Below are 57,671 nucleotides of genomic sequence, written 5' to 3'. Positions count from 1 at the left end.
CGGTGACCGCATCCAGGTAAGCGTGGTAGGGGCTCATCTCGACGGCATGCCCCTTAATCACCAGCTCACTGACCGGGGTGCGCGCCTGATCCGCCGCACTACCACGGCGCCCCATTACCGACTCTACGCCCTCGCCGGCACCACGCCTCCCAAACCCGGCCTGAGCCGAGACCCCGGCGGTGAGGAGCTGGAGGTGGAGGTCTGGGAGATGCCTGTTGCGGCATTTGGCGACTTTGTTGGGTTGATCCCCCACCCGCTTGGCATCGGCACAATCGAGCTGAGTGACGGCAGCTGGGTCAAGGGGTTCATCTGTGAAGAGGACGGTCTTGATGGCGCCGTCGACATCACCCACTTCGGTGGGTGGCGCGGCTATATGGCGTCCTGAAACGCCCGGGGCATCAGCCGCACCGATTCAAGGCACTGGCTCACAGACTGCGCCAAACCGGTGCAAAACGGATAAACGAAGAACCCTTTATATCCCAGGAAATCGTTGTTTTATATAGCTTTTCACAACATGGCACTGTGATTGCTCCTACACAAACAGGAATCAGATGGCTGAGCAGCGTCCCTGCCCGGCCCGTTCCACACAATCTGGAAATGGACAGCTAGGGTTCCGGCCACACCGAGGTGGCGTCTGGTCCGAGAGCGGTCGACCTTCTGAAGGTTACACGGCGGGACAAAAGCCCGGGAGGAGACAGGCTGAACAGCCATCTGATTCCTCCCTAATTCCACCGTCAGGAGGCTCGACATGCTACTGAAAAAACGCACATTAATCCCCCTTCTTCTTGCCGGCGCCATGCTGCCCGGCACCGCCCTTGCCAAGGATGAATTCAGCGTCTGCTGGTCCATCTACGTCGGCTGGATGCCCTGGGACTATGGCGACGCCGAGGGCATTGTCGATAAATGGGCCGACAAGTACGACATCGAGATCGACGTTGTCCAGATCAACAACTATATCGAGTCGATCAACCAGTACACGTCCGGCCGCTTTGATGGCTGCACCATGACCAACATGGATGCACTCACCATTCCGGCCTCCGGTGGCGTCGACAGCACGGCCCTGATCGTGGGTGATTTCTCCAACGGCAACGACGGCGTCGTGATGAAGGACGAGGACGAGCTTGCCGAGATCGAGGGTAACCGGGTCAACCTGGTTGAACTGTCCGTTTCCCACTACCTGCTGGCTCGCGGCCTGGAAACAGTCGGCCTCACCGAACGCGACATCACCGTGGTCAACACTTCCGATTCTGACCTGGTCTCCGCCTTCGCCTCGTCGGACGTTGACACTGTCGTCACCTGGAACCCGCTGCTCAGCAGCGTACTGGAACAGCCCAACGCCAACCTGGTGTTCGACTCGTCCCAGATTCCCGGCGAAATCATTGACCTGATGGTCGTCAACACCGAGACCCTTGAGCAGAACCCGAAGTTCGGCAAGGCCCTCACCGGTGCCTGGTACGAGATCATGGCCACCATGAACGGCAGCGACGACCCCGCAAAAGAGGCCCGTGCACACATGGGCGACGCAGCCGGGACGGATCGTGAGGGTTACGAGTCACAGCTCGCGAACACACGCATGTTCTACGAGGCCTCGGAAGCGGTTGAGTTCACCCGCAGCGACAAGCTGCTCGATACCATGCAGCGGGTTGCCGAGTTCTCGTTCAAGCATGGCCTGCTTGGCGAAGGCGCACCCCGGCCGGATGTGATCGGTATCGAGACCCCCGCGGGCACTTACGGCAATGAGCAGAACGTGAACCTGCGCTTCACCTCCGAGTTCATGCAGCAGGCCGCGGACGGCGAGCTCTAGCGTCCTGATGCGATGCCTCGTGCTGGCTCCCCCGCGGAGCCAGCCCTGTTCTCACCCGGCAATGGTGCGAGCCCATGAAGAAGTTCATCAATCGCCACCCGAATCAGTATGGCCGATGGGTCCTGGGCATTCTGCCTTTCGTTCTGCTACTGATCCTGTATGTGGCCGCCTCCAATGCACGGCTGGCGGAAAATCCCAATGATCCCCTTCTGCCATCGCTGATGCAGATGGGCGATGCGATCCAGCGCATGGCGTTTGAACCCAGTAAGCGCACCGGCGAATACCTGATGCTCCAGGATACGCTTGCCAGCCTGCAACGAATTGGGATCGGTGTAGGCGTATCCGCGCTCATAGGGCTGATATTCGGGATTGCCAACGGCGCCATCCCCTACATCCGCGCCACGCTGTCGCCGCTAATCGTCGGGGTTTCGCTGGTGCCGCCCATGGCCATACTCCCCATCCTGTTCATCATTTTCGGGCTGGAAGAGCTGGCCAAGGTCATGCTCATCATCGTGGGCATCACGCCCTTTCTCATCCGCGACCTGCAACAGCGCACCCTGGAGATTCCGGAAGAGCAGATCATCAAGATGCAGACCCTTGGGGCGAATACCTGGCAGATCGTGACGCGACTCGCCCTGCCCCAGATCATGCCGCGCCTGCTGGCTACCACACGGCTGGCGCTGGGAACGGCATGGATCTTCCTGATCGCCGCCGAGGCCATTGCCGCCACCGAAGGGCTCGGATACCGGATCTTTCTGGTACGGCGCTACCTCTCAATGGACGTGATCCTGCCCTATGTAATGTGGATCACCCTGCTGGCACTGATGATCGACTTCCTGCTCGCGCGCATCTCCAGGTGGCGTTACCCCTGGTTCCACGCCAGCTCATGAACTGCCGGAGACTGAGCCATGGCCATGATTGAACTGAAAAACCTCTGGAAAGAGTACGGCAACGACGTGGTGCTCGAACGCCTCAATGCCAAGGTGGAAGCACGCGAGTTCGTCACCGTGGTGGGCGCCTCCGGTTGCGGCAAGACCACCTTCCTGAAGCTGATGCTCGGCATCGAGGACCCTACCCGCGGCGAGCTGCTGCTCGATGGCGAGCCCATACCCGGGGAACCCGACGAAACCCGGGGGATCGTGTTCCAGCGTTACTCGGTAATGCCCCACCTGGACGCGGTAGGCAACGTGATGCTGGCCGGCGAGCTGGAAGCCAGCCGCTGGCTCGGGCGCGTGTTCGGGAACCGACGCCGGAAACTGCGTGATGACGCCATCGCCATGCTGGAAGAAGTGGGCCTGGGCCACGCCCTGGACAAGTACCCCCACGAACTCTCCGGGGGCATGCAGCAGCGCCTGGCCATTGCCCAGGCCCTGATCAAGCGCCCGCGCATACTGCTGCTGGATGAGCCCTTTGGCGCCCTGGACCCCGGCATCCGCAAGGACATGCATGAACTCGTCCTGAGGCTCTGGAAGGAACAGAACCTGACCGTCTTCATGATCACCCACGATATTGAGGAAGGCTTCTTCCTGGGCACCCGGCTCTGGGTCCTGGACAAGGACCGGCTCGACCCCCAGGCCCCGCAGGCCTATGGCGCCCGGATCACCTTCGACCTGCCCGTGGGCCGGGAAGACCAGAAAACCTACGAATCCATCAGCTCGCGGCTCGACACGACTGCGCGGGCCATCGGCTGACACGACAACGGGAGGCAATCATGACCCAACCCCTTTATGAATACACCGTCCCCAGAGGCCATCACTGGTCCTTCCGGATGCGTCGCAACCGGGCCCTACGCCTGACTGACGTCGAAGGCGGCGGCAACCTGGGCATGCTCATCTTCAATCCCGAGCTTCTCCTGGAACGCTACAACGCCCCGGACACCATGAAAGCCCAGCAGACCTTCCGGCTCACCCAGGGCAACTGCCTGTACTCAGACATGGGCCGGTGCCTGGCCTCGATCATCCAGGACGATTTCGGCGGCCACGACTCCGCCTCCGGCACGCTGACCCGCCGCGCCTGCTTCGAACGCTTCGGCCGCTGGACCTTCCAGGAGTACATGAACGAGTGGTGCCTCAGCGGCGAGGAAAGCTTCCTGACGGAACTGGCCAAGTACGGCCTGGGCGAGCGTGACCTCCACGCCAACCTCAACCTCTTCAGCCGGGTGGAGACCGACGAGGATGGCACCATGCGCTACGTGGACAGCCACAACCGCCCCGGCGCCAGCGTCACCCTGCGCTTCGACATGGACGCCCTGGTCATCCTCACCACCAGCCCGCATCCGCTGAACCCCGCAAAGAACTACCCGAAAAAGCCAATCCAGGTGGAATTCCTCAAGACCGACCCGGTCACGGCGGACGATGAGTGCCTCAACGCCCACGCCACCAGTCGCCGCGCCCTGGAGAACACCCGGCTCTATTACCTGGACGACCCCGTACTGTTTGAAAACGCAGGAGGTGCCTGATGCTTACCGAAAGCCACCGCAAGCTGAATGACGCCCGCTACAGCCAGCGCATCGGCGCCGGCGACTACTTCATGCGCACCGTCAAGGCCGGCGAGACCGTGCGCATTGTGGACGTGGACGGCAACGAAGCCGCCGACACCCTCTTCTACAGCGCAACCGACCCGGCCGAACGCTACAGCGCCAACGACACCGTGCGCGAACAGGGCAACGTCTACCTGGGCACCGGAAGCGTGCTGCGCTCCAACCGCAACAACCCGATGCTCGAAATCATCGCCGACACCTGCGGCCGACACGACACCCTGGGCGGCGCCTGCTCCTCGGAGAGCAACACCATCCGCTACGCCCACGACCGCCGCTGCATGCACTCGTGCCGCGACAACTGGATGAACGCCATCCAGGAGAACGAGCACTTCGGGGTGACCAAGCGCGACATCGCCCACAACATCAACTTCTTCATGAATGTGCCCATTACCCCGGAAGGCGGACTCAGCTTCGCCGACGGCATCTCCGGCCCGGGCAAGTATGTGGAAATGAAGGCACTGATGGATGTGATCGTCCTCATCTCCAACTGCCCCCAACTGAACAATCCCTGCAGTGGCTTCGATCCAACACCATTGGAGATTGCCGTCTGGGACAGTTAAAGACTGGAGGTTAGGTGCAGGGCGAGGCTTGGGAGGCCTTACCGGGAAACGCTGTGAATACGTCCGTGTACGCTTGCTTCCGCCATCCATGGCTCCAGACATTCCCGGTAAGGCCTCCCAAGCCTCGCCCCTGAACATCGGGGAAGACGCAAAGAAGTCTAACTAACAGAAATCAGCAGGCCTACTCCAAATCAGGCTGCTGCCGGGGCACGGGGATTCCCGGAGGGAAACTCGGCCGCATGGAAAGCGGCCGTGTAGCTCCCAGGGATGGGTTTACAGCGGTTCCCGGAGGGAATCCCCGTGCCCCGGCAGCAGCCGTCTGGATAGCACAACCAACACAGCTCACCCAGAGGACGGCCTCAGAAGGTGAAGGAACCAAACAGGCGGGACGACCCGCGGAAGTGAGGCAAAGCCATGTTCAACAAGGTACTCATCGCCAACCGCGGCGCCATCTCCCGCCGCATCACACGCACACTGCGCGAGCTGGGCATCACCAGCGTCGCCGTTTACGCGGAAGCCGACGCCGACTCCCTGCATGTGCGCGAAGCCGACGAAGCCTGGTCCCTGGGTGACGGCTCCGCCACCGACACCTACCTGAACCAGGACAAACTCTTCCGCATCATCGAAGACGCCAACATCGACGCCGTCCATCCCGGCTACGGCTTCCTCAGTGAAAACCCCGACTTCGTCGAACGCTGCGAAGCTGCGGGTGTCGCCTTTATCGGCCCACGCCCGCACCAGATGACCGAATTCGGCCTCAAGCACACCGCCCGTGAAATCGCCGAAAAGGCCGAGGTCCCCCTGCTCCCCGGAACCGGCCTGCTGGAAGACAAGGCCAGCGCCCTCAAGGCTGCCGACGAAGTCGGCTATCCCGTCATGCTCAAGAGCTCCGCCGGTGGTGGCGGCATTGGGATGCAGATCTGCCATGACAGCGAGACGCTCGACAAGGCCTGGGACAGCGTACGTCGTCTGAGCGCCAACAACTTCGCCAATGACAGCGTCTTTCTGGAAAAGTACATCGAGAATGCCCGCCACATCGAGGTTCAGGTATTCGGTGATGGCAACGGCAAGGCCGTGGCTCTTGGCGAACGGGACTGTTCAGCCCAGCGTCGCCACCAGAAAGTGTTGGAGGAAGCCCCGGCCCCGAACCTGCCCGAGGAAGTGCGCAGCACTCTGCACGAAACCGCTCCACGCCTGGTCTCTGCAGTGAACTACCGCAATGCCGGAACTGTCGAATTCATCATGGACCAGGACACTAATCGCTTCTATTTCCTGGAGATGAATACGCGGCTGCAGGTGGAGCATGGGGTGACTGAACAGGTCTATGGCGTGGATCTGGTGGAGTGGATGGTGAAGCTGGCCGCCGGGGAGCTGGGTGACATCGAGCAGCTTGCCGCCGACCTGGCACCGACCGGCCACGCCATCCAGGCACGCCTCTACGCGGAAGACCCGAACAAGGATTTCCAGCCCTGTGCCGGGCTTCTGACCCATGTCGAATTCCCGGAGGCGGATGGCGGCCGGCGCCGTATCGACCACTGGATCGAGGCCGGGCTGGAGGTCTCCGCCCTCTACGACCCCATGCTGGCCAAGATCATCGTGCACGAAGCCGACAGGGATCAGGCTCTGGCGGCACTGGAAAGGACGCTGGCCCAGACCATCGTCGAGGGGATCGAGACCAACCGGGACTATGTATCGGCAATCCTTGCGGACGAAGTCTTTGCCCAGGGCCGCATGACAACTCGCTACCTGAATGCGTTCAGCTACCGCCCCGCGACTATCGACGTAATGGCCAGCGGCACCATGACCACGGTGCAGGATTACCCCGGTCGCATCGGCTATTGGCCGGTGGGCATTCCACCCTCCGGACCCATGGACAACCTCAGCTTCCGCCTGGCCAACCGCCTGTTGGGCAATGACGAGGCGGCCGCCGGGCTGGAACTGACCCTGAACGGTCCCACCCTGCGCTTCAACAGCGCCACCACCATCGCGCTGACCGGCGCGGATCTGAACGCCACGCTGGACGGTGCCGCCCTGCCCCTGAACCGCACCGTGACCATCTCGGAAGGCCAGACCCTGAAGCTGGGCAAGGTGACCGGTGACGGTGCGCGCGCCTACCTGGCGATCGCCGGAGGCATCCAGTGCCAGCCTCACCTGGGCTCACGCAGCACCTTTACGCTGGGTCAATTTGGCGGTCACGGCGGCCGGGCATTGCGCACCGGTGATGTGCTGCACCTCGACCCGGAGGCTGACGCACCCGAAGCGAGGACGCTACCGGAAGACATGACGCCCCGCCTCACCACCCACTGGACCCTGCGCTGCACCTACGGACCCCATGGCGCGCCGGAGTTCTTCACCGAAGCGGACATGGAGACCTTCTTCAGCGCCGACTGGCAGATCCACTACAACTCCAACCGCACCGGCATCCGCCTGGTCGGCCCCAAGCCCGAGTGGGCCCGGCGGGACGGCGGCGAAGCCGGGATGCACCCCTCCAACATCCACGACAATGCCTACGCCATCGGAACCGTGGACTTCACAGGCGACATGCCGGTGATCCTGGGACCGGACGGACCTTCGCTGGGTGGCTTCGTATGCCCCGCCACCGTCATCCAGACCGACCTCTGGAAGCTGGGCCAGCTCAAGGCCGGTGACACTGTGCGATTCGAGCCTGTCAGCCTGGAGGATGCCGACCGTCTCACCGAGGCCCGCAACCGGAGCATCGCGGCCCTCAAGGACCAGGCACCGGCAGTCACAACGCAGCGCCCGGCCACGCCTATCCTCCAGTCACTGACCGCCGAGGAAGCCGGCGTGGCTGTCACCTATCGCCCCTGCGGCGACCGCTACCTGCTGGTGGAATACGGGCCCATTGAGCTGGACCTGCGCCTGCGCTTCCGTGCCCACGCCCTGATGCTCTGGCTCCAGGAACAGGACCTGGCCGGCGTGCTGGAACTGACACCCGGCATCCGCTCGCTGCAGATCCACTTTGATCCGCTGGTCATGGACCGCCAGCGCCTGCTGCGGACCCTGAAGGAAGCGGAAGAACACCTGCAGCAGCAGAAGGAGCAGAAGGTCGCCTCGCGCATCGTCTGGCTGCCCCTGTCCTGGGACGATGAGGCCTGCCACGAGGCCATCCGCAAGTACATGCAGTCGGTGCGCAGCGACGCGCCCTGGTGCCCCAGCAACCTGGAATTCATCCGCCGCATCAACGGCCTCGACAGCATCGACGACGTCAAGGAGATCCTGTTCTCGGCCAGCTACGTGGTTATGGGCCTGGGCGACGTCTACCTGGGCGCCCCGGTGGCCACTCCTTACGACCCGCGCCAACGCCTGGTCACCACCAAGTACAACCCGGCACGCACCTGGACGGCGGAGAACTCCGTGGGCATCGGCGGCTCCTACCTCTGCGTCTACGGCATGGAAGGACCTGGGGGCTATCAGTTCGTGGGCCGTACCCTGCAGGTCTGGAACCGCTACCGGCGCACGCGGCACTTCACGGAACCTCACCTGCTGCGCTTCTTCGACCAGATCCGCTTCTATGAGGTCAGCTCGGAGGAACTGCAGCAGATCCGCCGGGACCACCCCAAGGGCGACTTCCCGCTACAGGTCGAGGAAACCACCTTCGACCTGGACGAGTACCAGGAATTTCTGGAGGAAAACGCCGAAAGCATTCGCGGATTCACCGAAGCCCGGAACCAGGCGTTCGAGGAGGAACTGGAGCGCTGGGTCGCCAGCGGCGCCATCAATTACGAATCCCAGCAGGACCTGGGCGAACACGAAGCGGATGAGCTGCCCGAGGGTATGCCGGTAGACTCACCAACTGCGGGTAGTATCTGGCAGCTTCTGGTCAGCGAAGGCGACACCGTGAAGGAGGGCCAGGTGGTAGCCATTCTGGAGTCCATGAAAATGGAGATTGAGATGACGGCGCCCGAGGCCGGGAAGGTGGTGCATATTGCCCGGGACGAGGGACAACAGATTGATGCCGGACAGGCGGTGATGGTTGTGAGCCAGTGACCCGCTGCACGGGCCCACGCAAACTCCATAGCGCGGCTGGTTGTCAGCGATAGAACACGGCCAGCCAGACCGTCACACGCTCCGGGTCCGTCCAGCTGACCCGGTGCCTTGAATGGGCGGGAATCGAGAGATGATCGCCCTTCTCCAGCTGGATTTCCGGGCCCTGTTCAAACAGCACCCTTCCCGCGCCTTCCAGAACCATAACCCACTCATGCTCATCCTGGTCGTACCAGCCTTCAGCCGGCGAGGTATGGCCTTTTGAAACAATGCGCTCGATACGCACATGGCTGGTCTCAAGAACGGACTCAAACACCTCGTTCTCCAGGGTCTCCGGCAAGGATGACAACAGATTATTCATCAGTCCTGCCCGCCCCTGGCACGGTTCCGCCCCTGCGATTTGGCACTGTAGAGCGCCTTGTCAGCGGCGCCCAGAAGCGTCTCGGCTGTGACCTCGGCCAGATCATCGAACTGATCGCTGGTCGCCACCCCGAAGCTGGCGGTCACCGGTACCGGCTGTCGGCCTCTACTGAACTCAAGCGCCGCAACGTCGGTGCACAGGCGCTCCGCCAGCGCCAGGGCGCTGGCTCCGCTGGTGTTTCTCAGAATCAGAGCGAACTCGTCGTCGCCGTAGCGACAGACCACGTCACTTTCACGACAGCTGCGAACAAACGATTCCCCGACCTGCTGTATCACCATGTCTCCGAAAGAGTGGCCATGGGTGTCGTTAATCGACTTGAAGTGATCGATGTCCACCATGATCACGGATACCGGGCTGGCCTCACGGGCCATGACCGACACCTCGCTCGACAGCCGGTCACTGAGATAACCCCGGTTCCAGAGACCGGTCAGCGCGTCGATCTGCGCCTTGCTGGTAAGCAGGTCATGGTAGCGCTTGGTGCGCAACGCCGCGCGGACCCGGGCCTTGAGTTCAATGGCGTCAAAGGGTTTGGTCACGTAATCCACGGCGCCCATGTCGAACGCTTTGACCTTGGTCGCCACATCCATGTTACCGGTGAGAAAAATCACGGGTATATCGGCGAGCGTGCGATCGGCCTTGAGTTGAGCGCAGAGCGTCATGCCGTCGGTGTCCGGCATGTCCAGGTCCAGCAGGATCAGGTCCGGGAGATGCTCAGCGGCCAGCGCCGCGCCCTCCTCGGCACCATGCGCGTGCAGCAGGCTCACCCTTTCCGATTTGAGTTGGGCTCCGACGATGTAGTGGATATCGGGCGAGCCGTCAATTACCAGAACACACTGCAGACCGGTATCACTCATGCTTCACTCCCCCTAGAGGCGCACACGCATCTGGGACGTAACATCGCGCAGTACGTGATGGGTGCGTGTGCTCTTCTGTGAATCGCTCGAACCCTCAAGTTATACCAGAGTTCGGGCTAACGACAGTGACACAAGGACTTTCCCGACAACATGCGGCCGACCTCGTACGAATGGCGTTCTACATCAAGCCTCAACAAGGTGTTCCGCCAGCTTTTCCCGGATATCGTCGGGAATGGGCAGGGCTGTTTCAGTTTCATAGTCAAAGTGGATCAGCACGGCCACGCCCCGGGCCACTTCGGTGCCACCCTGCCAGGCTTCCTGGATGACATGGAACGACGAGTTCCCGATTTTCCCGATATAGGTCCGGATATTCACCGGCATGGCCCAGTAGCTCTGGGCCTTCAGGTCTATTTCCAACCGGGCAATGATCAGGGGCCAGTGTTTGACGTCCAGGGAGGGATGGAAGATCCGGAACACCGGCATCCGTGCCTGCTCAAACCAGACCGGAAATGCCGTGTTGCTGATGTGGCCCAGCGCATCGGTATCGTTGAAGCGGGGCTCAATCTCGTGATGGAACATTCATGGGCTCCTTGTTGATATCAGCTTCAGAGTGCTGATCAGCGTAAAGGATTCACGATGGGTGTCTACTCTGGTATTCGGACATCTATTAGCGGACGGGGCAAATCAGACAGGGAACGGAAAACAGAGGGAAAAACAGGCAAGAGTGTTGCTTACTGGAGTAATTGGTCGGGGCGGCAGGATTTGAACCTGCGGCCTCTGCTCCCCCAGAGCAGCGCGCTACCAAGCTGCGCCACGCCCCGACCGAAGGATGCTGACCTTGCGATCAGCGGCGCAAATAGTAACTGATGCTTATGAGAAAAAAAAGGGGTTATCGAAAAGCCCTGCCAAGTTCCTTTAATGCAATCAGGCGCAGAACATAGGAGACCTTGATGCCAACGCCGAAAATCAGCATTCCGATATGGGCGGCAATCTGTGCGCCCATGGAAAAGTGGTCAGCGAACGGATAGCCAATTGCCACGCAACCCAGCACGGCCAGAATACACAGCACGATCCCGGTGTTGGCCGCAAGCAACAGTTTCTCCAAGGGAAGCCTCTAATCGATTTATGCCATACAATTCTGATCATATGACGAGGCTCCATCCCCATCAAGCGTTAGGCACGAATCGAGAGAGACTGCTCAGGTATTGAGGACTTCCAGCACGTCTTCCAGCTCGGTGATCATCTGGCGGATGATCTGCTTGTATTGGGTGTCTTCCTCGCGGGTCTCACTGCTGCTGAGCTTCTGCTTGGCCCCGCCGATGGTAAAGCCCTGATCATACAGCAGGCTGCGGATCTGGCGGATCAGCAGCACATCGGCACGCTGGTAGTAGCGCCGGTTACCACGGCGCTTGACCGGGTTCAGCTGGGGGAACTCCTGCTCCCAGTAGCGCAGCACGTGTGGCTTCACATAGCAGAGGTCGGCCACTTCACCAATGGTGAAGTACCGTTTACCCGGGATTGCCGGCAGTTGGTTATTGTGGCTGGGTTCCAGCATAGGTTTCTACTTTTTGTTTTAGCTTCTGCCCTGGCCGGAAGGTGACAACGCGGCGCGCACTGATCGGGATTTCCTCGCCGGTCTTGGGGTTGCGCCCGGGCCGCTGTCGCTTGTCCCGCAGATCGAAATTGCCAAAGCCACTCAGCTTGACCTGTTCATTATGGCTGAGGGCCTCGCTGATCTCATCGAAAAACGCCTCCACCATTTCCTTGGCTTCACGCTTGTTCAGGCCCAGCTCTTCGTAAAGCCTTTCCGCCATGTCCGCCTTGGTTAAAGCTGTCATTCGCTAGCTCCTCAACTGCGCTCCCAGCTCATTCTGTAACGCTTGCGTTACCGTATCAAAAAGGCCCTGGACCTCTTCGTCCCCAAGGGTCCTTTCAGGATGCTGCCAGTACAGGCTCAACGCAACGCTTTTCTGGCCCTTTTCAATATGTTGGCCCTGATAGACGTCAAAGACCCGAAGCCCCGTCAGAGCGTCACCCGCCGCCTTTCTGGCCACGGCTTCAACGGCTGCCCACCCGGTTTCCTCTCCTATAAGGATAGCCAAATCCCTGCGAACTTCAGGGAATTTTGAAAAGACTTTGAAATGAGGCACATATCCGTTGAGAACTGATTCCAAGCTTAGTTCATACAGACAGACTCTGCCATGCAGATCCAGCATTTTTTGCAATTGGGGGTGAAGCGTCCCCAGCCACCCCACAACCTTGCCGTCGGCGCTGACCCGCGCGGACTGCCCCGGGTGCAGTGCCGGATGCTGGGCCGGCTCGAACTCAAGGGTCTTGCCCAGCATGCCGGCCAGGGACTCCAGGTCGCCCTTGGCATCATAGAAGTCCACATTACGCGTCTCGTTCACCCAGTTCTCGGGTGTTGCCGGGCCAGTAATCAGGCCGGCGAGCATGGACTCCTGCGCAATTCCGTCCGCCTCACGCCGGAAACGCAGACCGGTCTCGAAAAGCCGAACGCGGTTCTGCTGGCGGTTCTCGTTATGGGAGAGGGTCTGCAGCAGGCCGGGCCAGAGACTGGTGCGCATCACCGCCATGTCGGAGGAAATGGGGTTGGCCAGCTCGATGGAGGCCGCCTCGGGGTCAATCCTCTGCTGGAGCTTCGGATCCACGAAGCTGTAGGTAATGGCCTCCTGGTAATCCAGGGCGACCAGGTGATCCTGAACCCGGGACAGGGGCCGGACGGATTCGGCGCCTGCGGAAATCGTGATCCGCCCCTCGGCTTCCGTCACCGGCAACCGGTTGTAGCCGTAGATGCGCCCGATTTCCTCGATCAGATCCACTTCCAGGGCAATATCGAACCGGAAGCTGGGCACGGCCACCTCCCAGCCATCCCTGTGCAGGCGCACGATCCGAAGCCCGAGGCGGCTCAGGATTTCCTCGATGGTGGTGCGATCGATGGTCATACCCAGCACCTCGGCCACACGTGCCTCGCGCAGGTACACCGAGGTGGAAGCAGGCAGGTGCTCGGTACTGGCAATCTCGATCACTTCGCCGGCCTCACCGCCGACGATGTCCAGCAACAGAGCCGTGGCGCGCTCGGTTGCCGCGCGCTGGAGATCCCAGTCAACGCCGCGCTCGAACCGGTGCGAGGAGTCCGTATGCAGGCCGTGGGCCCGCGCTTTCCCAGCCAGCATGACCGGGTCGAAGAAGGCGCTTTCAAGCAGTATATCCCGGGTATCCTCATTCACCCCGGATTCCTCTCCGCCCATAATGCCGGCCAGGGCCAGCGGACGCTGATGATCGGCGATCACGAGGTTGTCCGTGCCCAGCTCCAGGGTCTGGCCATCAAGCAGTTGCAGCGTCTCGCCTTCCGTAGCCATCCGTACGACAATGCCGCCACGGACCCGCGCCCGGTCAAAGGCGTGCATGGGCTGACCCATTTCCAGCATGACGTAGTTGGTGACGTCCACTACCGCATCAATACTACGGATCCCGGAGCGGCGCAGACGCTCACGCATCCACATCGGTGTCGGCGCCGAGGTGTCCACCTGGCGGATAATCCGGCCCACGTACCGGGGGCAAGCCTGGGGGGCATCCACACGGATCGAAGGAATCTCCGAATGAACCGGTGTTACCGCCTCGGGTTCAAGATCCTCGAAGGTCTGTGACGTCAGGGCGCCCAGATCCCGTGCAACACCCCGAATGGAGAGGCAGTCACTGCGGTTGGGGGTGAGGTCCACGTCCAGACTGCGGTCGTCCAGCGACAGGTATTCCCTGAGATCCGCCCCGGTTGGCGCGTCCTCCGGCAGTTCCATCAGGCCTTCGCCGTCCTCGGACAGCTCCAGCTCCGCTTCGGAACAGAGCATGCCGTTGGACTCCGCGCCACGCACCTGCGCTCGCTCAATCCGTTGACCATCGGAAAGGAATCCGCCGACCCGGGCAAACGGCGCCTTCAGGCCAGTTCTGACGTTGGGTGCGCCGCAGACGACATCCTGGGTACTGTCGCCATCGGAAACCCGGCACAGGCTGAGCTTGTCCGCACCTGGATGCTGGCCGACCCACACCACCTCACCGACAATCACGCCCTGAAAGTCCCCGGCAACCGGATCCACATCGTCAACCTCAAGCCCGGCCATGGTAATGGCCTCAACAAGCTCGTTGCTGTCCATGCGCGGATTGACCCAGGTTCTCAACCACTGTTCGCTGAACTTCATCTTGATTCTGTCCTGTTCACTGAAATCGGGCGTCGGGTACTAACGGAACTGGCGCAGGAAGCGCAGGTCGTTCTCAAAGAAAAGCCTCAGGTCCTGGACCCCGTAGCGGAGCATCGCCAGGCGCTCAACACCCAGCCCAAAGGCGAAGCCGGACCACTCTTCCGGATCCACGCCGCAATTCTCGAAAACGCGTGGATGCACCACGCCACAGCCCATCACCTCCAGCCACTTGGTGCTGCCGTCCGCTTCCCTGCCCCACTCGATGTCCACTTCCGCGGAAGGCTCCGTAAACGGGAAGTAGGATGGCCGGAAACGCACCGCCAGATCCCGTTCAAAAAAGGCGCGAAGGAAAGCCTCGATGGTGCTTTTAAGATCCGCAAAGCTGGCCCTGCGGTCCACGAGAAGCCCTTCGACCTGGTGAAACATGGGGGTATGCGTCAGATCCGAATCACAGCGGTAGACCCGGCCGGGGCAGATCATCCGGAATGGGGGCTCGCCGTTTTCCATGGTGCGGATCTGCACCGGTGAGGTGTGGGTCCGAAGTACGGTGCCCGGATCAAAATAGAAGGTATCGTGCATGGCCCGGGCCGGATGATGGGGCGGGATGTTCAGGGCCTCGAAGTTGTGATGGTCGTCCTCGATTTCCGGACCTTCCTCCACCCGGTAGCCCGCGCCACCGAAGATCTCCTCGATGCGGCGCAGTGTCCGCGTGACGGGGTGCAGCCCACCCGTTTCGCGGCCGCGCCCGGGAAGCGTGACGTCCACGGACTCGGCGGCCAACTGCTCATCCAGGGCAGCGGCTTCAAGGCGCTCACGGCGGGTGTTAATGGCTCCCTGAACCCGCTCCTTGGCCTCGTTGATGCGCTGACCGGCAGCCGGCCGTTCTTCCGGGTCGAGCTTGCCCAGGCCCTTGAGCAGCTGGGTGAGATGCCCTTTTTTGCCAAGATAGTCCACCCTGAGCTGTTCCAGGGTTTTCAGGTCGCCGGCCTCACTGATGGCATTCAATGCCTCATCGCGCAGCGCTTCCAGGTTCTCCATGCAATGGACTCCACACAAAAAAATAGGGGAAGAGCGCGCTCTTCCCCTACTGATCTTGGTCTCCGGCTCCTGGGGAGCCGGCTTTCAGCGGACGATGAAGAGCTCAGGCCGTCAAGGAGGACTTGGCCTTCTCAACAACAGCCGTAAAGGCCTGCTTCTCATTCATCGCGAGATCCGCCAGCACCTTGCGATCGATCTCGACATTGGCCTTCTTGAGTCCGGCGATCAGCCGGCTGTAGGACAGGCCATTGGCGCGGGCACCCGCGTTGATGCGGGCAATCCACAGCGCCCGGAACTGACGCTTGCGCTGCTTGCGGTCACGGTAGGCGTACTGCTTCGCCTTGATAACCGCCTGTTTGGCAACACGATAGACCCGGCTCCGGGCACCGTAATAACCTTTCGCCTGTTTCATTACTTTCTTGTGGCGGCGACGAGCCACAACACCACGTTTTACGCGAGGCATAATACTATCCTTCTATCAACCTTAACCTGAGAACTTACTGACGCAGCATCCGCCGAATACTCGGCTTATCCTGGTCCGAAACCTGAGACGTACCACGCAGCTGACGCTTACGCTTCGGACTCTTCTTGGTCAGGATGTGGCTGGTATGGGAACTCTTACGCTTAAAGCCTTGCGCTGTCTTCTTGAAGCGCTTGGCCGCCCCGCTTTTGGTTTTCATCTTTGGCATTTCAAACTACTCCGCATTCCTGGGTAAATAGGAATAACGCCACAACGGCGTTATTTTTTCTTGCGGGGAGCAACAACCATGGTCATCTGACGTCCTTCCATCTTGGGTCGCTGTTCGACCTGTGCCAGCTCTTCTATGTCCGCCTCAACGCGCTGCATGAGCTGCATCCCGATTTCCTGGTGCGCCATCTCCCGTCCGCGGAAGCGGATGGTGACCTTGCCCTTGTCCCCATGCTCAAGGAAACGTATCAGGTTGCGCAGTTTGACCTGATAATCCCCTTCTTCAGTTCCGGGCCGGAATTTAACTTCCTTGACCTGGATCTGTTTCTGCTTTTTCTTGGCCGCAGCCTTGGCTTTCTTCTCCTCGAACACCTTCTTGCCGTAGTCCATGATCTTGCAGACCACGGGCTCGGCGTCCGAAGCGAGCTGGACCAGATCCAGCTCTACCTCTGCCGCCTTCTCGAGGGCTTCCTCAAGAGAAACGATACCGACCTGTTCGCCCTCTGAATCAATCAGGCGGACTTCAGACGCTTCAATGTTGTCGTTAATCGCCGGTCGTTGGGCACGACTGCCGCGAGGGTTCGTCTTTTTGATAGTTAAGTCTCCGTTTCGACTCTGCTTTTACGTTTGGACTCGGAGTCTAAAAGCTGCAGAAAATGCTCCATTGTCATGGAGCCAAGGTCTTCACCCCGTCGTGTTCTCACGGCAACCTGGCCGTTCTCGACTTCTTTATCGCCGACAACAGCCAGATAGGGCACCTTGTCAATTGTGTGCTCGCGAATTTTAAAGCCGATCTTCTCGTTTCTCAAGTCAGCATGCGCCCTGTAACCGGATTCTTCCAACTTTGTGGCTATATTCCGGGCATAATCGGCCTGATTATCCGTGATATTGAGCACTGATACCTGCACCGGTGCCAACCAGAGCGGAAAGGCCCCCTCGTATTCCTCGATCAGGATACCGATAAAGCGCTCAAAGGAGCCCAGAATGGCCCGGTGCAGCATAACCGGCACCTGCCGGCCCTGCTCCTGGTCACGGGGAACGTATTCCGCCCCCAGACGCCCCGGCATGGAGAAGTCGACCTGGATGGTACCACACTGCCAGACCCGGCCGAGACAGTCCTTGAGCGAGAACTCGATCTTGGGGCCATAGAAGGCGCCTTCGCCTGGAAGCAGCTCCCAGTCCACGCCCTGGCGGTTGAGTGCCTCTTCCAGGGCCTTTTCGGACTTGTCCCAGCTGTCGTCGGAGCCAACGCGCTTTTCCGGGCGGGTCGAGAGCTTGTAGTGGATCTCCCTGAACCCGAAATCCCGGTAGACCTCGTGGAGCAGATCCATGAAAGCCGAGACTTCGTCCTGGATCTGTGACTCCTCACAGAAGATGTGCGCATCATCCTGGGTAAAACCACGAACCCGCATCAGCCCATGCAGCGCTCCGGAGGCTTCGTTGCGGTGGCAGGAACCGAACTCCGAGAGCCGTAGCGGCAGGTCCTTGTAGCTCTTCAGCCCCTGGTTGTATACCTGCACGTGGCAGGGACAGTTCATCGGCTTGATGGCGAAGTCGTTCTTTTCCGACTCCGTGGTGAACATGTCGTCCGCGAACTTTTCCCAGTGACCGGAGCGTTCCCAGAGCGTACGGGATACCACCTGCGGCGTCCGGATCTCCTGGTAGCCATGGCGGTTCAGCTGCTTGCGCAGATACTGCTCAATCTCCTGATAGACCGCCCACCCCTTGGGGTGCCAGAACACCATGCCCGGCGCCTCATCCTGCATGTGGAACAGGGACAGCTTCTTGCCCACCTTGCGGTGATCGCGCTTTTCCGCTTCCTCAATCCGGTGCAGGTGGGCCTTGAGGGATTTCTTATCCGGCCAGGCCGTGCCGTAGATCCGCTGGAGCTGCTCATTACTGGTATCGCCACGCCAGTAGGCGCCCGCAACCTTGGTCAGCTTGAATGCCTTGAGCTTGCCGGTGCTCGGCACATGCGGCCCGCGGCAGAGATCAATGAACTCGCCCTGCTTATAGAAGGACAACGGCTGATTGCTGGGGATGTCCTGGATGATCCGGACCTTGTATTCCTCACCCATGCGCTCAAACAGGCGGACAGCGTCATCCCTTTCCATGACGGAGCGCTCGATGGTGAAGTCTTCCTGGGCCAGCTCCTCCATGCGCTTTTCGATCTTCTCAAGATCCTCGGGCGTGAAGGCGCGATCGTAGCGGAAATCGTAATAGAAACCGTCCTCGATCACCGGGCCGATCGTTACCTGGGCTTCCGGGAAGAGTTCCTTCACGGCCTGGGCCATCAGGTGCGCCGTTGAGTGACGAATAACCTCGAGCCCTTCCTGATCCTTGCCCGTCACGATGGCCACTTCCGCGTCGCGGTCAATGGTATGGCTGAGGTCAACCAGGCTGCCATCCACCTTTCCGACCACGGCGGCCTTGGCGAGCCCCGTTCCTATGCTGCGGGCGACCTGTTCCACGGTAACCGGATGGTCGAACTCGCGCTGGCTGCCATCGGGTAACGTCACTACGGGCATGTCAATCTCCATAAATCCAGTGGTGATCCCTACGAAAGATCACGTGAGTGTTTGTTCGGAGGCGGGATTCTAACAAGTACGGGAGGAAACGGCTATCCGGCAACGGCGCCAAAATGTGGCACCGTGCCGGATTCCGTGAGTTATCCGCTTACTTCTTCTTCGCGGCGATCTTCTCGGGGCGAAGCAGGAAGCGGGCAAGCGCGGGCATCAGCCAGATTGCGCCCACCATGTTCCACAGGAACATGAAGGTAAGCAGGACGCCCATATCCGCCTGGAACTTGATCGGAGAGAATATCCAGGTGAATACGCCAAGCGCCAGGGTAATGCCCGTAAAGGCGACCGCCTTACCCGTGGTGCGCAGGGTTTCAAAGTACGCCTCCTGCAGCGGGTACCCTTCTTTCAGATAGGTTTCCAGCTTGGAGAACATATAGATGCCGTAGTCCACGCCAATGCCAACGCCCAGCGCGATAACCGGCAGGGTCGCCACCTTGATGCCGATCCCCATCTGCGCCATGAGTGCCTCCGCGATGATGGACGTGAGGCCCAATGGCAGAATCACACACAGCACCGCCCTGACGGACCGGAAGCTCAACAGGCAGAGGAAGGCCACCACGGCGTAGACAAAAACCAGCATCATGTTCTTGGCACTGGAGATGACCTCGTTGGTTGCCGCCTCGACCCCGGCATTACCGGCACCGAGCAGGAACTCGTGCTTATCCGGGTCGTTATTGCCTTCGGCAAAGTCTTCGACTTCCGCGGTCACCCGACGCAGCGTCTCCGCCTTGTGGTCGTCCAGATAAGCCATCAGTGGTGTCAGGCTACAGTCTGTGTTGATCAGACCGCTGGGCGCCTGGCGGATAGAAGCATTGATAATGGTCTGGTTACGCGAAATCTCGTACCAGTTCCAGTTACCTTCGTTCAGTGCGCGCGTCACGATCTTGGAGACATCCGCAAGTGAAATCGTGGACTGTACGCCCTCGGTGTTTTCAAGCCGCCACTGAAGACGGTCCATGGAGCGCAGCACATCATAGTTGGTGCAGCTTTCCTGGGGCGTTTCCACCATAACCACAAGCACATCGGAGGACGTACTGTAGTTCTCCACCATGAAGCTGTTATCCATATTATAGCGACTGTCCGGCCGTAGCTCGGGCGCCCCCTTATCCAGGTCTCCCACTTTCAGGTCCTGCTTGTAATAGACCGACGCTCCAACCAGGACCAGCGCTATCAGAAGAGAAACAGGCGCCACCCCGGGATGGGCGAAGTAGGACATCAGGCGCCACTTGCGGTCCGCCTTGCCATCATGGTTCTGGACATGCTTGACCCCACCCTTGGTGATGCCGATATAGGACATGACCACGGGATGCAGCACCAGGTTGGTGATAATGATCACCGCAACACCGATGCCGGCGGCCACGGCCAGGTCCCGAATCACATCTATCTCGATGAACAGCAGGGTCAGGAAGCCGAAGGCGTCGCTCACCAGTGCCACGATACCCGGAATGTAGAGGGCCCGGAACGCCAGCCTGGCGCTGGTCAGTGGATCAAAGCCCTTACTGGCCTCAATCGCCATGGCATTGACCACCTGAACCCCGTGACTGATGCCGATCGCAAAGACCAGGAAGGGAACCAGGACTGAGTACGGGTCCATGCCATAACCGAGGAGACGCAGTATGCCGAGCTGCCAGACGACCGCGACCAGCGACGCAAGGACCGGCACGATGGTCCCGGCAACACAGCGTGAGTACCAGAACAGGAAGATGGTCGTGAGCACCAGCGTGATCAGGGCGAAAAGCGCAATGGATTCAATGCCCTCGATCAGGTCACCGACCAGTTTGGCGAACCCGACAATGTGAATGTCGACGTTCCCGTTCTGGGCCTCGAACTTCTGGCGCACCTTCTGTTCCAGGGCCTGGGAAAGCTCACGATAGTCCAGGGATTCACCGGTTTCGGGATCCTTTTCCATCAGGGGGGCATAGATAATGGAGGAATTGAAGTCGTCGGCTACCAACCTGCCAACCTCTCCGGAACGCAACACGTTGTCGCGAAGCTCTTCCAGAGAATCTTTCGAACCGTCATACCCATCCGGGATGACCGTGCCACCCTGGAACCCCTCTTCCGTTACCTCCTGCCATCGCACATTCGAGGTCCAGAGGGATTTCAACCCGGAACGCTCAACCCCGTTGAGGTAGAACACCTCGTCGGTGATCTTTTCCAGGGTTTCCATGTACTCCTTTTCGAAGATGTCTCCATCCTCGTTTTCCACGGCAATGCGGACGTAATTACCCAGGTTCTGAAGATCATCCCGGTGCTCCATCATGTTCACGATGTAGGGATGCTCAAGGGGAATCAGGCGTTCAAAGCTGGCATCGGGCTGTATTTTGGCTGCGTTATAACCCAGGAACAGGGTCAGGACCAGGAATACAATCAGCAGTGGCAAACGGTTATTGAAAATAAGCCGTTCAATCATCGGTTCAGCCGACGGTGCGGGCTGCTCGCGCTTACCATCGGATGGATTGGAGTTAGACATTAAGAAGTCCTCTTACAAGACCGTTACAAGACGGGATAACTGCAAATCAATCGGGAACCGGGATGCTGGAGCTAGAGCAATAGATCCCGTCCCTGTCTGTCGGTCCGAATGGCCCCTTTCTCGCCAACCAGAACCAGGCCTTCACCAGGCACCAGCATGACGCCCACATAGGAAAGCCGGGAAGGACGGATAATGGAGGAGAAATTCTCGCCACCGTCGTCGCTGTACACTACAGATCCACTGTTACCGACCATCGCAATCTCACCGTTGTCATTGGCATGAGCGGAATTGAGCGTATTGTCCGTTCCCGAATCCACCGACTCCCATTCATCGCCACCGACAGAACGATAGATGTTCCCCCGCAGGCCGTAGGCAAGTACCTCGTCTTCATCCCCGGTCCCCACGACCCCGAAAAAGGACCCCGGGTAACCCGGCTCAAGCTGTTCCCAACTCTGCCCGTTGTCGGTAGAGCGGAATACAAAGCCAGACTCGCCGGCAATATAGAGATCGCCTCCTTCAACGCGGGTTATACCGTTGAGGTGGAAACGATTCGGGTTCTCAATGGATCCCATGCGGGTCTTCCAGGTTTCCCCACCGTCCTTGGTCCGATAGATGTTGCCGTAAGCGCCGACCGCGAAACCGTGATCCTCATTTTCAAACCAGACGTCCAGAAGCGGGTGCCAGGGCCCGAATTCCTTGAGGTCGGCCTGGAGGTCTTCCTTGTTGAAGACAAAGTCGTCCATTTCCCACTCAAGGTCCGCTACCTTGTCCTGATCATCGGTTTCCTCGATGCGCTCTTCCATCTCCGCAATCTTCTGATCGTAATAGTCAACGACCTGCGGAACGCCATCGCGCCCGTCAAACTGGTGCTCCCAGCTCTCACCCCCGTCACTGCTGTGCAGGATGACGCCACTGTGGCCCACGGCCCAGCCCTCGTCCGCAGTCGGGAAATCCACACCGGTCAGTGTTGTGGAGACCGGGACGCTTGCCTGGGTCCAGCTGTCACCGCCGTTATCGGAGTACACGATATGACCCCGTTCACCGACCGCAACGAGGCGGTCTCCGGCGCGGGTAATATCCAGCAGCAGTGAGCTGGCCGCGAGATCAGTTTCCAGGGCCGGGATTTCAAGCACATCCCCTACCGCATACGCCGGTGACGACAGGCCACCCCATAAACCAATACAAAGACTGGCCACCGCCAGTGACCGTTTTCCTGGCTTTTTGAACATTCAGACTGCCTTTTTACTGATAATGATCGGAAATCCGTAGTCCCACAGCGAAAGACCCGGAGAACCGGGTCTTTCCGTTATTGCTAGCGCCGACCGCTGCGGCGTAGCGACTGCGGCGAGAAGTAGCGTCTGTTGGGAACCCTGTCAGAGAACACCTTCGTTGACCGCTCTTCGGTGTCGAGCCCCTGCACATGATAGCGCTTGGACTGCAGGTCGTGGAACACGTCAATCGCCTTCCAGACCGTGGGCACCTCATAAAAGCTTTTGCTCATGGCCTGACTGACCCGCCAGAGTTCACCGCGCCCATCATACTGGTCGACCATCACCACCTTCCAGCTGTCCGCATCGATATAGAACACGCGCTTCGAAAAGATATGGCGCTCCCCTTCCTTGAGGTTGGCCTCGACCACATGAACACGCTGCCGCTCCCAACGCTGCAGATCCGGGTTCAGGTGCTTTTTGCCAAGGATCTTACTATATTCGAGTCCTTTCTGGGCAATTTCATAATTATTATACGGAATGTAAGCCTGCTGCATTCCACGATATTGCCAGTTGTACCGGTCCAGGGCCCCGTTGAAGAGGTCCGTTTCGTCGGCGGTACGCAGGTTGTCGGCGGCTGCAATCGGAGAGTCGTACGCCAGGTTCGGGGCTCGGCGGACGCGGCGCTGCCCGGCGTTGTAGCCCCAGGCACGGCGTGGCTCCTTGACCTGGTTGAGGGTCTCGTGAACCAGCACGGCGCCACCGGCAAGACGCGGCGGGGATTTCGTGGCCGACAGGTAATAGAACAGCGTATTGTCCAGTGTGCTCTCATCCCCTTCCGGGTTATAGAAGTTGAGAAAGATATCCTGCTCGGACATGGTCAGGCTGTAGTCACCGTCTGTCTCAACCGCCACCTCGCCGGAATGGAGCTCAACAAAGATGCCGCGCCAGCTGGTCTTGTGGTTCCAGATTGCCTGCTGGGCCTGTTCCTCATTGGAGCCGTGCAGTATCGGGAAGGGAATACCCCCGTAAGCGCCGTCGATACCGTCCCCGTCGGCAACCAGTTCGGCCTCGGTGGCATTGTCTTCAATATTCTCCAGAATCCACTCGGGCCAGGCCATGGTCCGGCGCGACGGGTAGACCTGAATCTCATAGGTATCCGGATAGGTCTCAAGCAACGCCCGGGTCCCATCGGTCAGGTACTCGTCATACTGGTCCATGTTATCCGCTGTGACAGTATGACGGATTTCGTCATCCGGGAAGGGGTTGGGGTGAAAGTCACCGGATTCCCCGTAATCCACGTTGTCGGGAACGCCATCAAGCCCACCGGTATACTCGGGGATGACCCCATCCTCGCTACCCGCGCGGGGCGCCCCGAACCGGGTGAGCTCCTCACTGCCAAGCCGGTCGGCCTGTTGGCTCGAAACCTCGGCCGACACCGGCCCGCCAGCGAGCATCAGCGTTCCTGCCAGAGATACTGCAATCGCTCCACGCAAGGTATTCACTGTTTTATGCATCCTATAGACCCTGTTGTTGTTTTCAGGTTGGAGAGAACCTTCCGAAAGGGTAGTCGATTGCGCTGCTTTGTCCACATGCCTGACCCTTCTCATTGCTCCTGAAGGCTCTTGGAAACCACCTCAAAAAGATCTTTCGAGAGCTGGGGTTCGGCCAGAAGCTCCTCCAGAACCGACTTCATGGATTCACGCAGACGCGGCGCGTAGCGTCGCCAACGAGTCAGAGGCTGGGCAAGGCCCGCGGCGATCTGGGGATTGCTGGCATCCAGGCGCTGGATCTGCTCGCCCAGAAAACGGTAACCGCTGCCATCCGGCTCATGGAAATGCACCAGGTTCCGGGCCGCAAACACACCGATGACGGTGCGGATCTTGTTGGGGTTCTTCCAATCAAAGGCGGGATGCTCCAGCAGCTCCCTGACCCGCTTCAATCCCCCCATCCAGGGGCTGCCACTCTGCACCGCAAACCACTGCTCGACCACCTGTGGATCATCCTGCCAGTCCACATAGAACTGTTCCAGCGCGCGGTCGCGCTCCTTTTCAAACGGGGAATTGACCAGGGCACTCAGGGCACCAAACCGATTGGTCATGTTGGGGGCGTCACGGAACTGCTCCACCGCCAGGTCCTTTCCGGCCTCGTCCCCAATCAGGGTCAGCAATGACAACGCACTGTTGGCCAGCGAGCGGGCAGCAACCCGCTCAGCACTGAATGCGTAGGGTTCGCTCGACTGGTTACGCATATGAACGGCCAGGAGCTCTTCCCTGAGGGCATTGGCGACGGTGGTCTGGACACGCTGGCGTGTCTCGTGGATAGCCTGGACATCGGCATCCCGGGTCAACTCGATCAGGTACGCCGTTCCCGGCAATGCCAACATGCGCGCCACCATGGCCCGGTCCAGGCTCGTGTCCGTGAGCAGGTTCCGATAGGCTTCAATCAGGCGCTCATCCACCTCTGTATCGTTGCCCTCCAGCATCGACTGGATAACATCGATGGCAAGTTTCTGCCCCGCGTCCCAACGGTTGAAACCGTCGGGATCGTGACTCACCAGGAACATGAGCTGGTCCCGGCTCCAGGCGTAATCGAGCTTCACCGGAGCGGAGAAATTCCGGAGCAGCGACGGCACCGGCCGTTCCTTCAGATCCTTGAAACGGTAACTGTGGCGGGATTCGGTCAGCTCCAGGACCTGTTCCGTATTACCAATGTCGTCCAGCGGCAGCGGTTCGCCCGTGCTGTCCAGAAGGCCCATCCGCAACGGGATATGGAATGGCGCCTTGTGCGGCTGCCTGGGTGTGGCGGGGCATGACTGCTCAATACTCAGTGTGTAGACGCCTTTTTCCGCGTCAAAGTGGTCGGAGACATGCAGCACCGGGGTTCCCGCCTGCTCGTACCAGCGGCGGAACTGGCCCAGGTCGCGCCCACTGGCCTCCTCCATGGTCGCCACAAAGTCATCCGTGGTAACGGCCCTGCCATCGAACCGGGCGAAATAGAGGTCGGAACCCTCGCGGAACATATCAGGCCCGAGGAGGGTATGGATCATGCGCACGACCTCGGCGCCTTTTTCATACACCGTCAGGGTGTAGAAATTGCCGATCTCGATATAGGACTCCGGTCGCACCGGATGCGCCATTGGCCCGTCATCCTCGGCAAACTGCGCCGTACGCAGCATATTGACGTGGTCAATGCGCTGCACGGTGGGCGAGCCCATGTCGGCGGAGAACTGATTGTCCCGGAAGACGGTGAAACCTTCCTTGAGGCTGAGCTGGAACCAGTCCCTGCAGGTAACCCGGTTACCCGACCAGTTGTGGAAGTACTCGTGGGCCACAATGCTCTCAATGCGCTCGTAGGCGGCATCCGTGGCCGTTTCCGGACTGGCCAGGACACAGGAGGAATTGAAGATGTTGAGCCCCTTGTTCTCCATGGCCCCCATGTTGAAGTCATCCACGGCGACGATCATGAAGATGTCCAGGTCATACTCGCGGCCATAGACTTCCTCATCCCACTGCATCGCCTTCTTGAGCGACGCCAGGGCATGCTCGCACTTGTCGCTGTTGCGCGGCTCGACATACATCCGAAGATCCACAACACGGCCGGAGCCGGTGGTGAATTCATCCCGTTTTTCGACGAGATCTCCGGCCACCATCGCAAAGAGGTAACTGGGCTTGGGGAAAGGGTCTTCCCAGGTGACCTGGTGCCGCCCGCCTTCCATTTCGCCGTGATCCACGGGGTTGCCATTGGCCAGCAACACTGGATACTGCTCACTGTCCGCCTCGATGCGGGTCCGGTAGCAGGCCATGACATCGGGCCGGTCCAGGAAATAGGTGATACGCCGGAAGCCTTCGGCCTCGCACTGGGTACAGAACATGCCGGAGGATTTGTAGAGCCCCTCCAGCCGTGTGTTTTCCTGGGGCCGGATACAGGTAACCACGTCCAGGTTGAACTGGTCCGGTACGTTACTGATCCGAAGCGACTCCGAATCAACGACCGCGTCTTCAACCGGGCGCCCATCCAGGGTCAGGGTTTCGAGTTCCAGGTCTTCCCCGTGCAGCACCAGGTCGCGTTCCGCGCCATCGGCTTCCGGATTACGGCGGACCTGGAGACGGGAGTGAACCCGGGTCTGCTCTTCGAAAAGCTCAAAACGCAGATCGACATGGTCGATGAGGAACGGCGGTTTGCGGTAATCCTTCAGGTAGATACTCTGCGGCTGTGACGCTCTCATTGGGCGTTACCTTGTTGTTGTTCAGTTCTCGTGAATCCGGACCGAGCCATTGCCGCCACAGCTGCCCTTCTTCTCCGGCCGCTCGACATAACCAGCCCGTTCCTCTTCAGGAATGTTGTGTTCACGCTCATACCAGATGATCGCTTCCATGCAGATGGCTTTCTGGTCTTCACTCAGCTCGCGGCCATCCGGCCACTTGCCAAGCTGCAGGGACTCGCGCAGACGCTGGTAGATGCGCGGGTCCAGTTGGCGGATCAGTTGTTCGTAGGTCATGCCTCTCCCCTTTTGTCAGTTGCGCCTCTGCAAGCGGAATACGGAAACGATAAAGCCATAGAGCACCCCGCTCACAAGTCCGCCCAGGTGAGCCGCATTGGCCATGTTGGCGCCGATCAGAGCCTGGGTCAGCGGGGTAAAGCCGATAAGCAGCCAGACAACGGCCACGGTCATCAGCGCTGGCGGGAACTGGAAGCGGGGACGCCACTGGTTCACCAGCCAGACATAACCCAGGACGCCGTACACCACACCGGACAGACCGCCAAAAAGCGGCCCGGAAATCAGATACTGGGGAACATTCGCCCCCAGCGACGTGAGCAGGATCAGGCCAATAATATGGCGGCGGCCGTCCAGGGCCTCGATCTGGCTGCCAAGGAACCACAGCATAACGGCATTGAACACCAGGTGCATGACGCTGAAATGCAGGAGGTCCGGCGTCAGCAGGCGCCAGACCTGGCCGGAGGCGAGCGTCCCCACTAAGGCATCCACACGCTGCGTCATTGTCGCAACCGGCCATTCCAGCGGATTCACGGCTGTGAGCATCACCATGAGCGGCTCACGCGCCCCGAAGGCGGTAACCCAGGCGACGATACCGGCAACAACAATCAGGGAAAACGTGATCACCGCATCCTTGGGCCCGGCCTGCCAGTGGCGGGGAATGCTCCGGTGCACATGCTGGCGGCCACCTGTCGGCGCATCAGTACGGAAACGTGGATCATCCATATAGCGTTCCAGCGCCACGGTCACCGGCTCACGCAGGTGCTCGCCTTCAACGTACAGCTCCTGGTGTCCGTCCCCTGAAACAATCTCGTGGATCACCTGCTGGGAATCCAGCCACTGACTGAAGGGCCCCAGATCTATGGTTTGCGGTATTGAGGCAATGCGGATCATTAATCCTGCTCCGAGGGATTCACATCGACCCAGACGAACTTCTGCGAATCCAGACGGGTCTCATCATCCATCCGATAGGCCACCAGCTTGCCGTATTTCACCGCGCTGTAATCCAGGCAGGCCACATTGGGCGCGATCGGCTCGGGAGGGCCCTCAAGCCAGTAGTGACCGACGAAGACCGGGCGCTCATTCGGGCCATAGGTGATCAGCTGGTCGCGCTCCGCGGCGCTGAGCGGCCGGCCCGAAATGCTTTCCGGCAGGGGGTCGGGCTGGAAGACAATATCGCCATAGGTCTGTGCATCCGTTCCCCAGAACCGTGTCCGGAAGAACTGGCGCTGAAACCCATCACGCCCGGTCATGGTCATGCCGTCCGGCAGCTTCATTGCCGTGCCGCGCAACAACCGGTCCATGACCCGTCCGGCAAAGGACCCCGGCGCCATTGAGGCGTGCAGGAAGTCCTCATCAATGCAGCCCGACGGATGCTGCTGCTCGAATTGGCGTATGAGCCTCTCGTCCCAGCAGGCATGAACCACGCGGAAGCGGTCCGTTTCCAGGAACAGCGGAAGCTCGTAGAACCAGGCCAGGAACTCGTGCCATTCGTTATCGTAATGCTCGAACTGCTCAAGTGTGGCCTGAATCAGGCGGTTATGGCGCTCATTGTGCTCGCGTACGTGGCGCCGACCACTGCCAGGCCGCGCCAGGGTGCAGTAACCAAGCGCGTTGTACTCGTGATTGCCCATCACGATCAGTGCCGACCCTCGATCCACCATATCGCGGACCAGATGCAACGCCTCGCGAATCCGGGGGCCCCGATCGATAATATCGCCGACAAAGATTGCAGTCCGGCTCGGGTGTTCATAGACGCCCTGGCGTTTGCTGTACCCCATCTGCTCGAGCAGCCGCTCAAGCGTCAGGGCGCATCCGTGAATATCACCAATGATGTCGTAGCCCCGCACCCTGCTCATGACGCCTCCGACCTAGCTGGCTGCAATGGTGCTTGCCCATCCCAGCTTCTCACGACAGGTCGCGTAGAAATTGTGATCACTGGGGTGAATAAGGTTCAGCCGGAACGGCTTCTTGGCGATGGAGATGCTGTCGCCCGGCGCGCAGGCCAGCTCCTGTTGGCCGTCACAACTCACCTGGGGCCAGTTCTCATTGGCCTCGTCGATAACGAGCTTGATCTCGCTACCACCGTCGACAACGATGGGCCGGCTGCTGAGGGTGTGGGGGAACATGGGCACCAGCACGATGGCGTCAAGCCTGGGGTGCATAATGGGGCCACCTGCCGAGAGCGCATAGGCGGTGGAGCCGGTCGGCGTGGACACGATCAGCCCGTCGGAGCGCTGGCTGTAGACGAACTGCCCTTCAATGTAGAGATCAAACCCGATCATCCGCGTCGAGCGGCCCGGATGCAGCACAATGTCGTTGAGCGCCGTCCCATACCCCATGGGTTCGCCGTTGCGCTTGACGTGGGCGTCGAGCAGGAACCGCTTCTCCTCAACGTATTCCCCTTCCAGCACACGCGACAGGCGTTCTTCGAGATCATCCGGGGAAATATCGGTCAGGAAACCGAGGCGCCCCCGGTTCACCCCGAGGATTGGAATACTCGATTTAGACAGGTCACGGGCGGCGCCCAGAAGACTGCCGTCGCCGCCCACTACAATGGCCAGATCACAGATCTCGCCGATCAGCTTCTTGCTGGCCACCTGTAGTCCGTGGCCGGGCAGCATCGAGGCGGTATCCGCCTCCAGGATCACCTGGTAGTCATTGGCTACCAGGTAGCTTTTGAGCCGACGCAGTGTTTCGACAACCTTGACACTCCCGATGCGCCCGATCACGCCGATATGCTTGAAAGACTCCATGGACTGCCTTATGCCGGTAGCAGGGTTCACTTGGATCAACAGTCTACCGGATCAGGCCCATCTTCGGGAATCGCGATTTCAGAGCGCGGCGGCAACCCGGCTGCCCTGGTCAATGGCCCGCTTGGCATCGAGCTCGGCGGCTACATCGGCACCGCCGATCAGGGTCACCTTCTCACCAGCCGCTTCCAGCCCCGCCTGCAATTCCCTCAGAGGTTCCTGACCCGTGCAGACAATGACCGTATCCACATCCAGAACCTGATCCTCGCCGTTCACCGTCAGATGAAGGCCGTCATCATCGATCTTCCGGTAGTCAACACCGGGAACCATATGCACATCCCGCATCTTCAGTGAGCTGCGATGAATCCACCCAGTCGTCTTGCCCAGGCCCTTGCCCGGTTTGGACGTTTTGCGCTGCAGCAGGTATACCTCGCGCGGCGGTTCTGGCAGATCGGGCTCCACACCTTCGACACCACCGGGGTGCGACACACTCATATCAATGCCCCACTCCGCCATGAAGCGGTCGGTATCCAGCGACGGGGAAGCCCCTTCGTGGGTGATGTACTCGGCCACGTCAAAGCCAATACCGCCGGCGCCCATGATGGCCACACGCTTGCCCACCGGCTTCTCGCGCCGAAGCACATCCACATAGCCCAGCACACGGGGATGATCGATGCCCGGAATCTCGGGCGTGCGGGGCTCCACGCCCGTAGCCATGATGATCTCGTCATACCCTTTGCCGACCAGATCAGCCTGGGTGACGCGCACCCCGAGGTTGAGGCCTACCCCGTGCTTGTCGATCATTCGGCGATAGTAGCGCAGGGTCTCGTGGAACTCCTCCTTGCCGGGGATCTTCCTGGCCATGTTGAACTGGCCGCCAATCTCCTCAGCCGAGTCAAACAACTCAACGCAGTGGCCACGCTCGGCCGCCGCCGTGGCACAGGCCAGTCCCGCGGGCCCCGCCCCTACGACCGCGACCCACTTCGGCGTTTTCACAGGCTCGAAATTCAGTTCGGTTTCGTGGCAGGCGCGGGGATTGACCAGGCAGGAGGTCAGCTTCATCTGGAAGGTATGGTCCAGGCAGGCCTGGTTGCAGGCGATACAGGTGTTGATCTCGTCGGCGCGGTCTTCTTGGGCCTTGGCGATCAGGTCCGGGTCCGCCAGAAAGGGACGGGCCATGGAAACCATGTCGGCGTCATTGTCCGCCAGCACCTTTTCAGCCAGGTCCGGCATATTGATGCGGTTGGTGGTCACCAACGGAATACCGACCTCGCCCCTGAGACGGGCCGTTACCTTGCTGAAGGCACCCCGCGGCACCATAGTGGCGATGGTGGGTACCCGGGATTCATGCCAGCCAATGCCGGTATTGATGATGGTGGCGCCAGCCTTTTCCACTTCCCTGGCCAGATGGACGACCTCTTCCCAGGTGCTGCCTTCATCCACCAGGTCGATCATCGACAGCCGGTAGACGATGATGAAGTCCTCGCCCACGGCCGCCCGGACGCGGCGGAGGATCTCCAGCGGCAGACGGATGCGGTTCTCGAAGGACCCGCCCCAGCGGTCGGTTCGATGGTTGGTCCGGCGCGCGATGAACTGGTTGATGAAGTAGCCTTCCGAGCCCATGATCTCGACACCGTCATAGCCGGCCTCGCGAGCCAGCGCCGCACAACGGGCATAATCGTCGATCTGGCCTTTCACTTCCTCGTCAGTCAGTTCACGGGGCTGGTAGGGATTGATCGGTGCCTGGATGGCGGATGGCGCGACCAGGTCCGGGGTATAGGCATAGCGGCCGGCATGCAGGATCTGCAGGCAGATCTTTCCATCCACATCATGCACCGCCTTCGTAATCTTGCGGTGTTCGGCCACTTCCTCTTCGCAATCCAGCTTGGCGGCGCCTTTCATGACGGCCCCCTCGGGGTTGGGTCCGATACCGCCGGTGACGATCAGTCCAACGCTTTTGGCCCGCTCAGCGTAGAACGCACCCATTTTCTCGAAGCCGTTTCTGGTTTCTTCCAGACCGGTATGCATGGAGCCCATCAGGGCGCGGTTCTTCAACCAGGTAAACCCGAGATCCAGGGGTTCAAGCAGATGCGGGTATTTGCTGGTGCCGGATGCCGTTGCGCTCATAGTGTTCTCCAAATTCACGACAGTCGCTGATGATGTTTCGCTAATGGCGATAAATTAAACGCAAGTCCGAACTGCTACAATATTCCCGTTTAGCAGTTTTATATTCTGGGATTGGTGTTAATGAGACAGACCGGCTCGAACCGCCTTGGGGACATTTCCGTTCACTACGTCAGCGTCATGGCGCGAACCCTGGAGCAGCAAGGCCTCGACAGCAGCCGGTGGCTCTCCCGCTTCCGGGTCTCGCGGAACCTGCTCACCACACCCGATGCACGCATCAGCATTCCCCGTTTCATGCGCATGGGTCATGCCGCCATCCAGCTGACCGGCAATCCTGCCCTGGGACTGATCTTCGGCGGGAATACCCGCCTGACAGACCTGGGAATGCCGGGAATCGCGGGTGCCTGCGCGCCAACGCTGGGCGAATCCCTGAGTACGCTGATCGCCTTCGAGCGCCTGACCAGCTACAACAGTCGGGGCCGATCCAGTATGGAGCGGGGTACGGACGGGGCTTTGATCGCCAGCTTCTACTCCATCAGCCCCTACAACAGCTACAACTGTTTCGTGGTGGATGCCATCCTCTCCGGCTGGGTCCAGTTCCTGAGACACCTGTCCCCGGCGCCTGTCACTCCCCTGGCCGTTGATATTGAATACACCGCACCGGTAGACGCCGCAGCCTACGCCGGGTGGTTCGGCTGTCCGGTCAACTTCGAGGCCCCGGCAAATCGCATCGAACTACCGGAATCCATCACCACAATCCCGGGGAACCTTGCCCAGCCAGCGCTGTTCCGGCAAACCCGGGCGCAGTGCGAAGCCGCCCTGCAGCAATACCAGTGGGGGCGAACCACCGCACAACGGGTCAAGGAGGAGATTACCCCGCTGATGCGGGGGGTAGCCCCGGAGATGGAGGAGATTGCGCTGAGGCTGGGAACCACGGAATGGGGTCTGCGGAGGGCTCTGACCCGCGAGGGCACCCGCTATCGCGACCTTCTGGACAGCGTACGCAGCGAGCTGGCCAGTGACTATGTGCGGGAAACGCCCCTGTCGCTCACGGATATTGCGGATCTTCTGGGATTCGCCAACCCCAGCGCCTTCCAGAAGGCCTTCCGGCGCTGGTACGGCTGTTCACCAGGGGATTACCGCCGGCTCGGAGGGGCGGGTGCATGAGTTACATCTCGATGCCGTCATCCATGGCGCTGTCATCATCCAGCTCCGGACATTGCTCAAGCAGCTCTTCTTCGTAATCGCGCATCGCTGTACCTGCATCATCTGGAATCCTGTTTCAGGTACAGACTAATCCCGCCCGATGACACTTTGATGACAGGCCTCAGGCAGAGGCACTGTCCATGGCCCGTTCTTCCTCGGTGCTCTGGCGGCGATACTCGATCGGGGTCATTCCGGACCAGCGCTTGAAGGCACGGTAGAAAGTACTGGGCTCGGAAAACCCGGTCAGGTAGACAATCTCGTCGATGGACTCATCCGTCGCGGCCAGAAGCCGACAGGCAAGGCGATACCGGAACTGGGAAACCACCTGGTTGAAGGAGGTATTGGCCTCGGTCAGGCGGGTTCGCAGGGTCCTCGGTTTCATCCCGAGGCGCACTGCCACGGAATCCAGCGTCACTTCACCCGAATCCAGCTGCTCGGCAACAAGGCGCTCCACCTCACCGACAATGTCCTGTTTTTCCAGCTCGGCGACCTGTTCGCTGGCAAAGCGTTCGTGCAGTGCGAGAAGGCCGGGTTCATGGTGGGGCGATGGATCATCAAGCACATCGGAGCGGAAGTAGACGCGGGTGTCCCGCTGATCGAAAGAAACGGGGCAGCCCAGGATCCGTTCCACGCGGTCCTGTCCATGCTGGCGCTGGTGCTCGAAATGCACGGCGGTGGGTTCGAAACGGTTATCCGTCACCGAGTTGAAAAAGGCGAGAACCCCCTGAACGAAACATTCGGAGAAGTGCCCGATCTGGCGGACTTCCTCGGCTGCGGCATTCAGCACCACATAGCACTCATCATCACCCTCATAAAGGTCAAGGTCCGCGGCATCCGTGAGCAGGCGCTGATAGCTGATTGCCCGCTTCAGTCCCTCGCCGAAGGTCGGACTGGAGAGAAACAGGTACTCAAGCACCTGCCCCTTATAAGTAGGAACATGCCATCCCAGGTGCAGCCCGATATCCGGATCGCCCGTAACATCCTCCACGACCCGCCAGAAGAGCACCTGCGCGCCATGGGGCGTGCGAAGATTCTCACGCTGCAGGTAGTCCTCATTCACGCCCAGCCGGCGGAAAATAGGATCCGTATCGATGCCGGCACGTTTCATCGCCTCATGGACCAGACGAAACAGTGCCCCTGAATCCCTTTGTTCTCGCATAGGTTACTACCTGGCCGATTCCTGTTGTGACGCTCGTGGCATAAAGCCGTGTCTCCATGGATTTGACGCCGGCATAGCCGCCATGCATGCTCTCGCCATCATAACGTTCACAGCGTTCATTGTAATCCATTTGTGATACAACTCTCAGTCTAGGTCACAAGAGCAGGGTTTATGCAAAAAAGTCCAGATTACCGTTTTAATCCGCCTCCACTTCTGCCCATGTATGGCAAGGCCATAATGTCTGGCCGATCGCGGAAAAGCGGTCGCCCCTCGGCCTCGGACATCCCGGAGCTCGACGCCCGGATCACGGGCGTGCGCACGGATACGCCGGCCATTCGCGAGTACCGCAGAGTCTGCGGTTTCGCTGCCAGCAGCCACTGCCCCATTACCTGGCCGCATATCCTGGCGTTCCCGCTGCACATCCGGCTCATGACCGACCAGGCGTTCCCCTTTCCGCTTCTCGGGATGGTTCACCTGCGCAACCGCATCGATCAGCACCGGGCCATCGGACAGGGAGAGACCCTGGAGCTCGTTGCGCGGCTTGCCAACGCCACGGACACAGACCGGGGTATTGAGTTTGATATTGTCACCGAGGCCCTGTCAGGTGGTCGGAGCATCTGGACCGAAAACAGCACCATCCTCTATCGCCAGCCGGTCAGTAACGGGGAGAAGAAAGCCGGCTCAACACCCGCAGCCCCCCAGATGCTGTCAGGCCAGGCCACCATCCAGGCCTCCGGGAACATCGGCTTTCAATATGGCCGGGTTTCGGGCGATATGAACCCGATCCACCTCCACCCCTGGTCCGCCAAGGCCTTCGGCTTCCCCAGAGCCATCGCCCATGGCATGTGGAGCAAGGCCCGCTGCCTGGCGACACTGGAAGAGTCGGAAGGCCCCGTGACGGGCGCAAGCGTGGACGTCCAGTTCAAGAAGCCCTTCTTCCTGCCGGGCACGGCCATTCTTACATGGCAGCGCGGCAGAGCCGGCAGCATGCCCTTCCGGTTACTGAACAAGGATGCCTCGGCGCCGCACCTGGAGGGCTCACTCGAGCGGCTCTGAGTGCTCGGGATCCGCGAGCGGCAGCGTAAACCAGAAGGCGGTTCCGCCGCCTTCACGCCGCTCGAAGCCAATATCGCCGCCCTGGCCGTTAACGAGGCTGCGGCAGAGGGACAGGCCAATACCCATGCCCTCTTCCTTGTTGGAATAGAACGGCTGGAAGAGGCGCTCCTCCGCATCGTCCGGAAGCCCACAGCCGCGATCAAGGACCCGGATGCAGACCCGTTTCTCCAGCACCTCGGCACGGACCTCGACGGGCTCCTGCGCGCCCGCCATCCGGGAGGCTTCCAGCGCATTACGGATCAGGTTGAGCACCACCTGCTGCACCTGCACAGCATCGCCCATGGCGTGGGGAAGATGCGGTGGTATCGACAGCGTTACTGAAACCGCGTTGTTGCGCGCATCCACCTCCGCAAACTCGCGGCTCTCGGCAAGCAGCCTGGCAACGTCAATCGCATCCTTGCCGCTGGCCGGTTTCTGGACGAACTGGCGGATCCGGCGGATCACCTCGCTGGCCCTATGGGACTGCGCCGAGACCTTTTCCAGAACCTGCCTCAACGCATCCTGATCGAGGGTTTCCTTCTCCATCATACGGGAGACGAGGCTCACGTAATTGGTGATGGCGGTCAGTGGCTGGTTGATCTCATGGGCGAATCCAGCCGCCATCTCGCCCATGACCGAAAGACGGGAGGCTTGGGCCAGCTGCTCCCTCTGGACGGCGACGAGCTCACGGGTTTCCTCAAGGGCCCGCTCCTGGGCGAGTTCCTCGGTAATGTCCCGGAACACCATGACACTGCCGCTGAGCTCACCTCCTTCAAACCGGGGGGCGGCCCGGTACTCGGCCTGGAAGGTCCCGCCGTCCGCGCGCGCCATGGTAACCCCGCGCCGCAGCACGGGCGATCCATCCCGGCACAGCACCCGTTCCACGTGGGCTTCGGATTCCGGTGCGCTGAAGTTCAACTCCTGCAGAGTCCGACCCACCACGGACTCCTGGGGCGCGCCCGTGATCACGGCCGCGGCCGGGTTGGCAAAGGTAATCACACCCTCGAGATCGAGACCGTAAATACCCTCGAAGATCGCGTTGAGGATGCTTGCCTGTTCACTCTCAAGCTGGCGGTTCCGTGCCTGCATCTCACGCTCAAGCTGGATCACCCGGATCTGGGTATCCACCCGTGCGATGACTTCCTGGGCCTGGAAGGGCTTCCCGATATAATCCGCCCCGCCCATATTGAAGCCCTTGACCTTGGCTTCCGTATCACTGAGCGCGGAGAGGAAGATGATGGCGCTCAACGCGGTCGTCGAATCCCCCCTGAGCGTCCGACAGACTTCAAAGCCGTCCATGCCGGGCATCATGATATCCAGCAGGATGACCTCCGGCTGATGGCGTCGGGCCAGCTGTATGGCCTTTTCGCCGTCATTGGCGATCAACAGCTGGTAGCCTTTGTCTCTCAGGGTCTCGTAGAGCACCTTGAGGTTCTGGGGGTTGTCGTCAACGAGCAGAACACAGGCCTGCTGCTCCCTTGGCGCGGTTTCCATGCTCAGGCCTCATCCTGAACACTGAGCACCATTCGCACCAGCTGGGCCAGTGAATGCGTTCCCATCTTGTGCATCACCCGTGAGCGGTGGATCTCAACTGTCCTCTGGCTGATGCTGAGTTCTATGGCAATAACTTTGTTCGCCTGTCCTGCTATCATCCGATCCATGATTTCCCGTTCCCGGGGGGTAAGCTCGGCCAGCCGATCCAGAATCACCTGTTTCTCCTCGCGAACCTGGCGTTGCTCGGCATTCTCGGAAAGCGCGGTACGGATCTTTTCCAGCAGCTGCTCTTCGTGATAGGGCTTTTCAATGAAATCCACGGCACCCTGGCGCATGGCCTCCACAGCAAGCGGCACATCGCCATGCCCCGTTACAAAGATGATGGGAAGATCAGAGCCACGCTCAACCAGCGCCTCCTGAAGCTCCATGCCATCCATCTCGGGCATGCGGATATCGAGCACCACACAGCCCGCCATATCCGGCCGCCAATCCTCAAGAAAACGTGACGCCCGATCGTAGGCACTTACCGGCAGCCCCTCGGACTGGAGTAGCAGCGAGAGCGAATCCCGTACGGCCTCATCATCCTCAACGATGTAGACGGTCTGCTCCGTATTGCTCATGCAAGCGCTCCCCTAGCTGTGTTCAGACAACCCCACTGTCAACCATCACCCCGGGACGCACCGGGCGTGTAACCATCCTCCAGTCCAGGCGCTATGGTGGTTGGATCAACCCGTCTGTTGCGCCAATTCATTCGCCAGTCCAGATGGGCACCGGTGGCACGGCCGGTGGCGCCAACTTCTCCCAGGGCCTGGCCCTGCTGGACTTCCTCGCCCACCGAAACATGGATGTCACTCAGGTGCAGCATGGTCGAGGACACCCCGTAACCATGATCAATAATCAGGGTACCGCCGGAGAAATAGAGATCGGGGTCCGCGAAAGTCACCTTGCCGCTGGCGGGTGAAAGGACGGTCCGCCCCGCTTCAGCGGCAATATCAATCCCGTAATGGGGTTGGCGGGGCTCGCCGTTGTAGAACCGCTGGCTTCCGTAGACTCCAGTGATCCGCCCTTCCACCGGCCATATAAAGCCCTCGAGAAATGCCTCCCGCCGGGAGGTCTTCTGGCGGGCCTTCGCCACCCGGCGTGCTTCCTCCCGGATGCGCTTCATGGCCTGCTTATCGGGATTGACGGTTCGATCAGGCACACCGTCCACGCGCTGGACGTCGTAGTCCCGTTTTGCAAGCTCAATCCGGTGGGTTTCCGTCCCGCCATCGGGCCCGACCACAACCAGCTCCTGCTGCTGATCCGCATCCCGACCAAAACCCACAGCAAAACGGCCTGAATCCGTAATATTGACCGATTCCCCGTTCAGTCGAACCTCGTGCCCCGGCGCCACCTTGCCCTTGAGAAGGGCGCCCTGGGTTCGTGGCCCCTCCAGCTCAAGCGCATGGAGGGGAAGCATCCAGACAAACATGAGAAAACCGGCAACGAATCGCAGCACGCGCGTAAACTCCAGACAGGGTTGAGAAATGATGGATGACCGTTATTGTTAGCGAAGCCGGGCCACAACTGCAAGCATCGGGAGCTCTATGCACTACCGACTGGGTGACCACGAACTCCTGCTGATCGATGATTTTCTGGACGCAGAGGAGGCGCGTCAGCTGCTGGAGCGGCTGCTCCATGCACTGCCCTGGCGGCAGGATCGAATCACGATTTTCGGTCGTGAGCACCCGATACCACGAGAGCAGTGCTGGATTGCCGGTGACGGCATGACCTACCGCTACTCGGGGCAGACCCTTACTCCAACACCCTGGCCACACTGGCTCCGCCCTTACGCGGAGCGCATTTCAGAAGCGGCCGGCGAGACTTTCAACAGCGTGCTCGCCAACCTCTACCGTGATGGAAGCGACAGCATGGGATGGCACAGCGACGATGAACCGGAGCTCGGGCCGGAGCCGATTATCGCCTCACTGAGCCTGGGCGGAGAACGACGTTTCCGGTTCCGGAACCGTCGGGACAGTAAACGCACGCTGTCACTGGATCTGCCCCACAACAGCCTCCTGATCATGCCGGCGGGGCTCCAGAGCCAGTGGCAGCATCAACTCCCCAAGACCCGCAAGGCTGTCGCGCCACGGGTTAACCTGACTTTTCGTCGTCTTGTCGACGCCTGAGTTCCGCGAGACGGCGCTCAATCCGCCCGTAAACCGTATCGGCAGGGTATTGGCCCTGCTTATCCGGTGTACCCGCAGGCATCCCCAACAGCAGCTCCAGAGCCTCTTCGACGGTGGTCACCGGATAGACCTGGAAACCGTGATCCCGAACGGAATCGCGGACCCGGCTGTCCAACATCAGGTTCTGGACGTTCATGGCAGGCAGGATGACCGCTTTGTCCTTACTGTCACCACGGGCAACACAGGCATCATGAAAGCCTTCCACCTTCTCGTTCACGCCACCGACGGGCTGCACCTCCCCGAACTGGTTCACGGATCCGGTCACGGCCCTGTCCTGGCGAATGGGCAGCTCAGACAGCGACGAGATGATCGCGCAGAGCTCACCCAGCGACGCACTATCGCCGTCGATCTCCGCATAGGACTGTTCAAAGGTCAGCGTGGCGGTCAGCGGCATGGGCTGTTCCCGGGCAAAGCGCGAGGACAGCCAGGCCGAGAGAATCATGACCCCCTTGGAGTGGATCGATCCACTGAGCTTCACATCCCGCTCAATATGGATGACATCCCCATCACCGTACTGACAGGTGGCGCTGATCCGATTCGGCAATCCGAATTCATAGCCCCCCGTCGATAACACCGACAGGGCATTAATCTGCCCCACGACCTCACCACGGAGCGAGATAAGCGTGGAGCCGTCGCTGAAACCGCGCAGGAATTCATCCCGGATACGCCCACTGCGGTAATCGGCGCTGGCCAGGGCTTTGCGGATATGCTCATCCTCGATACGACCCGCTTCCAGCTCCCGGGCATGGAAATCCGACTCACGCAGGAGGTTGGCAATATCCACCGCGTGCAGCGAGAGCCGGTCCTGGTGCTCAGCCAGGCGCGCGCTGTACTCAATGACCCGGGCCACTGCCTTGCGGTTGCACGGCAGGAGTTTCTTGTCCTGGCAGAGACTGGCAATGAACTTGGCGTACAGTGCCTGACTGTCGGTGGTGCGCGGCATCTCGTTCTCGAAATCCGCGGTTACCCGGAACAGCTCCGCAAACTCTGGATCGTACTCCTGAAGCACCAGCCAGGTATCACGATCCCCGAAGAGCACAAGCTTCACATCCAGTGGCACCGCTTCCGGCTCGAGCGAGATGGTACCCGAGAGGGTCAGCTCCCTTTCCAGGGAATGGATGCTGATCTCCCGGGAACGAAGGGCCCGCTTGAGGGCGTCCCAGACAAAGGCATGCTCGAGCACTTTGGTAGCATCCATCAGCAGGTAACCGCCGTTCGCACGGTGCAGGCTGCCTGGACGGATCAGGGAAAAGTCGGTGTAGACTGTCCCCTTGTAGGTCACATTCTCGATGAAACCGAACAGGTTGTGATAAGTGGGGTTCTCCTCCACAACCACGGGTACACTGTCATCGGTGCGGCTTACCAGCAGATTGATCCGGTACCGCCGCGGCAGGCGCTGTTCAAGAGAAGCGTAGGCAAAGGCGGCCTTATCTTCACCATCCTCGAGAAAGATGTCCAGGTTCTCCGCAATATCGCTCTTCATGGCCTGGAAATGCTCGGCCACCCCGGGGTAGTCGCCATAGCGCTCAGCAAGTTCATCAATCAGGTGGGACGAAACGTGGTCCAGCGTTTCCTCGTTGAGCTTGTGCTGCTGTTCCGCGTGCTCTTCCTCCCATTCCGCAATCTGGCGAATCACGCGCCGCAGCTTTTTCTCAAGATCCCGGATCGTTTCCTCGAAGCTGCGTTTCTCCTCCTCGGAAAGGGCACTGAAAGACTCATTGGTATGCGGCTCATCCCCATTCATCGCCGTCAGTCGATAGCCGCCCGGCGTACTCATGGAAAGGTCCACATTATGCTGGCGCGCCTCTTCCGAGAGAGCATTGAGCGCCTGTTCCTGACGAACCGCATAGCGTTGCTTCAGGTCCTCAAAGCGGCTCTGGTAGGTATCACTGTCAAAGGCCTGGGGAATCACCTTCACCAGGCGGGATACAAGGCGGTCCACATCCTGTCGAAGCCGATCACCCGTGCCTCCGGGCAGGCGCAGCACCCTGGGGTTGCGCGGATCGTCATAATTGGCGACATAGCACCAGTCACTGGCTTTTTCCGTCGGTTCGGGCTTCTGTTCCAGATAGCGCAGCATCATGGTCCGCTTGCCCAGCCCCGAGCGGCCGAGGGCATAGACGTTGTAGCCGTTGTGGGGCATTGCCAGTGCAAAACGTACCGCCTCACGGGCGCGATCCTGGCCAACAATCTCGTTGAGCGGCTCCAGCGCATCCGTGCTGGCAAAGGGAAGCTCCTTGAGAACACAGGCTTTATAGAGCTGTTTTGTCGCAAGTGGTTTCAATCGAATGGCCCATTCTGGTTCGGAATCTGTAGGGGTGGCACTTTACAGGGCTGTACTGCCATGACAAGGGTAATGTCGCAAATGTGACACAGGTCACGTGAGGGCGAAAGTTGGCTTTGCGCTCTATCGCGATTACGCGAGAATCTTCTGTTACCAATTACAAGCACAACAGGATGTGAGGAGAGCAAGAGCAGACCCATGAGCACTTACAGCGAAACTGACAGCGTTTCAGCCGATGTGGGGGGCTTTCCACTTGTTTTTCGTGATCAGACGTCCGAGGGGAACAGCACGGCACGCGACATGCCACCCGCTAACGACGCCCATTCCGAAGAAGACACAGCAGGTGAGCAGCGCATTCAACCCCGTTTCGACGCCCCCTGCCTCAGTGTGCGCATTCGGGCACGACGCCTGATTGGCTGGGAAAGGACCAGCCACGAAGTGGACTGTGTCGACATCAACCGCTACGGCACTGCCCTCAAGACAGACCAGGACCTGAAAACCGGCGCCCGGATACTGCTGGATTTCCGGGGTCATTACATCACGCAGTCCAACGTCTGCGGTCACGTCGTGAGCCGCGTCAGAGAGGAGGACGGGTCCTACCGGATTGGCATCCAGTTCAACTACTGCGTGGAGCGCCAGAACTACTCCAGAGCTATTGATAATGCCCTGTCTCAGATAGAAGCCTTCTGTCGCCGCCAGATGGCCCGGTACAGGCGTTAACGGGACTTGCGCCCCTTAACGCATCCCCCCGAACAGAATCGTCAATATCATCAGAATCACTACCCATCCGATAAGCGCAAATCCGATGCCTTTCGGGAGGCCCTGGGGCAGATCACCACCATTGCCGGAGTCCGGGAAGGGCCCGATATCCAGGGGTGATGACGCCGAGTGCCCCGATGGTGTGGCCTCCCCCAGAATTGCATCCACCCGGTTTTGGGGAAAGGCCTTTTCGAGCTGCCGACGGTTGGCGTGCCATCCCAGCCGCTCATCCAGGTACTCCATGATATCCGAATGCAGGACCCCGTCTTCCGAGGTAGCCTGTCGGGAAAGAAACTCGAAGACGCGAAAGCGGAGTACCTCTGTAACCCCGGACTTGTGGGCCTTCTCCCCTTCAAGCTGGGCGCGCCAGCGCCGGATGTCATCGCGCCAGCCGGGATTCGAGAACACGGTTTCCAGTTCCGTCATCACCTGCCCGGCGTGAATTTCAGCTTCCTGGCTCGGAGGTGGTGGCATCTCCACGGTTTCCGGAGAAGCATCTTCCTCCTCGGCCCCGAAATCCTCATCCTGCGGGGCGGCCCCCGCTTCCTGCATGGCGTTCTCGTAAGCGCGCCTCAGCGCCCGGTAGGCATCGGGATCCGTGTCAGGATCCACAAACCGGAGCTGGTATTCATAGGCGCTCTCAATCGCTTCCGGATCCTGCGTCCGGTCAATGCCAAGTATTGACCAGGTATTCATTCGCTCGAGCCCCCAGGCTCTTCGTAGACCTCTGCCTTTTCCTTTTCGCCGAGCTGGTCAGCAGGAACAAGTGCGGCCACCTGATTCGGGTTATAGGGCGTATACAGGACCAGCAGTCGACCTTCGGACAAGGCCTTTTCCACACCCTGCCGACAGGCCTCCAGCGGATCCTCGGTTTCATTGCTCCCGTTTTCCCGCATGCAGTATTCGTCTACAAGCCCCTGCCGTGCTTCGTCGGAGAGGCTTTCAAGCGGAATGATCATGGGTGCATTCCTGTTTTCAGATCAGGTCCTCGCTGGCATCTTCGGACGTGGTCGATGCGTCAGCGGATTCAGCCGGGGCTTCCTCTTTCTGATCGGACTTCTGATCGGGTTTCGGCATCAGCTTCTCCCGGATCTTATGCTCAATTTCCGCAGCCGTTTCAGGATTATCCTGCAGGAACTTGCTGGCATTGGCCTTACCCTGCCCGATCTTGTTGCCATTATAGCTGTACCAGGCGCCGGACTTCTCAACAAAGCCCTCCTTGACGCCAATATCCACGATTTCCGCCAGCCTGTTGATACCGGTTCCGTACATGATCTGGAATTCCGCCTGCCGGAAAGGCGGCGCCACCTTGTTCTTGACCACCTTGACGCGCGTCTCGTTGCCGGTCACCTCGTCACCTTCCTTGACCGAGCCGGTGCGGCGGATATCCAGACGAACGGAGGAGTAGAACTTGAGGGCATTACCGCCGGTCGTGGTCTCTGGGCTGCCGAACATCACACCGATCTTCATGCGGATCTGGTTGATGAACACCAGCATGGTATTGGCGGTTTTGACACTCGCGGTCAGCTTGCGCAGCGCCTGGGACATCAGCCGTGCCTGGAGGCCGACATGGGAGTCGCCCATTTCACCCTCGATTTCCGCCTTGGGCGTCAGGGCGGCAACGGAGTCGACAATCACCACATCCACGGCGCCAGAGCGCACCAGCATGTCGCAGATTTCAAGCGCCTGTTCGCCGGTATCCGGCTGGGACACCAGCAGTTCGTTGATGTCCACACCCAGCTTTTCGGCATAGACAGGATCCAGGGCGTGCTCGGCATCCACAAAGGCACAGGTCTTGCCCGCTTTCTGGGCCTCGGCAATCACTTCCAGGGTGAGTGTTGTCTTGCCCGAGCTCTCCGGTCCGAAGATCTCGACGACGCGCCCCAGTGGCAGGCCACCAATACCCAGGGCCACATCCAGCCCGAGTGAGCCGGTGGAGACGGCGGGCATGGCCTCGCGCGGCTGGTCACCCATCTTCATGACGGCGCCCTTGCCGAACTGCCTCTCAATCTGCGACAGCGCCGAGTTCAGTGCTTTCTTGCGATTGTCGTCCATTGTTTCCGCCTTATCTGGTTACTGTATACTTGGACAGTATTATGCACAGCCCTGATCAATCATTCAACGGGTATCCTGCAGATAACGCCGCACTCCCTGCAAGGCAAACAGCACGGACTGGCGCCGCACCGCATCACGGCCGCCGGAGAAGCGCTGGCACACCGCTTCGGGCTCCTCAATGGTATCGCCCCAGGCGAACCAGACCGTGCCAACCGGCTTATCATCACTACCACCACCAGGCCCGGCCACACCACTGATCGCAATGGCTACATCAGCGCCGGTTACCGCGATCGCTCCGGACACCATCTCCCTGACAACGGCCTCGGAGACAGCTCCATGCTTTTCAAGGGATGATGGAGTCACGGCAATGAGCTTTTCCTTGGCCGTATTACTATAGGTCACCAGACCCGCCTCGAAGTAATCGGAACTGCCCGCCGTATCGGTAAGCATCTTTGCCACCCAGCCGCCGGTGCAGGACTCAGCCGTCGCCATCCGTCTGGCCTGTTCACACAGCACCAACCCCAGCTCCGTGGCCGCTTCCTGAAGGGCCTGATCGCTCACCTCATTCATTGGTCTTTCTCCGTTTCATTCCAGCCTTCAAGTGTCTAGAATCGACGCCATGTCCGCAGCCGAACCCGAACTCAGCAATCACACGCCCATGATGCGCCAGTATCTGCAGCTCAAGGCGGAACATCCCGACGAGCTGTTCTTCTACCGCATGGGCGATTTCTACGAACTATTCTACGACGACGCCCGCAAGGCCGCCGAGCTCCTCGATATTACCCTGACCGCACGCGGCCAGTCCGCAGGGCAGCCGGTTCCCATGGCCGGGGTACCCTACCATTCCGCGGAGAACTATATTGCGCGGCTGGTGCGCGGCGGCCATTCCATCGCCATCTGCGAGCAGACCGGAGACCCCGAAGCCAGCAAGGGGCCGGTGGAACGTCGCGTAGTCCGTATCGTAACGCCGGGAACACTGAGTGACGAGGCACTCCTTGAGGAGCGCCGGGATAACCTGTTGATCGCGATCCACTGCCATCGCGGGGCCTTCGGCATTGCCAGCCTGGAGCTGTCCTCAGGCCATTTCGCGGTCCAGGAGCTGGAAGGTGAGGAGGCACTTACCGCCGAACTCCAGCGCCTGCGGCCGGCCGAGATCCTGGTCAGCGAGGACTTCCCCTACACCCAGCTTCTTGAGGGCTACACCGGCATCCGCCGGCAGGGGCCCTGGCATTTCGAAATGGACAGCGCCCATCGCCTGCTGACCCGCCAGCTCCAGGTCCAGGACCTGCGCGGCTTCGGCTGTGAGGACCTGACCCTGGCGATCCAGGCTGCGGGCTGCCTGCTCCAGTACGCGCGTGATACCCAGCGTAACCAGCTGCCACACATCCGCAGGCTCTCGCGGGAACGCCGTGAGGAAAGCGTGCTCATGGATGCGGCCAGCCGGCGAAACCTGGAAATCGACACCAACCTCAATGGCGGCCAGCAGCATACCCTGGCCTGGGTCATGGATCGCACGGCCACGGCCATGGGCGGACGCCTTCTGCGCCGCTGGCTGCACCGGCCACTGCGCGATATCGACACCGTCAGCCAGCGCCGGGACGCGGTCAGCGCCCTGCTCGACGGCCACCACCACGAGCCCATCCATGACATCCTGAAGGGCATCGGCGACATCGAGCGTATCCTGTCCCGGGTGGGCCTGCGCTCCGCCCGGCCACGGGACCTGGCTCGCCTGCGCGATGCCCTCAACCGCCTCCCGGAACTCCAGGAGGCGATGGCGTCCACTCCGTCGGAACACGTTGCCGGCCTTGCCGAGCGTATCGGCCAGTACCCGCAACTCGCCGCCGTGCTGGAAAAGGCCATCGTGGACAACCCACCGGTGGTCATCCGCGATGGCGGCGTGATCCGGGGCGGCTACGACGAAACCCTGGACGAACTGGCCAGCCTGAGCGAGAACGCCGGAGCCTACCTGGTCCAGGTTGAGGAACGCGAGCGCGAGCGCACCGGCATCTCCACGCTCAAGGTGGGTTACAACCGGGTGCATGGCTATTACATCGAGATCAGCCGGAGCCAGTCCGACCAGGCGCCCACGGGCTACATTCGCCGCCAGACCCTCAAGAACGCCGAGCGCTTCATCACGCCGGAGCTCAAGGAGTTCGAGGACAAGGCCCTGAGCGCCAAGAGCCGCGCCCTGGCCCGGGAGAAGGGTCTTTACGACGAACTGGTGGAACAGATTGCCGGCGATATCGGTCCACTCCAGGATACGGCGGCCGCCCTGTGCGAGCTGGACGTGCTGGCCAATTTTGCGGAGCGGGCCCAGACACTGCGCTTCAATCCACCGGATTTCTCGGAAAATCCGGGGCTGGAAATCCAACAGGGGCGCCACCCGGTCGTGGAATTCCTGCAGGACGACCCCTTTGTCCCCAACGACCTGCACCTGGACGAAGAGCGCCGCATGCTCATCATTACCGGCCCCAACATGGGCGGTAAGTCCACCTATATGCGCCAGGCAGCGCTGATTGCCCTGCTCGCCTATACCGGCAGCCATGTCCCGGCGGAAAGCGCCGTCCTGGGACCGGTGGACCGCATATTCACACGCATGGGCGCCTCGGATGACATCGCCAGCGGCCGCTCCACCTTCATGGTGGAAATGACCGAGACCGCCAACATCCTCCACAACGCCACCCCGGAAAGCCTGGTGTTGATGGATGAGGTCGGGCGAGGCACCAGCACCTTCGACGGCCTGTCCCTGGCCTGGGCGGCGGCGGAACGCCTCGCCCGCAGGGTCAAGAGCTACACGCTCTTCGCCACCCATTACTTCGAGCTGACCGCCCTGCCCGAGCACGTTGGCCATGCCTGCAATGTTCATCTTACCGCCACAGAGCACGACGATCGCATCGTTTTCCTGCACAGTGTCCATGAAGGGCCGGCAAACCAGAGCTACGGGCTCCAGGTGGCACAGCTGGCGGGGGTTCCCCCAGAGGTGATCGACAATGCTCGGAGCAAACTCAGGGAACTGGAATCGGCAAACGCGGCGGAACCCGCTTCTTCCAGCACCCCGGCGCCAGCCACCCTGCAGGCCGATATGTTTGCCAGCCTGGAGCCCTCGCCGGAGGAAAACGCGCTCCTGGAGCTGAACCCGGACGACATGACGCCACGCCAGGCGCTCAACCGGCTCTACGAGTTGCGCGAGCAGCTGGAAGCACGACTCAACCCCTCATCTTGAGGTCGGTCATTGCCGGCGAAGGCGGAGTGCCGTCATGCTAGGGGGTACGGCTTGCAGGCATGACCACGGCACCCTAGAATAGCCGGCTCTGATGAAAAGCAGGATTCAATCATGACCTTTGTTGTTACAGAGAACTGCATCAAGTGCAAATACACGGATTGCGTGGAAGTCTGTCCCGTGGACTGCTTCTATGAAGGGCCCAATTTCCTGGCCATTGATCCGGACGAGTGCATCGACTGCGCCCTCTGTGAGCCCGAGTGTCCCGCCGAAGCGATCTACTCCGAGGACGAAGTGCCGGACGATCAGGCCGTATTCCTGGAAATCAATGCGGATATGGCCGCCAAGTGGCCCAACATCACCGAGAAGAAGGATCCGCCGCCGGATGCCGAGGAGTGGGATGGTGTCCCCGGCAAGAAGCAGTATCTCGAAGAGGGCTGATCACCCAGCCCTCCCTGCCTTCCGGAACAGCGCCACATCCTTGCGCGGAATCGTGCACTCCCACCCGAAACGCCCGGCCAGCACCCGCATCGTCTCCTGACGGTAGAATACGACATGGGTCGGATCACGCCGGTAATGCCAGCCGGCGAACCGCTCATCGTCCGTCTGGAAACAGGTCATCACGCCCAGCCAGCCGCCGGGATTCAGGCACTGATCCAGAAGCTGGAAGGTGCCGGCCGGATCGTGCAGGTGCTCAACCACCTCGGTACAGGTAACGAAGTCGTAGGTATCCGACAGCAGGCGCTGATCCGGGGCGCAGAAGGGATCGTACCCGAGGGTCTGGAATCCGGACTCATTCAGCATGGCAATCAGCGCAGGGCCGGGTCCACAGCCGAAATCCAGCCCCCTGGCGCCGGGGTCAAGGCGCGGCATGAGCACATCCGCAAGTCTGCCCAGAAAACGGCGGTACCCGGGATCGCTAACGTCATTCCGGTGCTGGTCGTATTCAGCCTTCTCCGCGGAGGGCAGCGGACGCTGATCCGGGGCCAGAAACGTGGCCATGCAGTCCGGGCACCGGTAATAATGACGCTCCGCCACGCTCATGAAAAAATGGGGTGCTACCGATTCACAGACCGGACACGAATACGGGTGCGCTTCCTGTAACAATCAGGGTCGCTCCTTGTCCAAATAGTGCGTTCGTGCAGCGGGCAATGCAGGCGGGAATGCCCCATCGCACCTAATGCAACCGGAGACACCGATTATGCGAGACGAGGTTCAGGATTACTACGGCAAACAGCTGCAGGGCACCGAGGATCTCCAAACCAATGCCTGCTGTGACCAGGCGCCCCCGAACTGGCTGAAACCCATCCTTGCCAGCATCCACGACGAAGTCCTGGCCAAATACTATGGCTGCGGGTTGGTTGCCCCCCAGGAACTGGAAGGCATGCGGATCCTGGATCTGGGCAGCGGCAGTGGCCGGGACTGCTACGTGCTCTCAAAGCTCGTCGGTGAATCCGGTGAAGTGGTGGGCGTGGACATGACCCCGGAACAGCTTGCGGTCGCCCGCCGCCACGAAGAGTATCACCGGGAAACCTTCGGCTACAGCCGCTCCAATGTGCGCTTCCTGGAAGGCTACATTGAGCAGCTCGATGAGCTGGGGCTGGAGGACAATTACTTTGACATTGTCATCTCCAATTGCGTGATCAACCTGAGCCCGGACAAGGAAAAGGTGCTCTCGGAGGTCTTCCGTGTCCTCATGCCCGGGGGAGAGTTCTATTTCTCGGATGTCTACTCGGATCGGCGGATCCCATCCCGCCTGAAGGATGACCCGGTGCTGTACGGCGAATGCCTGTCGGGCGCCCTGTACTGGAATGACTTCCACAACCTGTCCCGCGCCGTGGGCTTCACGGACCCGAGACTGGTGGAAGACAGGCCCCTGACCATTGATAACGAGACCATTGAGGCCAAGCTGGCGCCGGCGCGTTTCTTTTCCGCCACCTACCGGCTTTTCAAGCTGGGCGACCTGGAGCCCCACTGCGAGGACTACGGGCAGGCCGTTATCTATAAGGGCACTGTAGAGGGCGAAGAAGCGCTCTTCCGCCTGGACAAGCACCACCACATCGAGGCGGGCCGGGTCTTCCCGGTCTGTGGCAACACCTGGAAGATGCTGGCGGATACGCGTTTCGCGCCCCACTTCGAGTTCATCGGCAACTTCGAGCGCCATTACGGCATCTTCGAGGGCTGCGGCACCGCACTGCCCTTTGACAGCGCCGACACCTCGGACACCGCCTCCGGTGGCTGCTGCTGATCAGCCCTTATCGGGCTGGTCGCCCATGAGCTCGCTGGTATCGACGAAGCTGTCACTACTGGCGGCTTCTTCCCCGGTATCGGCAGTGTCGAGGTCATCATCCGGCGCATCTGCGCCCAGGCCAAGGCCTTTGCGCAGATCCCGCAGCAGATCCACGGGGAAGACAATGGTGTTGGTCTTGTCACTGGAGATCTCGGTCAGGGTCTGCAGGTAACGAAGCTGCAGGGCTTCAGAACGCTTGGACAGCGTCCTGGCAGCCTCAAGCAGGCGTTTGGACGCCTCATGCTCACCCTCGGCGTGAATGATCTTGGCGCGCCGCGTGCGTTCCGCCTCCGCCTGGCGGGCAATCACCCGGATCATGGACTCATCCAGGTCCACGTGCTTGATCTCAACATTCGAGACCTTGATGCCCCAGGCATCCGTCTGGGAGTCCAGGATATCCTGGATGTCCTCATTAAGCTTGTCCCGGGACGCCAGCATGTCATCCAGTTCATGCTTACCCAGTACTGAACGCAGCGTGGTCTGCGCCAGCTGACTGGTTGCGGCGTAGAAGTTCTCCACATTGATGACCGCGTGCTGCGGGTCCATGACCCGGAAATACAGGACCGCGTTCACCTTGACGGACACGTTATCCCGGGAAATCACGTCCTGGGAGGGCACGTCCAGCACGATGGTGCGCAGATCCGTGCGTACCATCTGCTGAATGAAGGGGATGACAATGATCAGGCCGGGCCCCTTAACCTTCTGGAAGCGGCCAAGCAGGAAGATGACGCCGCGCTCATACTCCCTGAGGATACGGAACATACTGATCAGCAAGCTGATGACGATCAGTACAATGGCGATGGTGAAATATTCAAACATTGGATTGCCCCTCTGGCTTCACCCTGAGTTTAAGTCCTTTAACTTCCAGAATACGCACAATATCGTTTTCGCTGATTGGTTCGTCCGATTCCGCCTGCCAGATTTCACCCAGCACGCGCACGCGGCCTCGACCATTCTCAAATCCATGAATGGCCACCGCCGTGGTCCCCTCCATCCCCTCCTGGCCCGTGACGATGGTCGTGTTCCATGCGTACAGGGCCATACGGACCACGAACACCATGATCACCACGGTGGTCACGGCCAGCGCCGCAATCAGCGGCATGGCAATCTGGTAACCCGGAAGGTCGGTATCCATCAGCATGATTGACCCCACAATAAAGGATACGGCGCCACCGCCGCCCAGGATTCCGAAACTGGGCGAAAAGGCCTCGACCGCCATCAACCCGATACCCAGCAGGATAAGCCCAAGCCCCACATAGCTGATGGGCAGCATCTGGAGTGCATACAACCCCACCAGAAGTGAAATCCCGCCCACGACGCCGGGCACGCCCATGCCGGGGTTATAGAACTCGAGGATCAGGCCATAGATGCCCACCAGCATCAGGATATAAGCCACATTGGGATTGGTGATCACGGTCAGGAATTCCGTGCGCCAGTCCTTCTCCACCCGGGCCAGGCTGTGCTCCTTCAGAGCCAGCATGCGCATCACACCGTTGACGTCCACTTCCCGACCGTCGGCCTGTTCCAGCATATCGGCAAGGCTGTCGGCCCGGATATCGATCACGTTCTTTTCAAGGGCTTCGCTGGAGGAGAGGTTTACCGCTTCCCGCACCGCCGCTTCCGCCCAATCAGCGTTGCGCCCCCGCAGTTCCGCCAGCCCCCGGATATAGGCAACGGCATCATTGATCACCTTCTTATCCATGGCGCTCCGATTATCCGGGGAATCCGCCTCACCTTCCTGAGTATCTTCCGTACCGCCCTCAGTCTGCAGACTGAAAGGCGTATCACCGCCGTCATCACCACCACCGCCACCACCAATCTGCACAGGCGTGGCGGACCCCAGGTTGGTGGCTGGTGCCATGGCGGCAATATGGGAAGCATAAAGAAGGTAGGTTCCAGCGCTGGCAGCACGGGCACCCCTGGGTGTGACATAGGTAGCCACGGGAACGTCCGAGCTGAGAATGGCTTTGATCATATCGCGCATGGAGCTGTCGAGGCCGCCGGGCGTGTCCAGCTCAAGCACCAGCAGATCGGCACCGCCTTCTTCCGCATCGGAAAGGGTTCGGGTGAACCAGTCGCTCACCGCCGGGCCAATGGACCCCTCAAGGGTCATCACCCGGACGTCCGCGGGACCACTACTCTCTTCCGTTTCCTGGGCCTGGGCGGCGAGCAGCAGCAAGCCGCCAAGCATCAACAGGCAGAGATAAAACACCCACCGCGGAGCCATTCGCATCATCAGCGTCCTGCAACCAGTCAGACTGAAAAAGGAGTTCCTGAACCTTTAAGATGGGGGATCAGGACAGGATTGACAAGTGCTCATGCACAAGACTGCGGAATTCGGAAGCCGGCATGGGATACCCCAGAAAGTGACCCGCTCTTCATCCGGAATCTGGATAAAGGATCGAGCTTGAGCTCGTTCACCGGAGCGCCAGAGGAATGTAAATACGTTTTGAATCGGGAAAGAAAAAGCCGGAACCACCGGGGAGAAGTTAGTGGTTCCGGCGGGTAACGGGTTAGACGGTGAGGTAGCCGCCATCCACGTTCAGGCAGGTGCCGGTGGTGTAACTTGCGGCGTCGGAGACGAGGTAGAGAACCGCGCCGGCCATTTCGCTGGGTTCGGCGATCCGCTTCTGGGGGATGTGTGCCAGGGCCTGCTGCTTGATGCTGTCGTTGGTGGTCAGGGCACTGGCGAACTTGGTGTCGGTCAGGCCCGGCAGCAGCGCATTCACGCGCACGCCCTTGGTGCCCAGTTCGGTGGCGAAGGACTTGGTCATCTGGATGACGGCGGCCTTGCTGATGGAGTAGATGCCCTGGTAGTGGCCGGGGATGACGCCGTTGACGGAGGCGACGTTCACGATGGAGCCGCCGCCGTTTTTCTTCATGAGGTTCACGCCCTTGCTGGTCATGAAGAAGTAGCCGCGGATGTTGACGTCGATGGTTTTCTGGAAGGCGGTTTCGTCGGTGTCTTCGATGGGGCCGAAGTAGGGGTTGGCGGCGGCGTTGTTGACGAGGATGTCGAGTTTGCCGTAGCGACCTTCGATGTCGGCGAAGATGGCGTCGATCTGTTCCATTTCTCCGATGTGGCAGGCGATGGCTTCGGCTTTGCCGCCGTCGTCGCGGATGGCCTTGGCGACGGCTTCGCAGCCGTCGATCTTGCGGCTGGAGACGATGACCTGGGCGCCTTGTTTGGCGAGTAGTTTGGCGATTTCTTCGCCGATGCCGCGGCTGGCGCCGGTTACTAATGCTATGCGTCCGGTGAGATCGAAAAGGTCGCTCATTGTTTCAGTCCTTCTTCATGTTTGTTTGCCGGCAACTTCAGAATTGCCGGTTGTTTGGGAGTTTGCTGGTCGCAGGGATTGGGGCCCCTCAAACGGGAATCGCTGTAAATACGTCCCTGTACGCTGCCCTCCGCCATCCATGGCTCCGGAGCTTCCCGTTTGAGGGGCCCCAATCCCTGCTCATCCCGTGCTTCCTGTGAATTATTCGTTCGCCGAAATCATCGGTAGGTCACCAAGCCAGGATCCTCACCTTCCAGATGACCGTAACTGTTGAAAACCGCCAGGCTGCGACGGCTGCCGCTGAACAGGACCCGTGAAATACTGGCGTTGGCCAGGACTTCGTTGAGTTTCAGGGCGCGGCGGTCGTCCAGGTCGAGCAGGGACTGGGCGATGACGCTGATGGGGCCGCCGGAGGTGATGGCGTAGATGTCTTTGGCGTCGCCGGCGTCGTGGATGATGTCGTCCAGGCCCTTGGTGACCCGGTCGCGGAAGTCGCGCCAGGGTTCGGGGTAGTCGGCGTCGTTGTGGCCGCTGACCCAGCGGGTGATGGCTTCGGTGAAGGCTTTCTGGAAGGCCTTTCTGGGGTCGTCGGTTTTGGCCAGTTCACGGGTCATGACATCCGGGTTGGCCCAGCCGGGGCGGTAGGCTTCGAGGACGGACAGGTGGTCGAATTCGTTGAGTCCGGGGTGGATGCCGGGTTCGGGGAGTCCGTCGCCGTAGCCTTCGGTCATGGCGTCGATGGTTTCGCGGTGGCGGCGGAGTTCGCCGCCAATGATCTGGTCCGGCGTTGTGTGGCGGGCCAGCCAGCGGCCGAGGACTCGGCCCTGCTCCCACCCCTTGGGTGAGAGTCGGTCGTAGTCGGAGGCGCCGAAGCTGGCCTGGCCGTGGCGGATCAGGTGCAGGGTTGCCATGGGTCCGCTCCGCTAGAGGCTGCTCTGGTCGATCAGGCGCTTGCAGCGCTGTTCGAGGTAGTTCGCGGCCTGGCCGAAGCCGGCGAAGCGCTTGTCCGTGGTCTGGCCGTGGTAGTAGCGGTAGTAGATCTGCTGCACGATGCCGGCCAGGCGGAAGAGGCCGTAGACTTCGTAGAAGTCGAAGTTCTCGGCGTGGTAGCCAGAGCGCTCCATGTAGTAGGCCACGACCTCGTCGCGGGTCATCATGCCTGGGCGGTGCGTGGGCTGGCGGCGCAGCATCTGGAAGAACTGGTCGTCGTCGGCCTGGACCCAGTACGCGAGGCTGTTGCCCAGGTCCATGAGCGGGTCGCCCAAGGTGGCCATTTCCCAGTCCAGGATGCCGATCACTTCGAAGGGGTTGTCCGGGTTGAGGACGACGTTATCGAAGCGGAAGTCGTTGTGGATGATGCAGGTGGCCACATCCTCCGGCATTTTCTCCTGCAGCCAGGCCATCACGGATTCGAAGTCCGCCACGTCCTCGGTACGCGCCTTGCGGAAACGGTCGCTCCAGCCGTCGATCTGGCGCTTGACGTAACCTGCGCCCTTGCCGATCTGGTCGAGGCCGGCGGACTGGTAATCCACGCGGTGCAGGTCCACCAGCTTGTCGACAACGTTTTTGCAGAGCTTGTTGGTATCCGACTCACTCAGCTCGAAACCCTCGGGAAAATCCTGGCGCAGGATGATGCCTTCCAGGCGCTCCATCACGTAGAAATCATCCCCCAGCACGCTGTGGTCATCGCAGATGGCGATGATGTTGGGCACGTAGGGATACACCGGCTTCAGCGCGCTCATGATGCGCGCTTCGCGCAGCATGTCGTGGGCGGACTTGGCCTTGTGACCGAAGGGCGGACGCCGCAGCACAAAGGAGCGATCACCGTAGTCGATCTGGTAGGTCAGGTTCGAGGCGCCGCCCGGGTACTGGCGGATCACGGGCTCGCCACTGAGTTCCGGCAGCTTCTCTTTCATGAAGCCGTCGACAACCGCCGGGTCCAGCGCCTCGCCTTCCCGGATGTCCGTGGGCTGATCAATAAGGGTCATGATTCCACCTTTCAGTTCTGGGTCTGCATCTTCTTCATCCAGCGCTTGCTCTCGAGCCCGAGCAGGAAGTCAAAAGCCTTCGGGCTGGCGCGCTTGATGTACCAGAGCCGCCGTTCGGTCTTGTGCGGCAGCACCCAGAACTGGCCCTTGCGCACCGCGCGGGCGATGTCATTTGCGACGTCATCCGCTGTGACGCTGGAGCGCTGCATCAGCTTGTTCACGTTCTTCTGTATGCCGGGAATGCTCGAGCGCATGGAGCTGGTCAGGTTGGTCTGGAAGAAGGCCGGGCAGACCACGCAGACGTTCACGCCGGTGCCGATGAACTCATGGTTCATGGTTTCGGAAAGCGCGATGACTCCGGCCTTGGAAACGTTGTAGCTGTTCATCAGAGGCGCCAGCATAAGGCCGGCCATGGAGGCGATGTTGACGATGGTGCCACTACCCTGCTCCTTCAGGACCGGCGTGAACACCTTGCAGCCCCGGACCACGCCCATGACGTTGATGTCCAGGATCCACTCCCAGTCGGCAATGGTGGTGTCCTCGATGGAGCCCGCGGAGGCCACGCCCGCGTTGTTCACGACCACATCCACGCCGCCCCAGTCCTTCACCAGGCGGTCCTTCACTTTCTCGAAATCCGAGATCCGGCGGACATCGCACTCCAGGAAGAGGCCTTCACCGCCTGCCTTGTTGATTTCCGCCTCGGTCTCGACGCCCTGCTCCGGGGTGATGTCACCGATGCAGACCCGCGCCCCCTGGCGTGCGTAGTTCAATGCCAGTGCCCGGCCGAGGCCACTGGCCCCGCCGGTAATGAAAACCCGTTGGCTCATTCCTTGTTTCCCCTGTTATTTATATTTTGCCAGTTCCAGTCGCGCCACCATGGCACGGTGTACTTCATCCGGTCCATCCGCGAGACGCAGGGAGCGGGCCTGGCCATACATGGTCGCCAGCTCGTGATCCTCACTGACACCGCCGCCGCCATGCATCTGGATCGCCTGATCCACGATGTTGCACAGCATCTCCGGAATCGCGGCCTTGATCTGTGACACTTCGCTCAATGCCCCGCCGATACCCTTGGTATCCAGCAGCCAGGCCGTCTTGAGCGTCAGCAGCCGTGCCTGCTCAATGTTCATCCGGGCACGGGCAATAATATCCGGATTGCCACCCAGCTTGGCCAGCGGCTTGCCGAAGGCTTCCCGGGACAGGGACCGCTGGATCATGATCTCCAGCGCCCGCTCCGCCGCGCCGATCGCGCGCATGCAATGGTGCACCCGCCCCGGCCCGAGCCGCCCCTGGGCAATTTCAAACCCGGCACCCGGCGCCGTGATGATGGCACTCTTCGGCAGCCGAACGTTATTGAAGCTCACCTCGCCATGCCCGCTCGGCGCATCGTAGTCCCCGAAGACGGTCAGCATCCGCTCAACCTTAACCCCGGGCGTATCCTTGGGGACCACCACCATGGAATGGCGCTGGTGACGGTTCGCCTCCGGGTCGGTCAGCCCCATGAAGATCAGCACCTGGCAGTTCGGATGCCCGATACCGGTACTCCACCACTTACGCCCGTTCAACACCACCTCGTCACCCTCGACCTTAGCGGTGGCGGACATATTGGTCGCATCGGAGGACGCCACGTCCGGCTCGGTCATGCAGAAGGCGGAACGGATCTCACCCGCCAGCAGCGGCTTGAGCCAGCGCTCCTGCTGCTCCTCGGAGCCGTAGTAATACAGCACTTCCATATTGCCGGTATCGGGCGCGTTGCAGTTGAAGATCTCCGGAGCGATATAGCTGCGCCCGGTCTGCTCCGCAATAGCGGCATAGTCAGCATTGCTTAGCCCGGCACCCAGATCACTCTTGGGCAGGAACATGTTCCAAAGCCCCTGACTCTTCGCCTTGGCCTTGAGTTCTTCGATAACCGGCAGGACAACCCAGGGGTTATCGAGGCTGCGCAGTTCCCGCAGATACTCGGGTTCCACGGGTTCAATTTCGTCTTTCATGAACTGCCGGACCCGATTATAAAAATCCTGGCCCTTCTCGGAGAGTTCAAAATCCATGGCAGCCTCCCGGTTTTGCCTCTGGGTTTGGGTCGGGGAGGAGCGGGTGGCCTCTTCCGGGAACCGCTATGAATACATCCATGTACGCTGCCCTCCGCCATCCATGGCTCCGGAGCTTCCCGGAAGAGGCCACCCGCTCATCCCCTATTAGCCTGATACTTCACGAGTCTAGGAGCCTGGACTGCATTAGGCCACTGAATTATTCTTATCCCACGTTATTCGTTTCACTAATACCAATTCAGTTCACGTCCGGACTCCCCGCACAAGGTAGAAAAGGGCTGGTCGTGGTGCTGGGGGCCGGGTGTGGTGCAGCTTTCCGGGACCGTCTTTCGCCATGGATGGCGAAAGCGAGCCTACAGGGACGTATTCACGGCGTGTCCCGGAAAGCTGCACCACACCCGGCCCCCAGCACCACGACCAGCCCCCGGCACAAAAGCCAACAAACCAGAGAGGCCAGCAAAAAGTGATACCAACCAACCGCCTGGACCTGAACCTCCTGAACATATTCATCACGATCTACCGGGAAAGCAGCCTGACCAAGGCAAGCGAAATCCTGCACCTGACTCAGCCGGCAGTGAGCCACTCCCTGGCAAGGCTAAGGGAGCAATTCGATGACCCCCTCTTCCGCCGCCAGGGCAACAAGATGGTCCCCACCCCCCTGGCCCAACGCCTGGCTAACTCCATCCACCCCGGCCTGAGCGAAATCCACGCCGCGCTGAACTCGTTTCATGATTTTGCCCCGGAACAACAACCCCGAGTTTTCAACATCGCTCTGCGTGATGTCCTGGAAGCCACCTTCCTGCCCC

Annotated in this window: 53 protein-coding genes, 1 tRNA gene and 1 riboswitch (2 of these 55 cut by a window edge); of the genes, 15 read left to right on the top strand and 39 right to left on the bottom strand. The window is 60.4% G+C overall.

From position 1 onward, the window contains the following. The 7 genes from atzF to uca all read left to right on the top strand — a co-directional run. A protein-coding gene (gene atzF, locus DES49_RS12780) for an allophanate hydrolase (RefSeq protein WP_133736872.1) crosses the window boundary here: on the top strand, positions 1 to 385 show its end. 1,385 nt of this gene lie to the left of the window's left edge; only the last 385 of its 1,770 coding nucleotides appear in the window; its start codon lies beyond the left edge, outside the window; its stop codon occupies positions 383 to 385. 209 nt (positions 386 to 594) lie between these two features. Then, positions 595 to 693, top strand: a riboswitch (guanidine-I (ykkC/yxkD leader). Between the two features lie 55 nt (positions 694 to 748). Next, entirely contained in the window at positions 749 to 1,804 is a 1,056-nt protein-coding gene (locus DES49_RS12775; RefSeq protein ID WP_133736812.1) for a putative urea ABC transporter substrate-binding protein, read from the top strand. Positions 1,805 to 1,878: 74 nt separating this feature from the next. After that, the gene (locus DES49_RS12770; protein ID WP_133736811.1) at positions 1,879 to 2,694 is read left to right on the top strand and encodes an ABC transporter permease; all 816 of its coding nucleotides are present in this window, start codon (positions 1,879 to 1,881) and stop codon (positions 2,692 to 2,694) included. An 18-nt stretch (positions 2,695 to 2,712) separates the two neighbouring features. Beyond that, on the top strand, positions 2,713 to 3,495 hold the full coding sequence (locus tag DES49_RS12765; protein WP_133736810.1) for an ABC transporter ATP-binding protein: 783 nt from the start codon (positions 2,713 to 2,715) through the stop codon (positions 3,493 to 3,495). 20 nt (positions 3,496 to 3,515) lie between these two features. Further along, on the top strand, positions 3,516 to 4,262 hold the full coding sequence (locus DES49_RS12760; RefSeq protein WP_133736809.1) for an urea amidolyase associated protein UAAP1: 747 nt from the start codon (positions 3,516 to 3,518) through the stop codon (positions 4,260 to 4,262). Next, on the top strand, positions 4,262 to 4,903 hold the full coding sequence (locus tag DES49_RS12755) for an urea amidolyase associated protein UAAP2 (RefSeq protein ID WP_133736808.1): 642 nt from the start codon (positions 4,262 to 4,264) through the stop codon (positions 4,901 to 4,903). The genes DES49_RS12760 and DES49_RS12755 overlap by 1 nt, the downstream gene beginning before the upstream one ends. A 414-nt stretch (positions 4,904 to 5,317) precedes the next feature. After that, positions 5,318 to 8,911, top strand: a complete 3,594-nt coding sequence (gene uca / locus DES49_RS12750; RefSeq protein WP_133736807.1) for an urea carboxylase — start codon at positions 5,318 to 5,320, stop codon at positions 8,909 to 8,911. Positions 8,912 to 8,954: 43 nt separating this feature from the next. Here the strand turns inward: uca and DES49_RS12745 are convergent, their stop codons facing one another. From DES49_RS12745 to DES49_RS12640, 22 genes are all read right to left on the bottom strand, one after another. After that, the gene (locus tag DES49_RS12745; protein ID WP_133736806.1) at positions 8,955 to 9,269 is read right to left on the bottom strand and encodes a cupin domain-containing protein; all 315 of its coding nucleotides are present in this window, start codon (positions 9,267 to 9,269) and stop codon (positions 8,955 to 8,957) included. Further along, on the bottom strand, positions 9,269 to 10,183 hold the full coding sequence (locus DES49_RS12740; RefSeq protein ID WP_133736805.1) for a GGDEF domain-containing response regulator: 915 nt from the start codon (positions 10,181 to 10,183) through the stop codon (positions 9,269 to 9,271). The genes DES49_RS12745 and DES49_RS12740 overlap by 1 nt, the downstream gene beginning before the upstream one ends. 183 nt (positions 10,184 to 10,366) lie before the next feature. Next, entirely contained in the window at positions 10,367 to 10,762 is a 396-nt protein-coding gene (locus tag DES49_RS12735) for an acyl-CoA thioesterase (protein WP_133736804.1), read from the bottom strand. Positions 10,763 to 10,927: 165 nt separating this feature from the next. Then, positions 10,928 to 11,004 (bottom strand) — tRNA-Pro (locus DES49_RS12730). Positions 11,005 to 11,072: 68 nt separating this feature from the next. After that, entirely contained in the window at positions 11,073 to 11,288 is a 216-nt protein-coding gene (locus tag DES49_RS12725) for a hypothetical protein (RefSeq protein WP_133736803.1), read from the bottom strand. Between the two features lie 93 nt (positions 11,289 to 11,381). After that, positions 11,382 to 11,738 carry a MerR family transcriptional regulator gene (locus DES49_RS12720; RefSeq protein ID WP_133736802.1) on the bottom strand — a complete coding sequence of 119 codons (357 nt, stop codon included), beginning with the start codon at positions 11,736 to 11,738 and terminating at the stop codon, positions 11,382 to 11,384. Next, the gene (gene ihfA, locus DES49_RS12715; protein ID WP_133736801.1) at positions 11,716 to 12,021 is read right to left on the bottom strand and encodes an integration host factor subunit alpha; all 306 of its coding nucleotides are present in this window, start codon (positions 12,019 to 12,021) and stop codon (positions 11,716 to 11,718) included. Before ihfA ends, DES49_RS12720 begins: the two co-directional genes overlap by 23 nt. A gap of 3 nt (positions 12,022 to 12,024) precedes the next feature. Beyond that, a complete protein-coding gene (pheT, locus tag DES49_RS12710; RefSeq protein ID WP_133736800.1) occupies positions 12,025 to 14,397 on the bottom strand; it encodes a phenylalanine--tRNA ligase subunit beta in 2,373 nt (790 codons plus the stop codon). 39 nt (positions 14,398 to 14,436) lie between these two features. Beyond that, positions 14,437 to 15,435: a phenylalanine--tRNA ligase subunit alpha gene (gene pheS, locus DES49_RS12705; RefSeq protein WP_133736799.1), complete on the bottom strand. Its 999-nt coding sequence runs from the start codon at positions 15,433 to 15,435 to the stop codon at positions 14,437 to 14,439. A 103-nt stretch (positions 15,436 to 15,538) separates the two neighbouring features. Beyond that, a complete protein-coding gene (gene rplT / locus DES49_RS12700) occupies positions 15,539 to 15,898 on the bottom strand; it encodes a 50S ribosomal protein L20 (protein WP_133736798.1) in 360 nt (119 codons plus the stop codon). Between the two features lie 34 nt (positions 15,899 to 15,932). After that, positions 15,933 to 16,124: a 50S ribosomal protein L35 gene (rpmI, locus tag DES49_RS12695; protein ID WP_133736797.1), complete on the bottom strand. Its 192-nt coding sequence runs from the start codon at positions 16,122 to 16,124 to the stop codon at positions 15,933 to 15,935. A 50-nt stretch (positions 16,125 to 16,174) separates the two neighbouring features. Further along, on the bottom strand, positions 16,175 to 16,717 hold the full coding sequence (gene infC, locus DES49_RS12690) for a translation initiation factor IF-3 (RefSeq protein WP_133736796.1): 543 nt from the start codon (positions 16,715 to 16,717) through the stop codon (positions 16,175 to 16,177). A 2-nt stretch (positions 16,718 to 16,719) separates the two neighbouring features. Next, the gene (gene thrS / locus DES49_RS12685; protein ID WP_133736795.1) at positions 16,720 to 18,651 is read right to left on the bottom strand and encodes a threonine--tRNA ligase; all 1,932 of its coding nucleotides are present in this window, start codon (positions 18,649 to 18,651) and stop codon (positions 16,720 to 16,722) included. Between the two features lie 148 nt (positions 18,652 to 18,799). Next, a complete protein-coding gene (locus tag DES49_RS12680) occupies positions 18,800 to 21,178 on the bottom strand; it encodes an efflux RND transporter permease subunit (RefSeq protein ID WP_133736794.1) in 2,379 nt (792 codons plus the stop codon). A 71-nt stretch (positions 21,179 to 21,249) separates the two neighbouring features. Further along, positions 21,250 to 22,407 carry a WD40/YVTN/BNR-like repeat-containing protein gene (locus DES49_RS12675; RefSeq protein WP_133736793.1) on the bottom strand — a complete coding sequence of 386 codons (1,158 nt, stop codon included), beginning with the start codon at positions 22,405 to 22,407 and terminating at the stop codon, positions 21,250 to 21,252. Between the two features lie 83 nt (positions 22,408 to 22,490). After that, a complete protein-coding gene (locus DES49_RS12670; protein ID WP_243865043.1) occupies positions 22,491 to 23,843 on the bottom strand; it encodes a DUF1329 domain-containing protein in 1,353 nt (450 codons plus the stop codon). Positions 23,844 to 23,992: 149 nt separating this feature from the next. Then, on the bottom strand, positions 23,993 to 26,614 hold the full coding sequence (pepN, locus tag DES49_RS12665) for an aminopeptidase N (protein WP_133736791.1): 2,622 nt from the start codon (positions 26,612 to 26,614) through the stop codon (positions 23,993 to 23,995). 21 nt (positions 26,615 to 26,635) lie between these two features. Continuing rightward, complete coding sequence (locus DES49_RS12660) at positions 26,636 to 26,887, bottom strand: YeaC family protein (protein WP_133736790.1); 252 nt, start codon at positions 26,885 to 26,887, stop codon at positions 26,636 to 26,638. Between the two features lie 15 nt (positions 26,888 to 26,902). Beyond that, positions 26,903 to 27,778: a rhomboid family intramembrane serine protease gene (locus tag DES49_RS12655; RefSeq protein ID WP_133736789.1), complete on the bottom strand. Its 876-nt coding sequence runs from the start codon at positions 27,776 to 27,778 to the stop codon at positions 26,903 to 26,905. After that, positions 27,778 to 28,743: a metallophosphoesterase gene (locus DES49_RS12650; protein ID WP_133736788.1), complete on the bottom strand. Its 966-nt coding sequence runs from the start codon at positions 28,741 to 28,743 to the stop codon at positions 27,778 to 27,780. Before DES49_RS12650 ends, DES49_RS12655 begins: the two co-directional genes overlap by 1 nt. A 12-nt stretch (positions 28,744 to 28,755) precedes the next feature. Then, positions 28,756 to 29,640, bottom strand: coding sequence for an NAD(+) kinase (locus DES49_RS12645; RefSeq protein WP_133736787.1), 885 nt, complete (start codon positions 29,638 to 29,640; stop codon positions 28,756 to 28,758). Positions 29,641 to 29,718: 78 nt separating this feature from the next. Continuing rightward, positions 29,719 to 31,764: an NADPH-dependent 2,4-dienoyl-CoA reductase gene (locus DES49_RS12640; RefSeq protein ID WP_133736786.1), complete on the bottom strand. Its 2,046-nt coding sequence runs from the start codon at positions 31,762 to 31,764 to the stop codon at positions 29,719 to 29,721. Positions 31,765 to 31,884: 120 nt separating this feature from the next. Here DES49_RS12640 and DES49_RS12635 point away from each other — a divergent pair, with 120 nt between their 5' ends. Then, entirely contained in the window at positions 31,885 to 32,928 is a 1,044-nt protein-coding gene (locus tag DES49_RS12635) for an AraC family transcriptional regulator (protein ID WP_133736785.1), read from the top strand. A 160-nt stretch (positions 32,929 to 33,088) separates the two neighbouring features. Here the strand turns inward: DES49_RS12635 and DES49_RS12630 are convergent, their stop codons facing one another. Then, a complete protein-coding gene (locus DES49_RS12630; protein WP_133736784.1) occupies positions 33,089 to 34,126 on the bottom strand; it encodes an AraC family transcriptional regulator in 1,038 nt (345 codons plus the stop codon). A 237-nt stretch (positions 34,127 to 34,363) separates the two neighbouring features. Between DES49_RS12630 and DES49_RS12625 the strand changes: the two genes are divergently transcribed. After that, positions 34,364 to 35,182 (top strand): MaoC family dehydratase, encoded by an 819-nt coding sequence (locus tag DES49_RS12625; protein ID WP_243865042.1) that lies wholly within the window; start codon positions 34,364 to 34,366, stop codon positions 35,180 to 35,182. On the opposite strand, the gene DES49_RS12620 is transcribed toward DES49_RS12625, so the two are convergent. The 3 genes from DES49_RS12620 to DES49_RS12610 are packed head-to-tail and all read right to left on the bottom strand — an operon-like array spanning position 35,165 to position 38,213. Further along, positions 35,165 to 36,715, bottom strand: coding sequence for an ATP-binding response regulator (locus DES49_RS12620; RefSeq protein WP_133736782.1), 1,551 nt, complete (start codon positions 36,713 to 36,715; stop codon positions 35,165 to 35,167). The genes DES49_RS12625 and DES49_RS12620 overlap by 18 nt on opposite strands. 2 nt (positions 36,716 to 36,717) lie before the next feature. After that, a complete protein-coding gene (fixJ, locus tag DES49_RS12615; RefSeq protein WP_133736781.1) occupies positions 36,718 to 37,335 on the bottom strand; it encodes a response regulator FixJ in 618 nt (205 codons plus the stop codon). A gap of 38 nt (positions 37,336 to 37,373) precedes the next feature. Then, positions 37,374 to 38,213, bottom strand: coding sequence for a M23 family metallopeptidase (locus DES49_RS12610; RefSeq protein ID WP_243865041.1), 840 nt, complete (start codon positions 38,211 to 38,213; stop codon positions 37,374 to 37,376). Between the two features lie 88 nt (positions 38,214 to 38,301). Here DES49_RS12610 and DES49_RS12605 point away from each other — a divergent pair, with 88 nt between their 5' ends. Continuing rightward, entirely contained in the window at positions 38,302 to 38,883 is a 582-nt protein-coding gene (locus tag DES49_RS12605; protein ID WP_133736780.1) for an alpha-ketoglutarate-dependent dioxygenase AlkB family protein, read from the top strand. Here DES49_RS12605 and DES49_RS12600 read toward each other — a convergent pair. After that, positions 38,849 to 41,227, bottom strand: a complete 2,379-nt coding sequence (locus DES49_RS12600) for a Lon protease family protein (protein WP_133736779.1) — start codon at positions 41,225 to 41,227, stop codon at positions 38,849 to 38,851. The two genes, DES49_RS12605 and DES49_RS12600, sit on opposite strands and share 35 nt — an antisense overlap. 198 nt (positions 41,228 to 41,425) lie before the next feature. Between DES49_RS12600 and DES49_RS12595 the strand changes: the two genes are divergently transcribed. Continuing rightward, complete coding sequence (locus DES49_RS12595; RefSeq protein WP_133736778.1) at positions 41,426 to 41,947, top strand: PilZ domain-containing protein; 522 nt, start codon at positions 41,426 to 41,428, stop codon at positions 41,945 to 41,947. Between the two features lie 15 nt (positions 41,948 to 41,962). On the opposite strand, the gene DES49_RS12590 is transcribed toward DES49_RS12595, so the two are convergent. The 4 genes from DES49_RS12590 to DES49_RS12575 form a co-directional block, all read right to left on the bottom strand. Continuing rightward, on the bottom strand, positions 41,963 to 42,682 hold the full coding sequence (locus DES49_RS12590) for a hypothetical protein (protein WP_133736777.1): 720 nt from the start codon (positions 42,680 to 42,682) through the stop codon (positions 41,963 to 41,965). Continuing rightward, complete coding sequence (locus DES49_RS12585; protein WP_133736776.1) at positions 42,679 to 42,945, bottom strand: YheU family protein; 267 nt, start codon at positions 42,943 to 42,945, stop codon at positions 42,679 to 42,681. The genes DES49_RS12590 and DES49_RS12585 overlap by 4 nt, the downstream gene beginning before the upstream one ends. A 16-nt stretch (positions 42,946 to 42,961) precedes the next feature. Beyond that, positions 42,962 to 44,041, bottom strand: a complete 1,080-nt coding sequence (gene recA / locus DES49_RS12580; RefSeq protein ID WP_133736775.1) for a recombinase RecA — start codon at positions 44,039 to 44,041, stop codon at positions 42,962 to 42,964. A gap of 63 nt (positions 44,042 to 44,104) precedes the next feature. Next, positions 44,105 to 44,611 (bottom strand): CinA family protein, encoded by a 507-nt coding sequence (locus DES49_RS12575; protein WP_133736774.1) that lies wholly within the window; start codon positions 44,609 to 44,611, stop codon positions 44,105 to 44,107. A gap of 49 nt (positions 44,612 to 44,660) precedes the next feature. Here DES49_RS12575 and mutS point away from each other — a divergent pair, with 49 nt between their 5' ends. Both mutS and fdxA read left to right on the top strand, forming a co-directional pair. Further along, positions 44,661 to 47,264, top strand: a complete 2,604-nt coding sequence (gene mutS, locus DES49_RS12570) for a DNA mismatch repair protein MutS (RefSeq protein ID WP_133736773.1) — start codon at positions 44,661 to 44,663, stop codon at positions 47,262 to 47,264. Between the two features lie 111 nt (positions 47,265 to 47,375). Continuing rightward, a complete protein-coding gene (gene fdxA / locus DES49_RS12565) occupies positions 47,376 to 47,702 on the top strand; it encodes a ferredoxin FdxA (protein ID WP_133736772.1) in 327 nt (108 codons plus the stop codon). On the opposite strand, the gene DES49_RS12560 is transcribed toward fdxA, so the two are convergent. Further along, positions 47,703 to 48,368: a class I SAM-dependent methyltransferase gene (locus DES49_RS12560; protein ID WP_341776813.1), complete on the bottom strand. Its 666-nt coding sequence runs from the start codon at positions 48,366 to 48,368 to the stop codon at positions 47,703 to 47,705. It lies immediately after the preceding gene. A 94-nt stretch (positions 48,369 to 48,462) separates the two neighbouring features. Between DES49_RS12560 and DES49_RS12555 the strand changes: the two genes are divergently transcribed. Continuing rightward, on the top strand, positions 48,463 to 49,509 hold the full coding sequence (locus DES49_RS12555) for a methyltransferase domain-containing protein (protein ID WP_133736771.1): 1,047 nt from the start codon (positions 48,463 to 48,465) through the stop codon (positions 49,507 to 49,509). On the opposite strand, the gene DES49_RS12550 is transcribed toward DES49_RS12555, so the two are convergent. From DES49_RS12550 to DES49_RS12520, 7 genes are all read right to left on the bottom strand, one after another. After that, a complete protein-coding gene (locus DES49_RS12550) occupies positions 49,510 to 50,370 on the bottom strand; it encodes a slipin family protein (protein ID WP_133736770.1) in 861 nt (286 codons plus the stop codon). Next, positions 50,363 to 51,778, bottom strand: coding sequence for an NfeD family protein (locus DES49_RS12545; protein WP_133736769.1), 1,416 nt, complete (start codon positions 51,776 to 51,778; stop codon positions 50,363 to 50,365). Before DES49_RS12545 ends, DES49_RS12550 begins: the two co-directional genes overlap by 8 nt. A gap of 286 nt (positions 51,779 to 52,064) precedes the next feature. After that, positions 52,065 to 52,829 (bottom strand): SDR family oxidoreductase, encoded by a 765-nt coding sequence (locus DES49_RS12540; protein ID WP_133736768.1) that lies wholly within the window; start codon positions 52,827 to 52,829, stop codon positions 52,065 to 52,067. A 218-nt stretch (positions 52,830 to 53,047) separates the two neighbouring features. Beyond that, positions 53,048 to 53,740 (bottom strand): histidine phosphatase family protein, encoded by a 693-nt coding sequence (locus DES49_RS12535; RefSeq protein ID WP_133736767.1) that lies wholly within the window; start codon positions 53,738 to 53,740, stop codon positions 53,048 to 53,050. Between the two features lie 12 nt (positions 53,741 to 53,752). Beyond that, entirely contained in the window at positions 53,753 to 54,817 is a 1,065-nt protein-coding gene (locus DES49_RS12530; protein ID WP_133736766.1) for a phosphotransferase family protein, read from the bottom strand. Positions 54,818 to 54,828: 11 nt separating this feature from the next. Then, positions 54,829 to 55,644, bottom strand: a complete 816-nt coding sequence (locus DES49_RS12525; RefSeq protein ID WP_133736765.1) for an SDR family oxidoreductase — start codon at positions 55,642 to 55,644, stop codon at positions 54,829 to 54,831. A 15-nt stretch (positions 55,645 to 55,659) separates the two neighbouring features. Continuing rightward, on the bottom strand, positions 55,660 to 56,865 hold the full coding sequence (locus tag DES49_RS12520) for an acyl-CoA dehydrogenase family protein (RefSeq protein WP_133736764.1): 1,206 nt from the start codon (positions 56,863 to 56,865) through the stop codon (positions 55,660 to 55,662). Between the two features lie 463 nt (positions 56,866 to 57,328). Here DES49_RS12520 and DES49_RS12515 point away from each other — a divergent pair, with 463 nt between their 5' ends. Then, positions 57,329 to 57,671: the 5' portion of a LysR family transcriptional regulator gene (locus tag DES49_RS12515; RefSeq protein ID WP_341776812.1), read on the top strand. Its footprint extends 563 nt past the window's final position; the window shows 343 of its 906 coding nt (coding positions 1–343); the start codon lies at positions 57,329 to 57,331; the stop codon falls past the right edge of the window.

Origin of the sequence: Halospina denitrificans (assembly GCF_004364635.1) — a bacterium.
Lineage (GTDB): Bacteria > Pseudomonadota > Gammaproteobacteria > Pseudomonadales > Oleiphilaceae > Halospina > Halospina denitrificans.
The sequence above is the reverse complement of the archived record's forward strand: the minus strand, read 5'-3'. Positions and strand labels throughout refer to the sequence as shown.

Bases quoted from the DNA above. Each gene is read 5' to 3' on its own strand.
- mutS (WP_133736773.1), top strand. From the start codon at position 44,661: ATGTCCGCAGCCGAACCCGAACTCAGCAATCACACGCCCATGATGCGC.
- pepN (WP_133736791.1), bottom strand. From the start codon at position 26,614: ATGAGAGCGTCACAGCCGCAGAGTATCTACCTGAAGGATTACCGCAAA.
- DES49_RS12555 (WP_133736771.1), top strand. From the start codon at position 48,463: ATGCGAGACGAGGTTCAGGATTACTACGGCAAACAGCTGCAGGGCACC.
- DES49_RS12630 (WP_133736784.1), bottom strand. From the start codon at position 34,126: ATGCGAGAACAAAGGGATTCAGGGGCACTGTTTCGTCTGGTCCATGAG.
- recA (WP_133736775.1), bottom strand. From the start codon at position 44,041: ATGGACGACAATCGCAAGAAAGCACTGAACTCGGCGCTGTCGCAGATT.
- DES49_RS12720 (WP_133736802.1), bottom strand. From the start codon at position 11,738: ATGCTGGAACCCAGCCACAATAACCAACTGCCGGCAATCCCGGGTAAA.
- DES49_RS12765 (WP_133736810.1), top strand. From the start codon at position 2,713: ATGGCCATGATTGAACTGAAAAACCTCTGGAAAGAGTACGGCAACGAC.
- DES49_RS12660 (WP_133736790.1), bottom strand. From the start codon at position 26,887: ATGACCTACGAACAACTGATCCGCCAACTGGACCCGCGCATCTACCAG.
- DES49_RS12590 (WP_133736777.1), bottom strand. From the start codon at position 42,682: ATGAATACCTGGTCAATACTTGGCATTGACCGGACGCAGGATCCGGAA.
- DES49_RS12680 (WP_133736794.1), bottom strand. From the start codon at position 21,178: ATGTCTAACTCCAATCCATCCGATGGTAAGCGCGAGCAGCCCGCACCG.
- DES49_RS12635 (WP_133736785.1), top strand. From the start codon at position 31,885: ATGAGACAGACCGGCTCGAACCGCCTTGGGGACATTTCCGTTCACTAC.
- DES49_RS12740 (WP_133736805.1), bottom strand. From the start codon at position 10,183: ATGAGTGATACCGGTCTGCAGTGTGTTCTGGTAATTGACGGCTCGCCC.
- DES49_RS12770 (WP_133736811.1), top strand. From the start codon at position 1,879: ATGAAGAAGTTCATCAATCGCCACCCGAATCAGTATGGCCGATGGGTC.
- DES49_RS12650 (WP_133736788.1), bottom strand. From the start codon at position 28,743: ATGAGCAGGGTGCGGGGCTACGACATCATTGGTGATATTCACGGATGC.
- DES49_RS12550 (WP_133736770.1), bottom strand. From the start codon at position 50,370: ATGTTTGAATATTTCACCATCGCCATTGTACTGATCGTCATCAGCTTG.
- fdxA (WP_133736772.1), top strand. From the start codon at position 47,376: ATGACCTTTGTTGTTACAGAGAACTGCATCAAGTGCAAATACACGGAT.
- DES49_RS12775 (WP_133736812.1), top strand. From the start codon at position 749: ATGCTACTGAAAAAACGCACATTAATCCCCCTTCTTCTTGCCGGCGCC.
- DES49_RS12605 (WP_133736780.1), top strand. From the start codon at position 38,302: ATGCACTACCGACTGGGTGACCACGAACTCCTGCTGATCGATGATTTT.
- DES49_RS12575 (WP_133736774.1), bottom strand. From the start codon at position 44,611: ATGAATGAGGTGAGCGATCAGGCCCTTCAGGAAGCGGCCACGGAGCTG.
- fixJ (WP_133736781.1), bottom strand. From the start codon at position 37,335: ATGAGCAATACGGAGCAGACCGTCTACATCGTTGAGGATGATGAGGCC.
- rpmI (WP_133736797.1), bottom strand. From the start codon at position 16,124: ATGCCAAAGATGAAAACCAAAAGCGGGGCGGCCAAGCGCTTCAAGAAG.
- DES49_RS12520 (WP_133736764.1), bottom strand. From the start codon at position 56,865: ATGGATTTTGAACTCTCCGAGAAGGGCCAGGATTTTTATAATCGGGTC.
- ihfA (WP_133736801.1), bottom strand. From the start codon at position 12,021: ATGACAGCTTTAACCAAGGCGGACATGGCGGAAAGGCTTTACGAAGAG.
- DES49_RS12655 (WP_133736789.1), bottom strand. From the start codon at position 27,778: ATGATCCGCATTGCCTCAATACCGCAAACCATAGATCTGGGGCCCTTC.
- DES49_RS12595 (WP_133736778.1), top strand. From the start codon at position 41,426: ATGAGCACTTACAGCGAAACTGACAGCGTTTCAGCCGATGTGGGGGGC.
- DES49_RS12640 (WP_133736786.1), bottom strand. From the start codon at position 31,764: ATGAGCGCAACGGCATCCGGCACCAGCAAATACCCGCATCTGCTTGAA.
- thrS (WP_133736795.1), bottom strand. From the start codon at position 18,651: ATGCCCGTAGTGACGTTACCCGATGGCAGCCAGCGCGAGTTCGACCAT.
- pheT (WP_133736800.1), bottom strand. From the start codon at position 14,397: ATGAAGTTCAGCGAACAGTGGTTGAGAACCTGGGTCAATCCGCGCATG.
- DES49_RS12620 (WP_133736782.1), bottom strand. From the start codon at position 36,715: ATGGAAACCGCGCCAAGGGAGCAGCAGGCCTGTGTTCTGCTCGTTGAC.
- DES49_RS12745 (WP_133736806.1), bottom strand. From the start codon at position 9,269: ATGAATAATCTGTTGTCATCCTTGCCGGAGACCCTGGAGAACGAGGTG.
- DES49_RS12540 (WP_133736768.1), bottom strand. From the start codon at position 52,829: ATGAGCGACCTTTTCGATCTCACCGGACGCATAGCATTAGTAACCGGC.
- DES49_RS12525 (WP_133736765.1), bottom strand. From the start codon at position 55,644: ATGAGCCAACGGGTTTTCATTACCGGCGGGGCCAGTGGCCTCGGCCGG.
- DES49_RS12760 (WP_133736809.1), top strand. From the start codon at position 3,516: ATGACCCAACCCCTTTATGAATACACCGTCCCCAGAGGCCATCACTGG.
- DES49_RS12645 (WP_133736787.1), bottom strand. From the start codon at position 29,640: ATGGAGTCTTTCAAGCATATCGGCGTGATCGGGCGCATCGGGAGTGTC.
- pheS (WP_133736799.1), bottom strand. From the start codon at position 15,435: ATGGAGAACCTGGAAGCGCTGCGCGATGAGGCATTGAATGCCATCAGT.
- DES49_RS12755 (WP_133736808.1), top strand. From the start codon at position 4,262: ATGCTTACCGAAAGCCACCGCAAGCTGAATGACGCCCGCTACAGCCAG.
- DES49_RS12675 (WP_133736793.1), bottom strand. From the start codon at position 22,407: ATGTTCAAAAAGCCAGGAAAACGGTCACTGGCGGTGGCCAGTCTTTGT.
- rplT (WP_133736798.1), bottom strand. From the start codon at position 15,898: ATGCCTCGCGTAAAACGTGGTGTTGTGGCTCGTCGCCGCCACAAGAAA.
- DES49_RS12735 (WP_133736804.1), bottom strand. From the start codon at position 10,762: ATGTTCCATCACGAGATTGAGCCCCGCTTCAACGATACCGATGCGCTG.
- DES49_RS12535 (WP_133736767.1), bottom strand. From the start codon at position 53,740: ATGGCAACCCTGCACCTGATCCGCCACGGCCAGGCCAGCTTCGGCGCC.
- DES49_RS12545 (WP_133736769.1), bottom strand. From the start codon at position 51,778: ATGGCTCCGCGGTGGGTGTTTTATCTCTGCCTGTTGATGCTTGGCGGC.
- DES49_RS12530 (WP_133736766.1), bottom strand. From the start codon at position 54,817: ATGACCCTTATTGATCAGCCCACGGACATCCGGGAAGGCGAGGCGCTG.
- DES49_RS12585 (WP_133736776.1), bottom strand. From the start codon at position 42,945: ATGATCATTCCGCTTGAAAGCCTCTCCGACGAAGCACGGCAGGGGCTT.
- DES49_RS12670 (WP_243865043.1), bottom strand. From the start codon at position 23,843: ATGCTCGCTGGCGGGCCGGTGTCGGCCGAGGTTTCGAGCCAACAGGCC.
- uca (WP_133736807.1), top strand. From the start codon at position 5,318: ATGTTCAACAAGGTACTCATCGCCAACCGCGGCGCCATCTCCCGCCGC.
- DES49_RS12625 (WP_243865042.1), top strand. From the start codon at position 34,364: ATGTCTGGCCGATCGCGGAAAAGCGGTCGCCCCTCGGCCTCGGACATC.